The organism is Methanobrevibacter cuticularis (genome assembly GCF_001639285.1).
Lineage (GTDB): Archaea > Methanobacteriota > Methanobacteria > Methanobacteriales > Methanobacteriaceae > Methanobaculum > Methanobaculum cuticulare.
The window spans coordinates 1-45,183 of sequence record NZ_LWMW01000086.1 but is presented as its reverse complement, the minus strand read 5'-3'; the positions used below and the strand labels follow the sequence as shown (position 1 = coordinate 45,183).

Annotated in this window: 44 protein-coding genes, 1 tRNA gene and 1 other RNA gene; 16 read left to right on the top strand and 30 right to left on the bottom strand. The window is 25.8% G+C overall.

Translation table 11 applies throughout. From position 1 onward, the window contains the following. Positions 1–789: 789 nt before the first annotated feature. The 3 genes from MBCUT_RS02905 (at position 790) to MBCUT_RS02895 (ending at position 4,709) form a co-directional block, all read left to right on the top strand. A complete protein-coding gene (locus MBCUT_RS02905) occupies positions 790–1,905 on the top strand; it encodes a pyridoxal phosphate-dependent aminotransferase (protein WP_067258675.1) in 1,116 nt (371 codons plus the stop codon). Positions 1,906–2,145: 240 nt separating this feature from the next. Next, positions 2,146–3,276, top strand: coding sequence for a M20/M25/M40 family metallo-hydrolase (locus tag MBCUT_RS02900; RefSeq protein WP_067258674.1), 1,131 nt, complete (start codon positions 2,146–2,148; stop codon positions 3,274–3,276). 536 nt (positions 3,277–3,812) lie between these two features. Continuing rightward, positions 3,813–4,709: a cation diffusion facilitator family transporter gene (locus MBCUT_RS02895; protein WP_067258697.1), complete on the top strand. Its 897-nt coding sequence runs from the start codon at positions 3,813–3,815 to the stop codon at positions 4,707–4,709. A 76-nt stretch (positions 4,710–4,785) separates the two neighbouring features. Here the strand turns inward: MBCUT_RS02895 and MBCUT_RS02890 are convergent. The 10 genes from MBCUT_RS02890 to hdrC form a co-directional block, all read right to left on the bottom strand. After that, positions 4,786–4,870: transfer RNA gene (locus tag MBCUT_RS02890), tRNA-Ser, on the bottom strand. Between the two features lie 170 nt (positions 4,871–5,040). Beyond that, positions 5,041–5,354: signal recognition particle sRNA (gene ffs, locus MBCUT_RS02885), an RNA gene on the bottom strand. 200 nt (positions 5,355–5,554) lie between these two features. Continuing rightward, positions 5,555–5,962 carry a CBS domain-containing protein gene (locus MBCUT_RS02880; RefSeq protein ID WP_067258673.1) on the bottom strand — a complete coding sequence of 136 codons (408 nt, stop codon included), beginning with the start codon at positions 5,960–5,962 and terminating at the stop codon, positions 5,555–5,557. Beyond that, positions 5,922–6,857, bottom strand: coding sequence for a 2-phosphoglycerate kinase (locus MBCUT_RS02875; protein WP_067258671.1), 936 nt, complete (start codon positions 6,855–6,857; stop codon positions 5,922–5,924). Before MBCUT_RS02875 ends, MBCUT_RS02880 begins: the two co-directional genes overlap by 41 nt. Positions 6,858–7,358: 501 nt before the next feature. Then, entirely contained in the window at positions 7,359–8,789 is a 1,431-nt protein-coding gene (locus MBCUT_RS02865; RefSeq protein ID WP_067258667.1) for an MFS transporter, read from the bottom strand. A gap of 362 nt (positions 8,790–9,151) precedes the next feature. After that, a complete protein-coding gene (locus MBCUT_RS02860) occupies positions 9,152–9,823 on the bottom strand; it encodes a metallophosphoesterase family protein (RefSeq protein ID WP_067258665.1) in 672 nt (223 codons plus the stop codon). Positions 9,824–10,198: 375 nt separating this feature from the next. Next, a complete protein-coding gene (locus MBCUT_RS02855; protein WP_067258663.1) occupies positions 10,199–10,723 on the bottom strand; it encodes a DUF2096 domain-containing protein in 525 nt (174 codons plus the stop codon). 236 nt (positions 10,724–10,959) lie between these two features. Further along, positions 10,960–11,232: a DUF749 domain-containing protein gene (locus MBCUT_RS02850; protein ID WP_067258661.1), complete on the bottom strand. Its 273-nt coding sequence runs from the start codon at positions 11,230–11,232 to the stop codon at positions 10,960–10,962. A gap of 637 nt (positions 11,233–11,869) precedes the next feature. After that, positions 11,870–12,778 (bottom strand): CoB--CoM heterodisulfide reductase subunit B, encoded by a 909-nt coding sequence (gene hdrB / locus MBCUT_RS02845; protein WP_067258659.1) that lies wholly within the window; start codon positions 12,776–12,778, stop codon positions 11,870–11,872. Between the two features lie 54 nt (positions 12,779–12,832). Then, complete coding sequence (hdrC, locus tag MBCUT_RS10490; protein ID WP_084270688.1) at positions 12,833–13,705, bottom strand: CoB--CoM heterodisulfide reductase subunit C; 873 nt, start codon at positions 13,703–13,705, stop codon at positions 12,833–12,835. Positions 13,706–13,950: 245 nt separating this feature from the next. On the opposite strand from hdrC, the gene MBCUT_RS02835 reads away from it, so the two are divergent. After that, positions 13,951–14,700 carry an archaeosine tRNA-ribosyltransferase gene (locus MBCUT_RS02835; protein WP_067258657.1) on the top strand — a complete coding sequence of 250 codons (750 nt, stop codon included), beginning with the start codon at positions 13,951–13,953 and terminating at the stop codon, positions 14,698–14,700. Between the two features lie 667 nt (positions 14,701–15,367). Here the strand turns inward: MBCUT_RS02835 and MBCUT_RS02830 are convergent. The 4 genes from MBCUT_RS02830 to MBCUT_RS10760 all read right to left on the bottom strand — a co-directional run bounded on the left by MBCUT_RS02830 (position 15,368) and on the right by MBCUT_RS10760 (position 18,563). Further along, a complete protein-coding gene (locus MBCUT_RS02830; RefSeq protein ID WP_067258655.1) occupies positions 15,368–15,970 on the bottom strand; it encodes a hypothetical protein in 603 nt (200 codons plus the stop codon). Positions 15,971–16,308: 338 nt separating this feature from the next. After that, positions 16,309–16,902 (bottom strand): hypothetical protein, encoded by a 594-nt coding sequence (locus tag MBCUT_RS02825; RefSeq protein ID WP_067258653.1) that lies wholly within the window; start codon positions 16,900–16,902, stop codon positions 16,309–16,311. Positions 16,903–17,731: 829 nt separating this feature from the next. Beyond that, entirely contained in the window at positions 17,732–17,902 is a 171-nt protein-coding gene (locus tag MBCUT_RS10765; RefSeq protein WP_157082447.1) for a hypothetical protein, read from the bottom strand. Beyond that, on the bottom strand, positions 17,892–18,563 hold the full coding sequence (locus MBCUT_RS10760; protein ID WP_169805379.1) for a zinc ribbon domain-containing protein: 672 nt from the start codon (positions 18,561–18,563) through the stop codon (positions 17,892–17,894). Before MBCUT_RS10760 ends, MBCUT_RS10765 begins: the two co-directional genes overlap by 11 nt. 444 nt (positions 18,564–19,007) lie before the next feature. Between MBCUT_RS10760 and MBCUT_RS11460 the strand changes: the two genes are divergently transcribed. Next, a complete protein-coding gene (locus MBCUT_RS11460; protein WP_211263763.1) occupies positions 19,008–19,292 on the top strand; it encodes a hypothetical protein in 285 nt (94 codons plus the stop codon). 206 nt (positions 19,293–19,498) lie between these two features. Here MBCUT_RS11460 and MBCUT_RS02810 read toward each other — a convergent pair whose 3' ends face one another. After that, positions 19,499–19,912, bottom strand: coding sequence for a type II toxin-antitoxin system VapC family toxin (locus MBCUT_RS02810; protein WP_067258648.1), 414 nt, complete (start codon positions 19,910–19,912; stop codon positions 19,499–19,501). Continuing rightward, positions 19,902–20,141: a hypothetical protein gene (locus tag MBCUT_RS02805; protein ID WP_067258645.1), complete on the bottom strand. Its 240-nt coding sequence runs from the start codon at positions 20,139–20,141 to the stop codon at positions 19,902–19,904. Before MBCUT_RS02805 ends, MBCUT_RS02810 begins: the two co-directional genes overlap by 11 nt. A gap of 170 nt (positions 20,142–20,311) precedes the next feature. On the opposite strand from MBCUT_RS02805, the gene MBCUT_RS11245 reads away from it, so the two are divergent. Next, the gene (locus MBCUT_RS11245; protein WP_169805378.1) at positions 20,312–20,491 is read left to right on the top strand and encodes a hypothetical protein; all 180 of its coding nucleotides are present in this window, start codon (positions 20,312–20,314) and stop codon (positions 20,489–20,491) included. A gap of 664 nt (positions 20,492–21,155) precedes the next feature. Here the strand turns inward: MBCUT_RS11245 and MBCUT_RS02800 are convergent. The 5 genes from MBCUT_RS02800 to MBCUT_RS02780 form a co-directional block, all read right to left on the bottom strand. Continuing rightward, the gene (locus MBCUT_RS02800) at positions 21,156–21,515 is read right to left on the bottom strand and encodes a hypothetical protein (protein ID WP_067258642.1); all 360 of its coding nucleotides are present in this window, start codon (positions 21,513–21,515) and stop codon (positions 21,156–21,158) included. A gap of 85 nt (positions 21,516–21,600) precedes the next feature. Beyond that, positions 21,601–21,909 (bottom strand): hypothetical protein, encoded by a 309-nt coding sequence (locus tag MBCUT_RS02795; protein ID WP_067258640.1) that lies wholly within the window; start codon positions 21,907–21,909, stop codon positions 21,601–21,603. A 75-nt stretch (positions 21,910–21,984) separates the two neighbouring features. Further along, positions 21,985–22,785: a diphthine synthase gene (dph5, locus tag MBCUT_RS02790; RefSeq protein WP_067258637.1), complete on the bottom strand. Its 801-nt coding sequence runs from the start codon at positions 22,783–22,785 to the stop codon at positions 21,985–21,987. 644 nt (positions 22,786–23,429) lie between these two features. After that, on the bottom strand, positions 23,430–24,146 hold the full coding sequence (locus MBCUT_RS02785) for a peptidoglycan-binding domain-containing protein (protein WP_084270687.1): 717 nt from the start codon (positions 24,144–24,146) through the stop codon (positions 23,430–23,432). A gap of 973 nt (positions 24,147–25,119) precedes the next feature. Then, complete coding sequence (locus tag MBCUT_RS02780) at positions 25,120–27,270, bottom strand: Tex family protein (protein ID WP_211263764.1); 2,151 nt, start codon at positions 27,268–27,270, stop codon at positions 25,120–25,122. A gap of 652 nt (positions 27,271–27,922) precedes the next feature. On the opposite strand from MBCUT_RS02780, the gene MBCUT_RS02775 reads away from it, so the two are divergent. After that, a complete protein-coding gene (locus MBCUT_RS02775) occupies positions 27,923–28,966 on the top strand; it encodes a transcriptional regulator (protein WP_067258633.1) in 1,044 nt (347 codons plus the stop codon). 362 nt (positions 28,967–29,328) lie between these two features. Here the strand turns inward: MBCUT_RS02775 and MBCUT_RS02770 are convergent, their stop codons facing one another. Beyond that, positions 29,329–30,165 carry a hypothetical protein gene (locus MBCUT_RS02770; RefSeq protein ID WP_245634931.1) on the bottom strand — a complete coding sequence of 279 codons (837 nt, stop codon included), beginning with the start codon at positions 30,163–30,165 and terminating at the stop codon, positions 29,329–29,331. Between the two features lie 224 nt (positions 30,166–30,389). Then, on the bottom strand, positions 30,390–31,436 hold the full coding sequence (gmd, locus tag MBCUT_RS02765; RefSeq protein WP_084270686.1) for a GDP-mannose 4,6-dehydratase: 1,047 nt from the start codon (positions 31,434–31,436) through the stop codon (positions 30,390–30,392). A gap of 409 nt (positions 31,437–31,845) precedes the next feature. On the opposite strand from gmd, the gene MBCUT_RS02760 reads away from it, so the two are divergent. Continuing rightward, positions 31,846–32,859: a sugar phosphate nucleotidyltransferase gene (locus tag MBCUT_RS02760; protein ID WP_067258630.1), complete on the top strand. Its 1,014-nt coding sequence runs from the start codon at positions 31,846–31,848 to the stop codon at positions 32,857–32,859. A 355-nt stretch (positions 32,860–33,214) separates the two neighbouring features. Beyond that, complete coding sequence (locus MBCUT_RS02755) at positions 33,215–34,024, top strand: DUF7839 domain-containing protein (RefSeq protein ID WP_067258627.1); 810 nt, start codon at positions 33,215–33,217, stop codon at positions 34,022–34,024. A gap of 167 nt (positions 34,025–34,191) precedes the next feature. Here MBCUT_RS02755 and MBCUT_RS02750 read toward each other — a convergent pair whose 3' ends face one another. Continuing rightward, positions 34,192–35,481, bottom strand: a complete 1,290-nt coding sequence (locus MBCUT_RS02750) for a DEAD/DEAH box helicase (protein WP_067258625.1) — start codon at positions 35,479–35,481, stop codon at positions 34,192–34,194. A 582-nt stretch (positions 35,482–36,063) separates the two neighbouring features. Here MBCUT_RS02750 and MBCUT_RS02745 point away from each other — a divergent pair. From MBCUT_RS02745 to MBCUT_RS02725, 6 genes are all read left to right on the top strand, one after another. Continuing rightward, complete coding sequence (locus tag MBCUT_RS02745) at positions 36,064–36,534, top strand: hypothetical protein (RefSeq protein ID WP_067258622.1); 471 nt, start codon at positions 36,064–36,066, stop codon at positions 36,532–36,534. Continuing rightward, complete coding sequence (locus MBCUT_RS02740) at positions 36,495–36,902, top strand: hypothetical protein (protein ID WP_157082445.1); 408 nt, start codon at positions 36,495–36,497, stop codon at positions 36,900–36,902. The genes MBCUT_RS02745 and MBCUT_RS02740 overlap by 40 nt, the downstream gene beginning before the upstream one ends. Further along, positions 36,844–37,101 carry an IS1 family transposase gene (locus MBCUT_RS11825; RefSeq protein WP_084270689.1) on the top strand — a complete coding sequence of 86 codons (258 nt, stop codon included), beginning with the start codon at positions 36,844–36,846 and terminating at the stop codon, positions 37,099–37,101. The genes MBCUT_RS02740 and MBCUT_RS11825 overlap by 59 nt, the downstream gene beginning before the upstream one ends. Positions 37,102–37,406: 305 nt before the next feature. Beyond that, positions 37,407–38,027, top strand: a complete 621-nt coding sequence (locus MBCUT_RS02735; RefSeq protein WP_067258615.1) for a UPF0175 family protein — start codon at positions 37,407–37,409, stop codon at positions 38,025–38,027. Then, the gene (locus MBCUT_RS02730) at positions 38,027–38,545 is read left to right on the top strand and encodes a hypothetical protein (RefSeq protein WP_067258611.1); all 519 of its coding nucleotides are present in this window, start codon (positions 38,027–38,029) and stop codon (positions 38,543–38,545) included. Before MBCUT_RS02735 ends, MBCUT_RS02730 begins: the two co-directional genes overlap by 1 nt. Beyond that, positions 38,538–39,698, top strand: coding sequence for a hypothetical protein (locus tag MBCUT_RS02725; protein ID WP_067258609.1), 1,161 nt, complete (start codon positions 38,538–38,540; stop codon positions 39,696–39,698). The genes MBCUT_RS02730 and MBCUT_RS02725 overlap by 8 nt, the downstream gene beginning before the upstream one ends. Before the next feature lie 235 nt (positions 39,699–39,933). Here MBCUT_RS02725 and MBCUT_RS11685 read toward each other — a convergent pair whose 3' ends face one another. Together MBCUT_RS11685 and MBCUT_RS02720 are read right to left on the bottom strand one after the other, a co-directional pair. Continuing rightward, positions 39,934–40,068 (bottom strand): hypothetical protein, encoded by a 135-nt coding sequence (locus MBCUT_RS11685; RefSeq protein ID WP_281177926.1) that lies wholly within the window; start codon positions 40,066–40,068, stop codon positions 39,934–39,936. Between the two features lie 133 nt (positions 40,069–40,201). Next, positions 40,202–40,885 carry a CRISPR-associated protein Cas4 gene (locus MBCUT_RS02720; protein WP_067258605.1) on the bottom strand — a complete coding sequence of 228 codons (684 nt, stop codon included), beginning with the start codon at positions 40,883–40,885 and terminating at the stop codon, positions 40,202–40,204. 290 nt (positions 40,886–41,175) lie between these two features. On the opposite strand from MBCUT_RS02720, the gene MBCUT_RS02715 reads away from it, so the two are divergent. Further along, positions 41,176–41,676, top strand: a complete 501-nt coding sequence (locus tag MBCUT_RS02715) for a thermonuclease family protein (protein WP_084270685.1) — start codon at positions 41,176–41,178, stop codon at positions 41,674–41,676. A 534-nt stretch (positions 41,677–42,210) separates the two neighbouring features. On the opposite strand, the gene MBCUT_RS02710 is transcribed toward MBCUT_RS02715, so the two are convergent. The 4 genes from MBCUT_RS02710 to MBCUT_RS11240 form a co-directional block, all read right to left on the bottom strand. Continuing rightward, positions 42,211–42,669 carry an RDD family protein gene (locus tag MBCUT_RS02710; RefSeq protein WP_067258601.1) on the bottom strand — a complete coding sequence of 153 codons (459 nt, stop codon included), beginning with the start codon at positions 42,667–42,669 and terminating at the stop codon, positions 42,211–42,213. A gap of 20 nt (positions 42,670–42,689) precedes the next feature. Continuing rightward, on the bottom strand, positions 42,690–43,709 hold the full coding sequence (gene hypE / locus MBCUT_RS02705; RefSeq protein ID WP_067258597.1) for a hydrogenase expression/formation protein HypE: 1,020 nt from the start codon (positions 43,707–43,709) through the stop codon (positions 42,690–42,692). 426 nt (positions 43,710–44,135) lie between these two features. Continuing rightward, complete coding sequence (locus MBCUT_RS02700) at positions 44,136–44,519, bottom strand: 30S ribosomal protein S8e (RefSeq protein WP_067258594.1); 384 nt, start codon at positions 44,517–44,519, stop codon at positions 44,136–44,138. 476 nt (positions 44,520–44,995) lie between these two features. Further along, the coding region (locus MBCUT_RS11240) for a hypothetical protein (protein WP_169805377.1) at positions 44,996–45,183 on the bottom strand (188 nt) is incomplete at its 5' end.

The following is a 45,183-nucleotide window of genomic DNA, read 5'->3' as shown; positions in this document are numbered from 1 at the left end:
ATTTTTAATGAATAAAATAATATAGATAGTTATATAACATTTAAAGATTTTAAATGATGAATACTTCTATTAAATTTTTTAAAAATCTTACTTATGAAACACTCCCTAATTATTAATTATATCCTAAAAATTGAACTAATTATTAATTATATCCTAAAAATTGAACTAATTATTAATTATATCCTAAAAATTGAACTAATTATTAATTACATCCTAAAATTGAACCAATTTTTAATTACATCCTAAAAATTGAACCAATTTTTAACCTCAATTATATCCTAAAATTAAAATTAATCATTGCTATAATTGAAAAAATTAACTTTTTAATCATTGTTAATTTAATTATAATTATCAAAAATTATTTACTTAAACCATCAATGAACTTAATTAATTATTCTATTAAAATAATTATAATAACAATATAATGGTTAAAAAATAATTAATATTTTCGATTATGAAAATAAATATCCAGTTTTAATAGATTTAGTTTTTTATTAGTTAACTATTTAACCATTATAATAAAAATAATATTAAAATCAATTAATATAATTGGATATTAGTAAATTAAGATAATTATTATAATTCATTAAATTTAAAATAATTATTAAAATTCATTAAATTTAAAATAATATTAAAATTCATTAAATTTAAAATAATTATTATAATTCATTAAATTATAATTTGTAATAAAAATGAGAATTACAGCATATGATGATTAGAATTAAATAATAATCTATTACTGACAACAATAATCTTTTAAGGATAAATTATTTGTTAAGGATGAATAATATGGTCAAAACTGCTAAAAGACTAGAATCAATTGAGCTATCTCAAGTAAGAAAGATGTTTGAAGTGTGTGATGAAAATGTTATAAATTTAGGTATTGGAGAACCTGATTTTGATATTCCTGAAAATGTTAAAATAGCTATTAACGATGCCCTTGATGATGGTTTCACTCATTATACTTCTAATAAAGGGTTTTTAGAGTTACGAGAAGAAATATCTAAAAAGCTTAAAACAGAGAACAGATTAGAAATTGATCCTGAATCTGTAATGGTTACTGTTGGAGCAAGCGAAGCGTTATATATCTGTGCTCAGGGGTTATTTGAAAAAGGAGATGATGTTTTAATTCCAGATCCTGGATTTTTATCATATGCTGAATGTGTTAAACTAAGTGAAGCCAATCCTATTTCTGTAGAAGCTAAGTTTGAAAATGGATATAAAATTAAGTTTGAGGATGTTGAAGAAAAAATTAGCTCAAACACAAAAGCTTTTATTATGAATTCTCCTTCTAATCCAACAGGAGCAGTTATGGATAAAGAAGATATAAAAGCAATAGCTGATTTAGCTACTGATCATGATTTCATGATAATAAGTGATGAGATTTATGAAAAAATAATATATGATGTTAAACATTATTCTCCTGCTGAATTTAGTGATAATGTAATTGTTATCAATGGTTTCTCTAAAACTTACGCCATGACTGGCCTTAGAATAGCTTATTTAGCTGGGCAAAATGATATTATCGAAGAACTTCTAAAGATTCATCAATACAATACTGCTTGTGCAAGTTCAATTTCCCAAGTAGCAGGATATGAAGCATTACGCGGTCCTCAAGAGTATGTGAAGAATATGGTTCAGGAGTTTAAAAGAAGAAGAAATCTAATTTCAAAGAGACTTGATGAAATCGGACTACAGTGCAATAAACTAGATGGTGCATTTTATACCTTCCCTAAAGTGGGAAATGCTTCTGAATATGTTCAAAAAGCTCTTGATGTAGGAGTGGTAACTGTTCCAGGGATTGGTTTTGGAAAATATAGTGCAAATAATGTTAGAATGTCATATGCTACTTCTTATGAAGAAATTGAAGAAGCTATGAACCTTTTAGAAACTATAAAACTGTAAAAAACTAATCTAAAGCCTATTTATCCATAGAATATTACCTATGTTGTGAAAAGTTTTCATTGGCCTATTACTGGACCTTGAGTTTGAAAATAATTAATAATAATTATGTAAAATTTTTTTATTTATACTAAAATAATTATAATAATAATGAATATAATAATTAAATAAAAAAAGAATATTGTTTATATTGACCATAATAATTAAATAGCTAATGAGATTACTATCTTAGGTGAATAACTAATGAATAAAGATTTTACAATAAATACAAATAGGATAATGAAAACATTTCGAGAATTAGTTTTAATTGATAGCCCTTCATTAGCAGAACGTGCCACCTGTGATTATATCGCTGAAATTTTACAAGATCTTGGATTTAAAATCCATGAGGATTCTGTAGGTGAAAAGATTGGTGGAAATTCTGGGAACTTATATGGTTTTTTAGAGGGTGATGAATCCCTAGAACCATTAATATTCAATGCTCATATGGATACTGTTGAACCTTCTAAAGGAAAAAAGGCAATTCTTGATGAAAATGGTAAAATCACTTCTGAAGGAGACACAATTTTAGGAGCAGATGATATCTCAGGCATTGTAGCTATTTTAGAAGCATTGGTAGTAATAAAAGAAAATAATTTGCCTCATCGCCCAATCGAGGTCATATTTTTTGTATCAGAAGAAATTTATTGTCTTGGATCAAAGAATTTTGATTATTCTATCTTAAAATCAAAAGAATCTTATACCCTAGATGCATCAGGAGATGTAGGTAAAGCAGCATATAAGGCACCTAGCTTAGTTAGTTTTGAGATGAAAATCATTGGAGAATCAGGGCACAGTAGTCATATATCTGCTAAAACTTCTCATTCAATAGCTATTGCAGCTGAAGCTATTACGAAAACTAAAATCGGTAGAATTGATGAAGAATCTACTTGTAATATTGGTATTATTGAAGGAGGTCTTGGTCTTAATCTTATTCCAAAGGAATGTATTATCAAAGGAGAGGTAAGAAGTCTATCTCATGAAAAGGCTATTAAAATAGTAAGTGAAATTGAAAAAAACTTCACTCAAACAGCAAATAAATATAATGGGAAAATTGAAATCGATACACAAGTCAATATCCATAGTTATGAGACTCCTATTAACCATCCTGTTGTAAAAAGATTTAAGAGAGTTTGCGAAGAATTAAACATCCCATATGAAATTTTACCTGCTCTTGGAGGTAGTGATAATAATAATATGGAACAAAATGGAATAAATGGTTTGGTACTCTCATCAGCGATGAATAACCCTCATTCTCTAGAAGAATACACTACTATCAGTGAACTTGAAAAAATCACGAAAATTGTTATAAAATTAATGACATCTGAATATTAGTAAATATTATAATAGTAAATGATATATTACTAGATATTATAATAGTAAATACTATACTACTAGATATTATAATAGTAGATACTATATTACTATATATTAGTAAATATTAATATACAACATTTTGAACTTATTTAGACATGTAAATACAAATATTCAGTTCAATAAATATTAATTCATCTTTTTTATCATATTTTAGTGAATATTTTTTTATTTTATTTAGTTTTTATATAGCTATTTTTTGGTAATAATAATAATCATTTTGGAAATGTTTATCATTTTATGAAGTTTTAATATTTAATAATTTATCTTTAAATTTGATATAAATAATTTTTAAGAAAAATAAAGATATTAATACTATTCATCAACAAAATAAACAATGTTTTTGGAAGCTATTCACCACGAAAATAAACAATGTTTTTGGAAGCTATTTCAGAGCCATTAAGTATTATTCATTTTTAGTAATAACTAAAATACCAAAATATTATATAATAAAAATATTATAAAGAATAGGAAATAATAGCTAGGTTGTGTTTATAATCGATTATGCATTACGTAATAAAGAAGGAACAAAGGCAGCTTTTGCTGGAATAATTGGAAACATAATTTTAACCATATTTAATATTTCCATAGGTATGATTTCAGGAAGTTTTGCTCTTATAGCTGAGGGGGCTCATACTTTATCAGATGTAGCTACTTCAATTATAGCTTATATTGGATTTAAAATAGGACAAAAGCCTGCTGATGCAGAACATCCTCTTGGACATGGAAGAGCAGAAGCTATTTCAGGACTTATAATTGTTATATTTCTAGCTTTTGTTGCTTATGAAATAATAACTGGAGCTATTGACAAATTACTTTTTAAAGAACTACTAGAACCACCTACATATTTAGCAGGTGTAATGGCTGCAATTGGAATAGTAGCTAATCTAATAATAACCAAATATCAAACGAAAATTGGAAATAGTATCAACAGTCCTGCTATAATAGCTGATGCTAAACATCAAAAAACAGACATATTCTCATGTATAGCTATTTTAATAAGTGTGATTATTGCACAATTTGGTTACACTTTCTTAGATCCTCTTGTAGGATTAATAATAGGAGTATTTATCCTAAAAGTGGCCTATAATGTTGGAAAAGATAACATAAACAATATTATGGGAAAAATTCCCTCAAAAGATCTCATAAACGATATAAAAAGAGTAGCAACTGATATCGATGGAGTCTATGGAGTTCACAACATAAAACTAAACTATTTTGGTTCCTATGCCACCTTAGCTTTGCATGTTGAAGTTGATCCAAATCTATCTCTTAAAGAATCACATGATTTAATACATTACACTCAAAATCAGATTACAAAAGAAATAGACATTATTCAATTAGTTATAGCTCATGCTTGTCCTTTTGGAGAAAAATATGAGCTAAAAAAGTAATTAACTCCAATAGAATAGAGTTAATTAGTTTTAAAAACAATTAGATATATTAAAAAAATAATTAAAAAATAATGAACGCCGGGGACGGGATTTGAACCCGCGAGATCCAAGGGATCATTGGATTAGCAGTCCAACGCCGTACCAGGCTGGGCCACCCCGACATACTGATTTGTAAAAGTCTTGTAGAGAAATCACTACAAATAATATTTAAAATAGCTATTTTCTATTTGTATAATCATGCTTATAAATCTTTTCACTTATTTCATGAAAAAGATATTTTATTTTTTATAAAAAGATTTTATTTTTATAAATAAATAGTAATAAATGATATTGAATGGCATGTTCAGAAGTGGACTGATCTCAATAACACCAGTGCTCCAAAAAATCAACTCCACCCCGCTACTCTACAAGCATCAGATGTTAATGGTAGAGCTGCTCCTTTCCAGGCCTGACACATTCCCAAAATAAACATAATTAACTTTAACCCTCCAGTTAAAGCCTTATGACCACTAATCCTGTAGGACGAAGTTTCTATATCAATTTTTCAGGCTGACATTAAATCAAAAAGCCGCCTCCTGAACTTCAACTGCACCTAAGAGGGTGTGTGCTTACAGAGGACCCCTAACCCTCCAGTCTAGCCAATAAAGATATTGTTGTTAATCTTATATAAATGTTTTTAATTATCAGTTATTTATTAAAAAGAAGAAAAAAATAATGAAAATATTTGGAGCTTAAAAAATATACAAGAATAATAAGAAATCAAGAATAATGGCATGAAATAATCTATCAAAATAGAGAAATTATCTAATAAAAATAACTAAAATATGAAAAATTAAGTAGGAAAATTAATCTTTAAAATTTTTAAGTGCTTTTATAATATCTCCATCAGATATTATTCCTACAAGATTATCATTTTCTAAAACAGGCAGCTGATTTATAATATCTTCTTCTGGAGCATTTTCAGACATAGTGTAAACTGCATCATATAATGAATCATCAGAGTTTACTGATGCTACTTTTTTAACCATAACTGAAAAAACTTTTGTTCCTAATTTATAATTATCCAATATTAAATTATGACCTAAATCAGAAGCAGAAACAATTCCAACCATATCACCATTATCATCGACAACAGGTAATGCGCTTATTTTGTGTTTCATTAATTTTTCAAATGCAAAAACTACATCATCTTCCGGAGTTGTAGTTAAAACATTAGTCGTCATCAAATCCTTCACTTTCACTTTTTTCAACATTTGTTATGCCTCCATATGTTTCTGTTATGTTTTTAATTATATAATCTATAGTTGTCACTACATCAATGTTCTCAATAGATTTAACATCAAATTTTCTTGCTTGAGATTCAAAATACTTATGAGTTTTTCTAATTGCAAAAAAATTGTCCAAATATCTTTGTAAAGGTCTTCTTGCCCACATTTGTCGACATCTTGAGTAAAATCTGCCTTTATGTACTTCCTTATCACTTAAAGTAAGTACAAACATGATAACATTATCTTTTTCAATTAATTCTTTCTTAATAAAGCCTGGAACAATATGAACTCCTTCAATAACTATACTTATACCCTCTTTTAAGGACCTTTCGATAACTGCATCGATTCCAACACTTACAGTATCAACATGATCTCTAAAACCTGCTAAAACATCATCAAACTCCGGAGGGGGAGGAACTCTCATTCCCTTGTATGCTGTAAAACTTGATTCGTGTATAACTGGACTTAGTTCTTTAGATACAATTTTACGCATTACTTCACGAATCATATCTGTACTAATCATATTTCGTATACCTAAACGATTAGCTATTTCAAAAGCTATTGAAGAAGTCCCAACACCCGAAGCTCCACCAATCAATATAATTAATGGATCATTACACTGCTTTATTTTTCTCCAAGCAATATACTTATCAGCAATTTCAGGATCTTCGTCTCTCAAATCTTCAACTATAAGTTCAACTAATTCATCAATAGTAATAAGAGTAATACTAGTTTTCTTAAGTTTAGATTCTATACAAGAAGCAAATGCATATGCTTTATTAGGGCCCATTTCTGCTCTTGTTAACGATCTTGAAAGAACTCCTTTAGAAAAAGGCTCAGTATATAGTTTTCCACCAACTTCTCCTTGAATCATGATCATAAAATCACCCAATAATAACAAATTTCGCTAAAAATTACTAGCAATTTTTAAAATTTATACATCTTCTTTACATATCTCTTTTAGATTAAAGGTCATAATATAATTTTTTATTTAATTCTCAAGAATATGATAAAAACAGTTAAATGCAGTTAAAAGATTAATATTCTAATCTATCTATTAATCTATTCATTTAATCTATTAAATAATTAATTAAATATGATTGTAATTAGCTATTTCTCGTAGTTTATTACTCATATTGAGATAATAATAGTATGAATAGTAATAAGAGGAATATTAATAATAATATGAATAGTAATAAAAGTAATAAAAAAAATATTAATAATAATATGAATAGTAATAAAAGTAATAAAAAAAATATTAATAATAATATGAATAGTAATAAAAGTAATAAAAAAAATATTAATAATAATATGAATAGTAATTGTAAAACTAATATAAGTAAAAATATTAATTAGAATAAATATTTAATGATGTTATACATCAGTTAACTTTAATCTGTGATTTTATTCCAACTAATGATGCCACTACAGCCAATATACATAAGATTGTTGAAATAATAGCTGCTATTTGTGAACTTTCTATTAATTGAGGGAAGTATTGAGGTATAAGTGGAGCTGAACCCAATACAATTGCAAATATTACTGTTAACATTCCTAAACTTAATGTTTGGCCTATAACCCTCATTGTTGAAACAGCCGCTGATGCTACAGAAGATAATTTCCTTGGAACTGAACCCATGATAGCATTTGTGTTTGGAGATGAAAATAGTCCATATCCAACACCTTGAAGGAACATGGCTATTATTATGTAGTATACAGGTGTTGTTACATCCAAAAATATCAACATGAATATTGCAAAAGATACAAAACTCATTCCAATGGCAGCCAATATTTGAGGGTCTATTTTATCAGACAATCTTCCAGAGAATGGTGCAATTATTGCCATTACTCCAGGAGTTACCACTAGAATCAGTCCAGCCATCTGTGGATCAAGACCATTTATATATTGTAAATGGTAGTTTATTATGTATGTAACTACAAAAGTGGCTAAATAGCTAATAAGAGAAGCTAAACTTGAAGATGCGAATTTAGTATTTTTAAACAACTCCACGTTGAAAACTGGAAATTTTTCTCTAAGTTCCCACATAGTAAAAATAGCAAAGAGACCTATTGCAGCTATTAGAATAATGACTCCAGTTACCTCATGTAGTATTGTGAATCCATATATTAAAAGCAGAATAGCCATACTGTAAATTATAGTTCCTTTAAGATCAAATTTATCATCTTTTCCAGTTATCCATTCATCAGGGATTTTCCATAATGTAATAAAAGCTGTTACTATAAGGAATGGGATAACAACTAAAAATATACTTTGCCAACCAAAATTAAAAGTTAATATTCCACCAATAACAGGAGCAAGAGTTAATCCAATATAAACACTTGAAATATTTATGCCTATACCTTTACCTCTTTCTTTAGGAGGTAACGCTTCAGTTATCATAGCTAAAGAAGTCACATTTAAAATAGCTGAACCCAACCCCTGAACAATTCTGAAAAATATTAGAGACTCGGCTGAAAATGACATTGCAGCTCCAATAGAAGAGATAGCAAATATTACCAATCCCACTAAAAAAATACGTTTCAAACCAAATTTCCCAGATAATTTACCAAATGGGACAGAAAAAACAGCTATTGATAAAAGATAACTTGTGGCCACCCAATTTTGCAAGATAGCATTAAGACTAAATTCTTCTGCTAATGGAGGTAATGCAACTGCAATTGAAGATGCAGAGAATGCAACTAAAAAAGAAGCAATTGAAGCAACTATAATAACATATTTTTTAGATATGGATTTCGCCGGTTTTGGCTCTAAATTTAATCCCCCAGACTCATTTTGTGATACAGATCCCATATAATAACCTTCAAATTTTTAACAACATTATAATAATATGTTAATAATATTATAAGAATATAATTTAATATTATATATAATAATTACCTTAATTAATGTTATGGATAACCTCGATGATTTGTTTTAATAAAATAATATCAGTGAATTATTTTAATAATGATAGATAATAATCAAAATAAAACACATCAATAACACTATAAATAATAATAATCAAAATAAAACACATCAATAACACTATAAATAATAATAATTAAAATAAAATACTTTAAAAACATTATAAATAATAATAATAATAATATAAAACACAAGATAAACAATAACTCGGATAATCGAAGTTAAAATTATAATAATCTTATTGACTATTAAAATTCAACAAGATCTACTTTAAAATCAGATAAGTCTTTACTGATTTCAATTAGAGAACCATGATTATCTTTAAGCATTCCTGGATTTATAACTAGTGTTTCATCTATCTTATCAATTGATCTTGCTTCATGAATATGGCCACATATACTTATATCAGGTTGGTGTTCTTCAATAATTTTTCTTACCCCATTACTACCTACATGAGAACCATCTTCAAGTTTATCCGCTTCACAATTCAAAGGAGGAGCATGAGTAATCAATATGTTTAGCATCCTTTGATTGGATACAACTTGATTAAACAAATCATTAATATTCTCATATAATTCTTCATCATCAAATTCAAATGGAGTATCAAAAGGAGTAGGATTTGAACCACCAAATCCATGAAAAGCTATATTTTGATTGATGAAAAGATTATTATGATTAAAGATAGCATCAGATTCTTCAATAGCTAATATAGACTCCTTAGTATCACAATTCCCTGGAATAGCTATTACTTCAATGCCTAAAGAAGTTATATTATTTAAAAATTCTGTAGCAAATTCAGGAGGTCCAAAATTAGTAATATCTCCAGCTACAATGACTAAATCCAAATCATTATTTTTTATATAATTATCAAATTTAGGATTATTTTCACTATGTACATCAGTTATTGCTAAAATCTTCATTAAAATACTCCCCTATTTGTAGTTATCATGCACTATTAATTTTCATGACCATACGCTCATTAAAACTTAAGATATAATACCAAAACACTTGTAAAAAATATTAATAATTCTTTTTATAAAAATAAAAATTAATATTTTTCTAATGATAATATATTTTGTTAATGATGTTTAAATAGATAATGATATTTAAATAAGAATGGATGATTATAAAAAAGATTAAAAAATGTTAAAAATAAAAAATGAGATAAAAATGAGATAGAAAAAATACAGAAAATGAGATAGAGAAATAAGATGGAAAGATAAGTAGTCATTTTGAAAATAATCTCAAAATACCTCAAAAGAATTTCAAAAAAATGAAAATTGATTAATACAAATTTATTCATTAAAAAAAGGAGCGAATTCTCTTAAAGCTACTTTTATATTTTCAGAATCTCCATAAAGTGCAATAGTAACATCATCTTCAAATTCAATGATTATATTATTGTATTCAGCTATTTCTTGAACACGGTCTTCAGCAATAGGAGTTTTAAGATGTATCTTTGCAGATGAAAACCCAGGGGGTGCACCTGAAAGAAATTTAGAATGAGAATCTGGCTCCTTATACACTTCTTCACCATGATTAGCCCTTCTTAATTTATCAATCCAGCTATTCTGATAACCCTCCCCAAATTCCTCAGCATATGTAAGTAGCTCATCTTGAACTTTACTGATAACTATATTAACTCTTTCAAGCTCTTTGATCATGTCTGGATGTGTTGTATCTCTCTTATAAAAATTTATGGATGTTTTAAGGAGACTAATATCTTTATTAACCAAGTTTGGAACATCCACTCCCTTCCTTTTAAGATCTGTGAGTAAGTCAACCAAGATTAACCAAGTTTGCTCAATAGGTAATATCATAAAATTCCTTTCTTACTAATATTATTAAAAATTAATATCAAATACATCTTCAGTTATAAATCACAATATCCAATATTAATTACAATAGTCCAATATAAATCACAATATCCAATATTAATTACAATAGTCCAATATAAATCACAATATTCAATATAATTACAATAGTCCAATATAATCACTATGAAATACGATAATAAGTTCAAAATAGCTATTAATTAAAATTTTTCTCATTTAAATTACTTTTTTATATGTCCCTCTAATATTTTTAAAGTTGTATGATTTACTTTAGCTTCAGCTGCTTTTAATTCTTTTTGAACTTCTTCAATAGAATTATAAGAATCTAAGAAAAGAACATGATGACTATCTGTTCCAGTGATATCTAGAATAGCTATTTCATCATCATCTGTGATATCTCTTTTTTCTATAGTTGCTTTAAATTGTACATATGGACCATATTCTTCAGGTAAGTCTCTAAATTTAAATATTCCACCTAATGTAGCTATAAACATGAATTCACCTCTGATTATTAAAAAATTTTTCTATTTTTAACTAATAGTTATGTATTTAATTATATTTCAATTTAACTATATATATCCATTTGGTTTTAAAATTGATTTTTTAGTTCAGTAAACAACAAAAAGAAGTATAATCTAATACGAATAGTTTTGTGTCTTAGACTAAACTCAATACATAATATTTTTGTAGTAATCATATAAAAAATTATTGTAAAAATTCATTGAATTATAATACTATTTAAAAAAATAATAATAAAAATACTATAATGTTACTGATTAATAATATTCTTAATAAAAATAATAATGTTACTACTAATAACACTAAGACTAATAAGGCCAATATTAATCATATTAATAAAAATAATAACCATTAAATAGATATAAAAATTGTACACTGTTGTAAAATCTAAATATGAAAATAAGAATTTTTGCAAATGTCTTTGATTAATGATAACACTAAAAATATCCAAAGATTAATCTTATGGAAAAAGATAGTTCTAAATTATAATTATTAAAGAAAATATCAATTGTAGTTTCAAACAATGCAAAAAAATATCTAAAAAACATCAACAGGTAATAAAAAAAATCAGTATTAAAAAAATAAAAATGAATAAATAAAAAAAGTGAAGAATTATTCTCCACCAGTGACTTTGTCAGACTCTTCTACCAATTTTGCAAGGGCAGGAGCTGAATCAATTAAATGAGAGTCTAAAGTTAACTCATCAGAACCTAATCCTAAAGCCAAACCTAATAATTGAGCTAAATGGAATACTGGAATGTTATAGTTGGTACCATATTTTTTATTAACTTCAGTTTGACCTACATCAAATTGTAAGTGACAGAAAGGACAAATATTGACTATAGCATCCACACCAGCATCGCTCATGTTATCAAGCTTCTCTTTAGTGAAACTTAAAGTTACATCTATGTCTCTAGCTCTTAATCCTCCACCTGCACCACAGCACATCATTTTATCTTTGTAAGGTATAGATCTAGCACCAGTAGATTCAACAAGGTCATCTAAGATAGTTGGCTTTTCAGCATTATCAATTTGAACTTCATCACTTGGTCTTAAGAAATGGCAACCATAATGAACAGCTACATCTAAATTTAGTGGTTTATCTACAAGTTCATTAAGTTTATCAAGTCCAATGTCATTATATAATACTTCAGCAAAGTGTCTTACATTTATGTTTCCTTTGAACTCTCTTCCAACTTCAGATAAAACTTCATTAATTTCACCTTTAAATTCACTATCTTCTTTGAGCAAAAGATTAGTTTCAAAGAGAGAACCGAAACATCCATTACATTCAGTCATTATGTCAGAACCCATGTCTTCTGCAATGGTTATGTTACGAGCAGCTATTGAAGCCCATGTTTTTTTATCAAAAGAACCAAATACACCAGGAGCAGGACAACAAGATGCCCCTTCCATATCATTAAGCTGAATATCAAGTTTATTGAATAATATTCTTGTTGCTTTTTCAATACCAGGATAACGGTTGTTCATAATACAACCTAAGAAATATGCAATTTCCATTTTAATATCTCCATAAAATTATTATTGAATATAATTATTATCAAATTTTATTACTTATTCTAATTCTCCAGTTTTCTTGTTGAATCCAATTAAATCATCAAAACCAGTGATCTCGGTGATAGTTTGAACTTCTTTTAAAGCTTCTGGGAATTTATGAGTGGTCGGAGGTAATTCGCCGAGCCCAACTCTATTTCTAAGTTCTTTGGTTGCATCATTAATTGGTACACCATGACCAGTTTTTATAACAAAAGAACCAGTAGCTTTGTGTGCAGGAGCCATGAAACCAGCTTTAGCTGCTTCATTACGAGCCTTCTTGACAATTTCTACAATTTTAATTTCTCTTGGACATCTTTCTTGGCAAGTATAACAGGTTGTGCACATCCATAATGCATCATCAGAAATTACTTGATCTTTTAATCCCATTAAACAGTTCCTTACTAATTGTCTAACTCTGTAAGGAGTTCTTCTTCCAGAAGGACAACCACCAGTACATGTTCCACATTGGAAACAAACTGCTAAGGATTCAATACCAGCATCAATAAACAATTTTGTAAAGTCTTCATCAACATTGTCTAATGTCAATTTTTCATTATCTTTTAATAGAGTCATACTATCTTTCTCTTCTTTTTTATTATTAGCTTCTTTAGAGTTAGTTTTAACTTCAACTTTCTCTTCAGCTTTTTCTTCTTTAACAGAATTTTCATTCTTAGAATCTTTTTCAGAATCAATAACATTAAGATTCTGAGAATCATTCATTTTTTTAGAAGAATAATTATCAGTTTCTTCTGTATTTGAATATGTCTGTTTATATTGTAAATCATCTGTTTTCATCGGTTTACTTTGATTTAAACCATTATCAGATATATTCTCAATTACTTCACTTTTAGGCCTAGTAAAAAAGGCTTTTAAACGTTCTAGTACAGACATTGAAAATCACACCTTGGAAAATCACAGGCTCATGCCTCAAATCCTTAATTATAATTGATAGAATTCCATATATAAAGGTTACTAAAATTTCAAAAACTGTCACCTAAAAGGTTACACTATTCTAGAGAAAAATATTATAAAAAACATCAAAAAACTATAGATTTAAAAAATACATTAAAATAATATAAAATAAATAAATTAGAAATAATTAATTAGAAAATAGCTAAAACAATAGAGATATTAAAATGAAAAGTGAATTTGAAATAAAAGCCCATGATGGTCCTGGAAGACTTGGAAAACTTGGAAATATTTTAACACCCAATATAATTGATGAGAATATCTATAAAATTGCTGAAGATGAATCTTGCGCCTATAATATAGAAAGAGAAATAGCTGAATGGAGTGTCAGAAGAACAATAGATAAAGCTGCTGAACAAAAAGAAAATTGTAAAATAGCTATTATTCAAGGCTCTAAATATGTGGATTTAAGGATTCATTGTGCAAAGAAATTAGAAAACATTGGATACAATGGATTGATAATAGCTAATGGCGATGATTTAATTCTTCATCCACGAGACCTAGTTGAATTAATTGTAACCCTACGAGACAATATTAAACCAAGCAGTTACTTAATATTTCCTTTCGCAGAAAGTTCATTTATACCATTACTTAGCTATTTAGGTATTGACGGTTTTTTATCAGGAATAGATGAATATTACAGCTATTTAAATGTTATGATGACTCCAACGAAAAATTATGATCTTGATGTTTACCAAATAGAGGAATTAGGAGAATTAAGTCAAAAAGACCTATTAAACTACAATAAACACACAATCAATTTTGTTTTGAAAGAAGTTAGAGAACATATGAAAAATGGGACACTTAGAAACTTAGTGGAAGAGCGATCTGTTACAAGCCCTCAGAATATTTCAGTTCTTAGAATGTTAGATAAAAACCATCAAAATTACTTAGAAAAATATACACAACTTTATTAAAAGCAATGGTAACAATCAACTTATTAATATATTAAAATAATCAACTTATTAGTTATTAAAATATGAAAACTATTATATAAATACTAGTGAATAATTATTAATATAATAATCAACTTATTAGTTATTAAAATATGAAAACTATTATATAAATACTAGTGAATAATTATTAATATAATACTAATGATAAGAATTAAAATAACAACAAAATAAGAAACACAAACCTAAACAATGAATCATTTAGAAAATATAGAAAAAATTAAAAACATTACTAATAAAAAGATTGAACAATTATAGTCAAGCACGAAATTTTTGGCAAAAATTATATTTTTTATTTAACTAATATGTCTTTATTTTCAATATAAACAATAAAATAATCTATTTAGAATTTATTAATATTACAAAAAAATCGGTTTTCGACTCTAAACGAAAAATATGGGAAGAACCTTGAAAATCCGACGACATTGAATCAAAATTAGTAAGTGGTGTCGAATCTATGCAAAAATTATTAATTATTAGGATTCATCCAGTAAACATTAAAACTAAAGCTATTTGAATAATATGATAAGTTAGTGGTTAAATTATCTTTCACATATCACCAATCGCTTTTTTATAGGAATAATTTATTTTAATTTATTAAATTACTTCAATAATATTTTATGATAATAAATTATTTTTCTTTTGCCACTAAATAGCTATTATTATTTCTATTTATTAGTTTTCGATGTGAATTTGGATAAAAATGAGCAGGTAATGCCCCATATTTTAAATGCAATTTATTATCTTTTAAATAGAATTTATTATTAGAATTATAACTTAATGATTCGTTTCCATTATCTTTAACATCACCATCAAGCAAAAGTTGTTTGTGAGTCCATGACAAAATCCCCTTCTTTAATCGAAAATCATGAAGTTCATTCACAATGGGAACAGGAGGAAAATTTTTAAAAGTCCCTGATATTAATTCAAATGAACCTATAATTTCTTTTGTACTTAACAATTCTTGAAGTTCTGAATGAAAAACAAGTACATTGTTATAATTTTTTATCAATTCAACTTCTTCATTGGTTGAACCAAGTTTATATATTAATTCTTTTGAATTCAATATTGTGTTAAAACTAAAATATGAATCATTAAATTTAAAATTAGAAAATGAAATTTGGTCAGAATATATCCCATGATAATCTCTACTTTCTATTTCATATTGTGAATCAGTAGTGTATAAAACTTTACCTAACACATGATTCTGAAAAAATTCAATTATATCCTCCATATAGTGACCTCCTTATAATTTATGGGTTATAATGATTAAATGTTTGAATATTAAAAAAATCCAATGGCTCCTAAATAATATTTAATCAATAAGTCACCCTAATAATCTAAAAATACCTAATAAACAATATAATTAATAACTTTAAAAAGTATTGTCAAAAATTACCTAAAAACGTCATTAATATAATAACTTCTTAAAATATCTCCATATATGAATAAATCTAAGAAAATTATTAAACAATGTTTGATTCATGATTATTAAACAATGTTTAATTTATGATGTTTATAATCCTCAAAAACCTACCATTAAAAACTCATTGTTGAAAAGCCTAAACATATTTAACATTCTTTAGCAATATAATCAATCTCATCAATTTCTACATTATAATCTTCAAATAGCTTAGAGAAGTTCTTTGTAATTTTTCCATGATAATGAAAACGTAATTTACCGTTTTCTAGATATAGTTTATTATTAGCTTCACGAATCAACTTAGCAGGGCTATTTTCATGTTTAGTGTTTTCATTTTGTTTAAAGGACCATTGAAGTACTCCATCAGCTAATTTAAAATTAGAGAGTTCATTCACATCAAAATCAGGACAATTACTATTAGATGGCTTTGATACTAATTTTAATGTCCCTAATCTTTCTTTATTAGTTACTCTTTCCCAAATCTCATATCTTAAAACAATAGAGTCTGCAAAATCTTTTATAATATCCATTTTATTATTTAAACCAATTTTATATACTAATTCTTTCATAGTTATAATAAGATCCATAGTTAATGATGAATCATCATAATTTAAATTAGAAAAAGTTAGTTGATTTGAATATATTTTTCGAACATTCACTTCATCTACCTCATAATTTAATTTAGCAGCACTTAAAGATTTTCCTGCTACATTTTCTTCTAAAAACTCAACTATCTCCTTCATAAAAGTATATCTCCTAATAAAATTTATATTAGTTTAGTAGTTTCTATATATTAAACAATATTAATTATAATATAAAATTACTATTATAAAATATTTCCTATTAAATATATAAAGATGAAAATCTTTAAAACTTTTTAATAAAATAATTTATTTTAAGAAAAATAAATATTCTATAACATGAAAAAAAGATTTTTAAAAAAAAATAACTCAAAAATAACTCTATAGCATGACAAAAGACTTTTAAAAAAAAATAACTCTATGGACTATTTTAAAAATATTTAACTTATATTAATATTCAAATTATTTTAGATATCTTCTAGAAATCATTGATTAATGAGTATGAATATAAAAAAAATCATTGAAAAAGAATATTTATATTGATTTGGTTAAATAGCTTAGCTATGGCGTATATGTCTCTTTTAGGATTATCTTAGAGGTTGAAAAGATAAATAATCTTGTATAAGGATGAGACATCATTTCTAAGCTATTGTCTCAAATCAATATGACATATGATATGAATTGTATAATAATTCACATCGTACTGTTTATTCAAAGTTACTTATAAACCTTTGCATTTTTTCTTTATTTTTCAAAACCATGAAAAGAATTTTTTTTACTTTTAAAAACATTCTGAAATCTATGATTTCTAGTTTTTTAAGAATCTTTTAATAAATCCCATAAATAAGTGAATTTCATGGATAATTATACTTATAATATCTCCAATAGCTTTAAATTTATTTTTTGCAGACATCATCATCATTTTACAGACACCCTCATCAAATAATAAGATATATATTAATACAATGTCATCACACAGTATTAGCTCAAACTAAGGAAAACCCAAAATTACTCCTATTGTTATTAATATTACAAGCCATAAAATAATTATCTTAATCCAAGATAGTTTTTTCTCACCATTATATTCATCTATATCATGAAAATAGCTACTAAATTTTGCATCCTGTTTGTGGAAACTTTCTATTAATTCTTTAATTCTCATTTAGATCTCCTCCCACAACAAGGTTTTCGTCATAGAAATAATTCCCATTGTTCTCATTGATTTTTTTGGCATTTTCATAAGCATCATAGGCACTGTATAATAAAGCCAATACTCCTAATAATCCATTAATATCACTCAAAAAAAGAGTTAATATCATGAAAAGTACTCCTTTGAGTATTTGACCATTATAAAATTGACCTAAACATACTAAAAATAATGACAATACTAAAGCCAGTTTTGGATTCTTATAATAATTAACATACCTAGCATGACTAGTATTTATCCTCCTAGCTATTGGATTGTTTATTGGCTGAGATTCAATACTATTTGAATTTTCATCATTTTTTTCCGTGGTAACTGCCTTAGTTTCTATTTCATTTAGACTTTTGCCACCATTACCACTATTTAGTGATTCAAATTCCATATCGCTTGAATTTTCTCCATCCTCACTACCACTTAAGGATTCATATCCCAGTTTGTTTGAACTTTTTCCATTCCATTCACTATGTATTGGGCGAGATTCCACTTTATTTGAACTTTCCACACTTGTAAAATTATTCTCCCTTAATTTTGTTCCACAATTCGGACAAAAATTGGTTTTTTTATCTTTTATAGGATCACCACAAATTGGACAGAAATTTGGTGCCTCTTCATTATTCATTTTACTCCCCTTTTTTAGCATAAATAATGATTATTTATGTTTTTTATAATATTATAATTTTTTCATTGAGGTTTAAAAAATTATTAGAAATTAAAGAGACTTAAAAGTAAAAAAAGATTATAATTATATATTAATTCGGCTTTGTAGAAACCCTTTTGATAGGAAATATATTTATAAAAAATATCATTAAAAATGCTTTATTTTGAAATTAAAAAACTAAATTCACAAGTTAGCTTCACAAAGTAAAAATTTAAAGTGTGAATATTCCAATTTAAAAAGGAAAATATTTTACTAAAAAGAATTATAATAGATTTAATAATAATTTTTTAAAAGATAGTAATAATGAATAAGAAGAAACTATTAATTTGAAAGGCGCAAATGTTTCACTTATATCCAAAGCTAAAAAAGAGTATTTTTCACTACCAGATATTGCTAAATATAGAAATGATAAAAAATCCCTCAGAAATTATTAGTCTTTGGCTTCGTACATTCAGCACAATAGAATATTTAGATTTATGGGAAAAATTAAATAATCCAAATTTTAAACCCCACATATGTGAGGGGTTTAAAATTGAATCTGCTAAACAATGGCGAGAAGCAAATCCTGATAAAAAAGGCAATATTCGTGATCATGCGACAATAGAACAACTAATTGTACTTTCAAATATGGAAGGAATTAATGTACTTTTAGTTAGAGAAGAAATTCATCAAAGTGAAAGAATTGCATGATTAAATAAAGTTGTAATCACACAAATACAATCTCTTATAAATGACAGTAATATGATGAAAAAATTGAAATAAAATTTATTTGGAATACAAATGTTTGTTTAATTCCATTCTATTAATATTGTGTTTAAAGTTGGTTAATTTTTCAAGTTTTTCATTGTATTCATTATTTTCAAGATTTGATAATTTTATTTGTTAATTTATTAAAATTATAAATTCTTTTTATTGTGTATTCTGATAATACCATTTACTCTATCAAAATCATCGTCAAAACTGATTAATTCAATAATATTCATTTCTTTCATTATTTCAACTATCGTACTATCTGCAAGTGATAGTTTATGATATTTAACAAGTGTTTTTATTGATTTATCACATAGTGATCTATCTTCAGTTATTATGATAAAATTGTCCATTATATATTCATAAACAGTTTTAGCTATATCTACTCCAACTTTCTTATTTATTAGAGTTATAGATTCAAATACCGCTGATAAACAAGTTACTTTCACTTTTTTATTAATATAGGGTATTAGTTCATTCGCTTTCTCATGCCATTTATCATTATCAACAGTTAAACCAACAATAAAGTTAGAATCTATGAATATTAATTTATTCGCCATTTTCTACCTTTTTTAGTTCTTTTACACTATCAAATGGTTCTGGTGCTGTTCCTAATCCAGATATAATTTCTAAATTTTCTTGTTTTTTTGGTTTTAACTCGTTGTTAACTCCTTTTCTAATGTATTCATTCATTAAATTGTTTTGTGTTTCATTTTTATCTATTGCTATCTTTTTAACACTTTTTAATAAATTATCATCTATTTTAATTGTTGTTTTTATTATATTCATATTTACACCTTCTGAGTACCTTTACACTTATACATTTATACATCATATTATATAAATATTTTTATTCTCATTATTGTTACAGATAAATTAATAGATTTACTGTTTTGTTGCATAAAAAACTGCATAATAAGAATGTGCCACAGCAAGGTTAAATTTTTCATTTTTAGGCAGTGCCAAAAACTCTACTGATATATGTCAGTTATAATGAAACATTCAAATCAGTAAGGTTTTTGACACTGCCACTTTTTAATAAAAAATCAACATTATCTAACTCTTCTAACGCTCCATTAAATAGTATTTTTCGTCATCCAATTATAATCCTTTCTTTTTCAACAGTAGAAATGAAATGAGAGTTTTTCACATGATTATAATCATTTTTGGATAAAATTTTAGCTGAAATATATTCTCCCAAATGCAGTATTTATTCCCTTAATCCTCCATTTTTTTATTGTGAAGGATAATGAAATAAATATTAAAACAATGTTAATTAATATTAATTAATATTAAATATATTAATAGTATATTTAAATCGTTAGGATTTAAAAATGTTATATTCTAAATAGAAAGATATTAATGATTTTATTTATGGAAATGTAAAAATAGATAGTAAAATTGTTATATTTCTAATTAAAGATATTACTGAAGATTTTTAACAAGATATATGTTCAAATTTAAAAAAGATGTTCAAGAGATATTAGCTATTTTATTTTAGAAAAAAAAGAATTTAATAAAATACTTGGAAAAGAAGATTAGGTTCTTAGAAATGTCTTAAAAAGGCAAAAATCTTTATTCTATATTATAAAAACGTCCTAAATATTGATTAAAAAATATTTAAAAATGTGATGAGATTATAAAGGGTATTGAAAAATATTTCTATCATCTTATCTTTACTATATTATCTATTACTATCTTATCTACTCTCATCTTATCTATTACTATCTTATCTACTCTCATCTTATCTATTCTCATCTTATCTTTACTATCTTATCTACTATCATCTTATCTATTACTATCTTATCTATTACTAGATAAAGGAAGTTGAGTTTTGCTTCTTTTTAGTATGATTGAAGCTAAAAAATAAACTAATGAATTAATAAATCTATTAATAACTCTTGTATTAATTTTATTAAGATTTAAATCGTTTAAAGCTTCATTTAAAGCTTTTAAATCAAATTGTTTAATATTCTCTTCTGTAATAGCCATATCATTAAGATTATAAGCTAAAAAATCATTATTAGAAGTATCAATTCTGTCAACAAAGATGTAGTCTTCATTAATGGTAATTTTATAACCCAAATAAGTTATTTTAGATATTTTCAACTTATTTTTAGTTAGTAACAGTCTTTTATGATTATTAGTTAATTTTATTCTCATTAGTAACACTATTACACTTTATAATTTTAAAATATATAAAATAAACTATTTAGATTATATAAATGAATATTTCATCCCAGAATATTTAGTATCCTCCTCTCATTCTATCCATCTCTTTTCTAATGAATTCTTCCTTAATTTTCTTTTTATCTCTTTCTAAAAATAGCTGAATCCTTTGAGTGTACCAGTCCTCTTCTCTTTTCATTCTTTCATCATTGGCTTCAATAGCTAAAGACTTAATCTCTTCAATTTTATAGTAATCACAGTTGAAAAAATCTTCACAAATTGTAAAAGTACATCCAAAATAGCTATTACCCAATGTTCTTTTTAGAGTTTTCTTATTGCATTTTGGACAGCTTAAATCATGTTTATACAAGTCTCCATTTTCTTCCACTATAACACCTCACATCAAAATAAAGACAAATTTTAGAAATAATTTTTATCATAATAATATTAACAGCACCATCAATTAAACATTATCTAAGATATGTTTTGGTCCATTAGCTATTTCAACTAGATATTCTGCTTCAACAATATGTAATTTAGAAGGAATAACTATACAATGAAGAGGGCCTCCAAAATCATATTCAATCAACTCTTCAATTGATCCTGCTTTAACGATCACATCATAAGATCCAACCCTAGCTATTCCAATAGCTAAAGTTTTCTCATCAATGACTACCTCTTTATTTTTAGCTATTAAATCATCTCTAACCTCCAATAAGTATTCCAAACCTTGATTGATGGTCATGTATCTATCTTTATGATATTGAATATCTAGAAGAACTAAAGTATGTGCATCATTAATTAAGTTATCAGCTATTGCTAAATATGGAGAATGAGGAAAAAAATTATGGTCTGGAAATGGAATTGTAGTAACCTTTCCAAATTTATAAGCTTGTAATCCAGATATTCCTGGAGCTGCAGATAGAATAGAAGAGCCATGGATAACTTTCGTTTCAATACCCATCTTTTTGGCTTCTAGTAAAAAATCAGTATGCGTGGTAGCTATCAATGGATCTCCTCCACATATTAAAGCCACATTTTTATTTAATGCATCTTTTAAAAACACATTCTCTTCTTCTACTTCTTCACGATTTAATATAATTATTTCATTTCCAATTAACTCTTCAATAGCTTGAAAATTAGAACCAAAAAGTCTTGAAGTAAAGAATTCTGCATAGACAACATCTACATTTTTTAATACATCTAATCCCTTTAGAGAAATGTCTTTTAAATCAAACAATCCTAATCCTACAAAGTAAAGCATGAAAATTCCTACTAATTTATTTTGATAATTAATTATTTTAGTTTAATTTTATAGATAATTAATTATTTTAGTTTAATTTTATAAATAGCTATCATTTTTTAAAATATTGAATCAATTTTGCTATTAATCAATAAAATTCATAATCTTCATAATATTTAACATCAATATTAATCACAACTTTCAAGATTAATATTGTTGATATTATTAATATTATATAAATTCTTAAAAATTAATATTATTCATGATATTCAAGATCAAAATTATTAATATTAATTCCAATAGTATTCTTTAAAATATTTTGAAAAAGTTAATAAAATTAATTAAATAAAGAAATAAAATATATTAAAATAAAATAAGATAAATAAAGTTGAGAAAAATAAAACTGATTAATGAAGATATTAAGTGAGAAGAAGATGGATTAAACGAAAAGGAAATAAATTAAATAAAAATTAATGAAAAGTTTGAAAAATTAAAAAAATACTGAAAGAAACAATCAAAAAACAAAGAATCAGAAAATAGAAAAAGTATTGAATAAAAAAAGTCAATACTTGAAAAAGTTATTTTAAAATTATGGGTGTAATTTATTTGGAACTAAAATAGCCAATTAGTCGGATTAGGCTATTTAATCATCCTATAGTTTTAAATCATTTAATTACTATAGCTCCAGATTTATTTTTGGTTGCATAATAAACTTTTTTATAACCGTTTCCTTTGTAGTTATAATCTATCCATGCACCATTTTGATATATCTGAACTGATCTATGGTTTGAAGATAAACTAGTTGGATATTGGATTATCCTGACAGTTTTTCCATCTTTAGACAATTTTTTATATAACATTTCACTGTTATCCCAACAATCTCCTACACCTTTACCTGAACTACCATAATAGCTAGTTATCCCTGAATTATAACTGTTAGAATAGCTATTTCCTGCATAAGTATCACTACTAGAATTACTATTTCTATTATCAGGATTAGCATTGTTATAGTTAGAATCTGAGGAATAAGTAGGTGATGAAGATGTATTCAGATCCCATCTGTCAATCACAGATTGTGTTATATTTCCAACGATACCATCTTCTTTTAAATTGCTGTCTCTTTGGAACATTATCACTGCTTCTTCAGTGAATTTTCCAAAAGATCCATCAATATTTCCAGAATAATAACAAGTATTATTCAAGAATTTTTGTAGTTCAACAACTCTATTTCCAGTAGTATTTATTTTTAAATCAACACTCTTATTATCTATTTCTGTTTTATCTGCCCGTGTAGTATCTTGTGCGGCTGTAACTAAGGATATAGAACAAACCATACAAAATATAAACAAAGTTAGATATTTTTTATCAAATCTTATATTCATGCCCCCAATGCTCAGAACATCATTTACAAAATAATCAATTTTATTAGTAAATTAAGATTCTAGACAAAATACCTTTTTATTTAGCATCTTATATAAAAGTTTGGGTTTATTTTAAAAAAATAGTTCTATTATAAGCTTATTTAAGCTAATAAAAAGATATTAGAAAACTTAATAATAGCTATTATTAAATATTAGTTAACGATTTTTATTTTAAAAATTAGTAGGATATTTATAGTCTATTTTAGAAAATAAGACCATATTAGAAAGATAATAAAATAAATATTGTTTTTCTATTGAAAAAGTAATTAGTTACAATATATCATAGATCAATTCATTATTATATCTCCTTTAATTATCAAAATTATGTATTATAAGAGTGATGTAATAATTTTAAGGATAATATAAACTATTTAAGTGATTATAGCTATTTAAATAGCTTAATTAATTAAAAGGGCAAATTTTCTGCTTTTTATAGGATTTTTTATTCATTGCCAATAAGATGTTCTTATTTTTAAAAATAAAGGACAGATTTTATTAAAAATAGACTAAAATATATATAAAGTTTTTTTTAAGAGAAACTAAAAAATAAAAGGCATATTATTAAAAATTAATAATTAATAATATTTATGTGTTCAATAATAACATTAATTATAGTACTAGATATTGAGTTTAAAAATAATAATTTTAGTGTATATATCTAAAATATAGTTATTAGTTAAAAAGTATATAAATAAATAATCTAAAATATATATTTTTAATATTTTTGATTGTTAAGCCTATTAATATATTTAAAAATACTATAAAAATTAATAAAAATTAATAAAAAGGAATAAAAAGGAATAAAAAGCACTATGAAAGTTATAATGAATTAAAATTTTAAAAAAGGATAAAAATAAAGATTAACTATTATATCCAATTCCTAAAAATATGACCTAATATTACCCAATTCAAATTATCCATTTTTAAAGACGGTTCAAAGTATCATTGATAATTGGATACGCTTTTTAGCAACATCAACATCAATTACTTTGACATTCACAATATCACCAACACTCACAATGTCAAGAGGGTGTTTAACGAACTTATTTTCTACTAATTGTGAGATATGGACTAATCCATCTTGATGAACGCCAATATCTACAAATGCTCCAAAATCAACCACATTTCTTACAGTTCCTTCAAGTATCATTTCTTCTTTAAGGTCTTCTATTTCTAATGCGTCGTTTCTAAGTATTGGTTGTGGCATCTCTTCTCGAGGATCTCTTCCTGGTTTTTGAAGTTCATTTACAATATCACCTAAAGTAATTTCTCCAATATTTAACTCATCAGATAATTTTTTATAATCCAAATTTTCAAAAGATATATTAGACTCAAGATCATTTAAAGTGTAATTTAACTTATCTAATAATTTTAATGTAATATTATATGATTCCGGATGGATTGTAGTGATATCTAACAAATTATCAGAATTGTAAACTTTTAAAAATCCTGCACATTGTTCAAATGTCTTTGGGCCAAGTTTGGGTACTTTTAAAATCTCTTTTCTGTTTGTGAAAACATTTTCATTTTCTCTGTACTTTACAATGTTTTTAGCAATAGCTGAGCTTATTCCAGCAACATAGCTAAGAAGTGGTACTGAAGCTGTGTTGATATCCACTCCTACATTATTAACTACTTTTTCAACCACATTCTTTAAAGATTCAGTCAATTTCTTCTGATTCATGTCATGTTGGTATTGTCCTACTCCAATGGATTTTGGATCAATTTTTACAAGTTCAGCCAAGGGATCTTGTAATCTCCTAGCTATTGAAGCAGCACTCCTTTGACCAACATCAAAATCTGGAAATTCTTCAGTTGCTAATTTACTAGCTGAATAAACAGAAGCTCCTGCTTCATTCACTATGACATATTGAACCTTTGTTCCTTTAATAATTTCATTGATCACTAATTCAGACTCTCTAGAAGCTGTTCCATTACCTAAAGCTATAATATCAATATTATACTCTTTTATCATGGTCAAAATAGTTTTTTTAGTCTCTTGAATTTTATTTTGAGGTTCTGTTGGAAAAACAACATCAGTAGCTAAGACTTTTCCAATTCCATCTACAATAGCTAATTTACACCCCGTTCTAAATGCAGGATCCCAACCTAAAACAACTTTGTTTAAAATAGGTCCTTGCATCAACAATTGTTGCAAGTTTTTAGAAAATACTTCAATAGATTTGTCTTCTGCCTTCTCAGTTAAATAATTTCTAATTTCTCTTTCAATTGAAGGAGCTATTAATCTTTTATAAGAGTCTAAGATAGCTTCTTCAATAATAGGGCGAGTAAATTCATTATATTCTTTTTTATTTCTATCAGTAGAATAATTAATTAGTGTGTGACGAATTAAATAATCAGTAATCTCATCTTCAGGAGCTATAACTTTAACTTTCAGTATTTTTTCTTTTTCTCCACGATTAATAGCTAATATCCTATGAATAGCTATTTTAGATACTTGTTCGTTATAGTCATAGTACATCTCATATTCAGAACTTAATTCTTTATCTTTAGTAATTATATCTAACTTTCCTTCATTGAAAGTTATTTTTCTAATTAAATTTCTAAATTCTGCATCATCTGATATAATTTCAGCTATTATATCTTGAGCTCCAGCTATAGCCTCTTCTATCGTATTAACTTCTTTTTCTTGAGAAAGATAGTTTTTAGCTATTTCTTCAATAGGCACATCGGTCTCTTGTAATAGAATAATATTTGCAAGCCCTTCAAGTCCTTTTTCTTTAGCTATTGTAGCTCTTGTTCTCTTTTTAGGTTTATATGGTCTGTAAATATCTTCAACTAATACTAAAGTTTCAGCATTCTCAATAGCTTTCCTTAATTCATCAGTTAGCTTTCCCTGACTATCAATACTTTCAATCACAGCTTTCTTTCTTTCTTCCAAGTTTCGAAGATAGTTTAACCTAGTTTCAAATTTTCTAAGTATTTCATCGTCTAATGAACCAGTAACTTCTTTTCTATACCTAGCTATAAAAGGTATTGTATTACCCTGATCAATTAAATCTATAGTTGCTTCAATCTGCCAATCTTTGATATTAAGTTCTTTTGATAATGTTTTTATAATCATTATTGAATATTCTCCATTTAAATAACTAGTTGAATCAAATAAAACAAATGTTTTCATGCATTAGAAAATTATAATTATTATTCTAATTGTCATTATTATATAAATAAAAATTATTACTCTAATTAATATTCATACATCTATAATCAATTACTCAAATATTACCCTAATTAATATTCATACATCTATAATCAATTACACAAATATTACCCTAATTAATATTCATACATCTATAATCAATTACACAAATATTACCCTAATTATTATTTTACCACCTATAATTAAAAATTATCATTCTAATATTATAAAATATTATTATATTAATTAAAATGTAAAAAGAATTTTTGAATATAAACAACAGTATATATTATATTTAACATTAAAATAATTTTTTATTTTATGTCAAAAATGTTATCAGTAGATAAATTTTTTATTAAATAAAATAAATATCCACAAAAATGATATAGAAATATTAAAATTTGATATAATAATAATAAAACAATATAAATCAGAAAAAATCAGAAAAAAAAGCATTAAAAAAAGAAAAAATTTTATCAATTAATAACTAGATTTATATTATATAAAAAGCAAACACAATGTAATGTTGGTTATTAAAAAAGATCCACTTAATTATGGTCTTAAATGAGGTGTTCCTGTGGAAACACAGAATAGGATTCAAATTATAAAAGAAATAAATCAGGTATTGGCCAGAGAAGGTTTTGAAACTTCAGAAGTTTATCATCAAAGTTGTTTTGATATGGCTGCTCGAAAAAAATTGCTTTTAATTTTATTAAAAGTCTTGGTTAATATTGATAGTATGAATGAATCCAATGTTCAGGAAATAAGAAAAGTAGCTAGCACATTTTTAGCATCTCCATTGATTATAGGCGTTAAATCAAAAAATCAAGAGTTAGAAGAAGATGTTGTCTATGAAAGACATGGTCTTCCAGCTATTGGAATTGAAACTTTTAAAAATATGGTGCTTTATGAAGAATATCCTGAAATCTTAGCTGATAGAGGAGGATATTATGTTAATATTAATGGAGACATTTTAAAAGAATACAGAGAAGACTACTCCCTATCCTTAAAAGAATTGGCAGATTTAGCTCATGTTTCCCGTGAAACAATATATAAATACGAAAATGGTTTGGTTAAAGCTAATTGTGAAACTGCTATGTTGTTAGAAGACATTTTAAACATGAAAATAACAATAGATGTTAATTTATTTGAAGTTCCAAACGAAGTAGAAAAGCCAAGAGATTCAAATGGAGTAAACATTCCTTCTAATAATGAAGATGGTGAAAAAACAAGGGATTTAGCTAACTTAGGATTTGGAGTTATTACAACCAAAAAAACACCATTTGATGCTTTAGCTAAATTGAATAATCCCAATTCAATTAATCTCCCTAATCCCAAATCTAAATTTCAAACTAACTCTTCGTTAGATCCTAAATTTCAAAATGAATCTCCATTAATAGCTAGTTTAGAGAAAAATAGAAGTACTAAAACATTGCAAAAAATAGCTGTTAGTTTAAAAGATCTTTCATTAATTACAGAATCAGAATCATTTTTTATAATTAATAAGAATAAAATTAAAGAATCAATAAAAGGCATACCTGTTATTAAATCATGGGAATTAAAAGAAGCCGAAGATTCTATAGAATTTTTAAAATTAATCAAAGAAAGAAGAGATAATTAGCCCTAAACCTTGCTTTTATTAATTTTTATTTAATAACAAATTTTTAAAATAATAAAAACTATAAATAAAAGAATACTAATTTCCAAAAAACTTTAAAAAATAATAAAAACTGAATTTGTAGAAACCCTCATTTTTTACACTTTAAATTTTTACTTTGTGAAGCTAGTTTGTGAATTTTGTTCTTTAATTTCAAACTAAAGCATTTTTTAATAATATATTTTTTATAAAAATATTTAATATTTAATATTTAATATTAAAAGGGTTTCTAGAAAGCCTAAAAATTATAACTAAAATAATACTAATTTCCAAAAAAAGACATTTAAGACAAAAGTAGAAATTTTAATATTTAATTATAGGAAAAATTAAAGCTCAGTCAGAATTTTAAAATCTAATTCAAGTTCTTTTGTATTAGCTACACCAAATGTCACCATATCGACATAATCTAATGTTTTTAAGAATTTAAAGGCTTCTTCTGGTTGTTGAATTCCACAGGCTAATATCTTATTAACAATTATCTTTTTATCAATTTTATTTAATAATCTAGCTAATTCTTTTCTTTCTTTATCCATGAAAGATTCTGAATCCATCATGTACCCTAACTTATTAACTGGAACCATGTAAAAATCGAACATTTTTAAAATTGGTGAATCTAATAGCTTTTTTGTTGTTTTAAAAGGAAATGATGTTATTAATCCTGCTAGTGAACCTTGTTTTTTGATTTCAGATAAGATATTTTCTAATAACTCCCAATCATAGCTATCTGTTATAAATTCATCAATAAGCATTATTGGAGTGTTGAATTTAGATAAAAGTTTTATATCTTCTTTCCAATTAGCCTCTTTAGCTTTTTCAAAGTCAGGGAAAACATAATTCACATTGGATTTTCCAATGGTAGCTATTACTTCCATTCTGTTTTCTTGTAAATTAGTTTCTTCAAATAGTTCAGACTCTTTAAATGCCTCAAATTGTCCAAAGGCTTCTAATAAATAGCTATCATTTATTAAATTAATTGCATTGATTCCAATATCATTTGCCTTTTTTATGATATTAGCTATTTCTTCTGGTTTAGCATGCAAATCTAATTGATATAATCTAGATCTATGTCCAAAATAGCTTTCTCCTGTAAATGGAGCAAAACCTAATATGATTCTTGGGATTTCCTTATTCTTGACTTTTAAGCTACCTTGAAAAATGAGCATCTCTCCTATTGTTAAGACAATTTAAATATTAATTTATTTATATTTTTCAACAAAATTATTAAAAAGTATTTTATCTTCTTAATTCAATCTTAAGCCTTTTATTTAATCTTACTCTATAAAATCTATATTAATAAAATTATAGAAAAAATTAAATTGTCTTAACACTAGTATTGTTTTGTCATTACTATTGTTTTATTATTAACATTCTTTAATTATTAAAAAAATCATTTTTCTTTTACAATTTTTAAATCGCTTTCAACCATTTTTTTTACTAGTTGCTCAAATGATATTTTTGGTTTCCAATTAAGTAATTTTTCAGCTTTTGAAGAATCTCCTAGCAATAAATCAACTTCAGTGGGTCTGAAATATTCAGGATCAATTTCAATTAATACTTTTCCTGTTTCAGAATTAATACCTTTTTCATTAATACCAGTACCTTCCCAAATCAAGTCTATTCCTACTTCTTTAAAAGCTAAACTAGCAAATTCTCTTACAGTATGCATCTCTCCAGTAGCTACTACAAAATCATCTGCTTTTTTATATTGGAGTATTTTCCACATACATTCAACATAATCTTTTGCATGACCCCAATCTCTTAAAGCATCTAAATTTCCTAAATATAACTTTTTTTGGATACCTTGTGAAATTCTAGCTACTGCTAAAGTTATTTTTCTTGTAACAAAAGATTCTCCTCTTCTAGGAGATTCATGATTAAACAGAATTCCATTTGCTGCAAATAAATCATATGCTTCTCTGTAGTTTTTTGTTATCCAATAACCATACAATTTAGCAACTCCATAGGGGCTTCTTGGGTAAAATGGGGTTGATTCTGTTTGTGGTGTTTCTTGTACTAGTCCATATAATTCAGAAGTAGAGGCTTGGTAAAATTTGGTGTTATCTAACTTCAAAAGTCTCATGGCTTCTAATACTCGTAAAACTCCAAGTGCATCGGAATTTGCAGTGTATTCTGGAGTTTCAAAAGAAACTTTAACATGGGATTGTGCTGCAAGGTTATAAATTTCATCTGGCTCAATTCCTTGAATAAGTGATATAACATTTGTAGAATCTGTCATATCTCCGTAATGGAGCTTAATCCTTGGAGAATTGCCCATATCTTCTATATACTTGTCCATATATAAATGCTCAATTCTTCCTGTATTGAATGAAGAACTCCTTCTAATTATTCCATGAACATCATAACCTTTTTTCAATAAAAATTCTGCAAGATATGAACCATCTTGTCCAGTAATTCCGGTGATCAGTGCTTTCATAATACTCTTCTCTATTATAATTATTAAATTTAAAATCAAATGTTAATGAGATATATCAAATATCCTATGAGATATAATCATAAATTAAATTTAATCTTTCAAATAAATAAAAACTTCGTTTTTCTATATTTAAAAAAATAAAAACTATTGCTTTAAAGAAAAATGCACAAACTTTTTTAATGAATATAAATACTAAAAGTCTAACTAAAGTAGAACCATCACTTTCTTAATACAAATATATTTAAAAGATAAAATATATAGTTAATTTTATTACCATTTAATAATTATACTTGATTTTAGTATTAACATAAGATGTTGATTAAAATCATTAAAAATTTTTATAATATCTAATAATAATAGTAATAGTAGTAATAGTAATAATAATAATTCATAAAAAGTAGGTGATTGAGTGACAGAAACTGTAGGAATGATACTTAGTGGAGGATTTGGAAAAAGATTAAAACCAATGACTGAAAAAATTCCTAAGCCTCTTGTTGAAATAAAAGATAATTATACAATAATGGATAAACAATTACTTGACTTTAAAAATGCAGGTATCAAAGAAGTTTACCTATTAACTGGATTCTTAAGTGAAAAAATAGAAGAAAGATATGGGGGAGGAAAAGGAAGATATGAAGGAATTAAACTACATTATGTAATTGAAGATGAGCCATTGGGAACTCTTAATGCTATTCGCTTAGGTATGGATAAGTTAGGCGGTGAAAAACAATGCATAATAAGAAATGGGGATGTTGTATCTGATTTAAATATTAAAAAAATGATCTCTCAGGGAGAACAATCCAATTATCCTTTTTCCATCTTTATAACTCAAATGCAATCTCCTTATGGAATAGTTGAGATTAATGGTGATAGATTAGTTTCTTTTAAAGAAAAACCTTTACTAGATTACTATATCAATGGAGGAGTTTATTTTTCTAAGGGAACAATAAATTTCGGTGAATTTGAAAATGGGGACATTGAAAAAACTCTATTTCCTATAATGGCTAGGGAAAATAAATTAACTTATTATAAAGAAGACGGTTTATTTTGGATGGCAATTGATACTAACAAAGAATTAGAATTGATTCAAAAAGAGTATGAAAACAGAACCGATAAACCTTGGGGCTATGAAAAAGTATTAATATATACTGATAAATACCTTACAAAAGAATTGTTCATAAAAGAAGGTTATCAAACTTCTTTCCATTATCATGAAAACAAAGATGAAACAATGTATATAACTAATGGTGCAGGTTACATTGAATTTGAAGATAAAAAAGAATATTTTGGTAAAAATGATACAATACGAATTGAACCAGGAATTAGACATTCTATAGTAGCTACTGAAAATACCACTCTTCAAGAAGTTTCAACACCATTTTTAGATGACACAATAAGAGTTAATGATTTTTATAGTAGATAATTTATACTGATCTTTAGTTGATGTTGTGTGATTGGTATTATTAGTTGATGTTGTGTGATTGGTATTATTAGTTGATGTTCTGTGATTGGTATTATTAGTTGATGTTCTGTGATTGGTATTATTAGTTGATGTTGTGTGATTGGTATTATTAGTTGATGTTGTATGATTGGTATTATTAGTTGATGTTGTATGATTGGTATTATTAGTTGATGTTGTATGATTGGTATTATTAGTTGATGTTGTATGATTGGTATTATTAGTTGATGTTGTATGATTGGTATTATTAATTCGATTTTATAATCTTGATGATAAAAATATATTAATGACCAATATTTAACTATTATTGAGGGAAAAAATGAAAATATTCAAAAAAAGAGGAGCGATGACTCATTTTCAGATATTGAGTGAAATATCGAAACAAGAGCCACACCTACGTCAAAAAGACATAGCTGAACGTCTTGGAATAACGGTTCAAGCAGTATCTGAAAATATAAAATCTTTAATAGATGATGAACTTATAACTTCAAAGGATGGTAGGTCACCTTACAAAATAACCCAAAAAGGAATAGCTAAAGTTAAAAAAGATGCTATTACTCTTAGAAAATATTCTGATAATGTTTTAGAAACCATGAATTATTATAAATCGGTATGGCCTGCAATAGCCAAAGAAGATTTAAAAAAAGGAGTAAAAGTTGGGTTATTTATGGAAGATGGAATATTGTATGCAAGCAAGACTCAACAAGATGCATGTGCTGATGTTTTATGTGATGCAAAAAAAGGAGAAGATGTTGCTTTGACCTCTTTAACAGGGATGATTGAATTAGAAATAGGACAAGTTATTATAGTAACTCTTCCTACAATAAATCAAGGAGGATCACGAAAAGCTGATTTTGAATTAATAAAGAATTTATATCAATCTGGCTTTAAAAAATGGGGAATTGAAAAAATAGATAAGTTTGGAGTTATGGGGACAGTAGCTCGTGCAGTAGCTGACAAACTTGACATGCCAATTAGTATTGATCTTGCAGTAGCTTCTTCAACCATATCTGCTACAAAAAAAGGTTTAAATGTCTTAATACTAGCTGTAGGAAATATGAATAAAGTCCTTATAAAAGACTTAGAAGATGAGGATATTAAATACAATATTGTAGATGCTCATAAATAATATTATAAAAAAAGAAGATATTGAGTATATTATAAATTTTTTCTTGAATATGAATATAGTATTAAGTATAATATTTTAGATTTAAAAATATTAGTAAAATATTTTATCCATAATTAGATTTTTTTGATTGTTATCTAAAATATCTTTAATACTTAACTTATGATCTATTATTGTTCTTTATTCATTTTTAAAAGAGCTGCAGCTATATCAATTGAATTGTAACCTACTTCAACTAAAGATTCAATCATATGAATATCCTTATCTAGATTATCATTTTCAATTACTTGTTTAATTTTATTTAGAAGTATGTTAACTTTCATTTCTTTAATATCATCTATTGAAGGGATTTTTTGTTGTTTGATTTTTGATTTAGTGTATTTTTGAATATCTCTTAATTTATATATTTCTTTTCCTGCAACAAATGTAAAAGCATAACCTGTTTTTCCAGCCCTTCCAGTTCTCCCAATTCGATGTACATAATATTCGTTATCATTAGGAACATCATAATTAAAGACGGCTTCTACATCAGGAACATCAATTCCTCTAGCTGCAACATCAGTAGCAACTAAAATGTCAATTCTACCTTTTCTGAACTTATTCATGACATTATCTCTTTGTTTTTGGCTTAAATCTCCATGAATACCATCAACACTGTAACCTCTACTTTTTAGATCCCTAACTAACCTATCAACTCTTCTTTTTGTATTACAAAATACCAAAGCCAAGTTTATATCATAAGTGTCCATCAACCTAGACAAAGTTTCTAATTTCATTTTTTCTCTTGCTTCAAAATAAAATTGCTCTATTTCAGGAACTGTTATGAGATGCTGAGCTACTCTTAGATGTTTAGGATTATTTTGATAGTTATGAGTTAATTTTTTTATGGTATTTGGCATTGTTGCAGAGAATAGTAATGTCTGTCTTTTTTTAGGGGTTTTTCTTAATATTTTTTCAATATCTTCTCTAAAACCCATATCAAGCATTTCGTCTGCTTCATCTAAAACAGCTATTTCAATTCCAGATAAATCCAATGTACCTCTTTGGATATGGTCTAACAAACGTCCAGGAGTACCTATGATTATATGAACGCCCTTTTTTAAAGATCTTAGCTGTCTTCCAATAGGTTGTCCTCCATAAACTGGGAGAATATGTAATTTCCTCATGTGATTAGATAATTTTCCTAATTCTTCAGCTACTTGAATACTTAATTCACGAGTAGGACATATAATAATAGCTTGAGGAGAATTATCTTTCACAAATATGCTTTCTAATACAGGAATCCCAAAAGCCACAGTTTTTCCTGTTCCAGTTTGTGCTTGTCCAATAATGTCCTTTCCTTGTAATGCTTCAGGTATTGTTAAAGATTGAATAGGAGTTGGTTCTTCAAATCCCATGTCTTTTACTGCTTGTTTAATTTCTTTAGATATTTTTAAATCATCAAATGATATTTGTTCCATGGTAATCGTTTCCTTAATATTTTAAAAATGTTTTGTTATGATATAATTCTAGTATATTATATCTTTAAATGTTTTTTATGATATGCTTTTAAAATATTCTTTTTATTATAAAACTTTAATATAATATGAAAATAGATATAATGCTTGAATGTTTATTAGAATTCTTCGAAACTCTTAAAAAAATTCTTAACAATTATATAACAGATTATTTATTGAAATAATATTAAAATATAGCAAAATTTAAAATAATTAAAATAATAAAATATTTAAATTTCATTGAAATATTATTAAAACTAGAAAAAATGATTTAAAAGGATATAAATTAATATAAAATCAAAATTAATACTATTGAATTTAGAGATGTATATTTACTAACATTAAAAGTTGTTTCATATTCCACTTTTCATAATCACTTTTTTATAACCTTATATAACTATTTAGAAAAAGAAGTATATATAGATTATGTTATTTGGAGAGTGTAAATTTGGATGATGACCCTTTTATTTAATGATATATTTATATAGTAGAATATATGTAAATAATTATGACAAATATAATTAGTTTTGTTTTTGGTGATTATTTATGGGTAAAAGAGGTCCTAAACCTAAATTTACAAATGTTCCTTGTCCAAATAAAAGATGCGAGGATTATGGTAAGATAAATAATGAAAACGTTATTGGGAATGGAACTTATATGACAAAAAATGGTAAAGTTCATCAATTTCACTGTAAAACTTGTAATAAGAGTTTTACTTCTAATTCTAATACTATTTTGCATGATTTAAGAACCGATGAAAATATTATGTTTTTAGCTTTAAAAATGATTCTCAAAGGAACGACTTTAAGAGGAACTGCAGAAATTTTAGAAGTTAAATTAGATACTGTTCGGCGATGGTTGAGTATTGCAGCAGATCATAGTGAAAAAGTTAATAAAGTTTTGATGAAAGATTTAAATGTGGATAAAGTGGAACTTGACGAATTATGGACTTTTGTTAAAAAAAAACGTTTCCGAAAATGGGCTGCAAATCAGAAGAAGAAAGATGGGTCTGGTTAAGTTTTGATCCCAAACATAAAATAATTTTAGCAACCCATATTGGAGATATGGTCCAAAAATCATCGGATGAAGTTATAAAACAAACATCCAATGGCACTGGAAAAAATAATCTACCATTGTTCGTTACAGATGGAAGAGAATTCTATAAAAATTCATTAATAAAAAAATACAGTGAAAGTATACAACCACACCCAATAATAAAAAATGGAATGCTTCAAAAGCTAATTTTAAAACTTTTTAAGGAATTAAAATATGCACAAGTAATTAAAACAAAAAAAAGCGGAAAGTTAAAAAGTGTGAAGAAAAAAAATCATTTTCGGAAAAATAGAAGAAATAGACAATTCAAACATTTCAACAACACTAATTGAACGTCAAAATCTAAATCTAATACAAGACAACAAAAGATTAACTCGAAAAACAATATCATACTCCAAAAAAGATAAATGGCTACAAAAAAACTTTAATCTGTATAAATCATCCTATAATTTCATAAAAACGCATCATTCACTTAAAAAAAAGAATTTGAAGAAAATAAGAAACAATGCATGGAAAAATATGATAAAATAACTCCAATGATGTCTATAGGACTAACAGACCATGTATGATCTTTAAAAGAGTTGTTAACATACCCTTATTACAAAAATATCATTAAATAAAATGGTCATAATCTAATAATGAATAATAATAAAAAATACTTTTAAAAAGCTCTATAACTATACTTATATATCTTTTTCAACATAAAATTATAAAGTAAGACTGAATAAAGTATAAAATAAAACTTAAAGTGTTAAAATGATATAAAAATTTAATACAATGTTAATTAATACAATACTAAATATATAAATTTTTATATAATTATATGAGGAATTGTTATGGAGAAAAGAATCAAAGAAAGGATATTAGAAAACATAAAGGAAAATATAGGTAAAAAATATATCTTATTTCTTCTAAACAGCCTTAATCAAAAACCAATTGTGGGTAAAACCATACTTATGAAAGAGTTATTCTTCATAGCTAATAATATTCCTCAATTAAATGAAGTATTTAAATTTGAGGGAGATAATTATGGGCCTAATAGTGATGTTGTTAGTCGCTACTTAGAAGATATGTCACAGATAGGATTGATAAAACTAGAAAACACATCAAGAAATAAAGATTTTTTCAAATATTCCTTAGGAAACAATGGTACGGAAATACTAAACAAAACTAATACCAAAGAATTAGACACGGAATTATTAGGAGATATGAAAGATTTATTTGATGGTTTAACAACTGATGAAGCTTTAGCTTTGACTTATTTTTCATATCCTGAAATGACAGAAGAATCCCTTGTAAAAAATAAAATTGAAAAGAAAAGACAGCGATTAGGATTAAGTTTATATGAAAAAGGAAAAGTTAGTGTTGCTAAAGCGAGCAAAATAGCTGATATGCCTTTAGATAAATTTTTAGAATTATTAAAAGAGAAAAAAATACCTATGGAGTTGTTGATTTGATGAACTTGTTTGACACTTCTCCAATAATCCTCTTTGTTGATTTTATAGGGAGCCGTGAATGTATTGATTATTTATGTAGATTAGGTAAAAATATTAGTATAAGTCAGGAAGTTTATAATGAATATTATCATGAAACTACTTATTGGTTGAATAATAATTTATTGAAACATTATATTGAAAATCAAAAAATAAATCTAATAAAAAAAGATATTTCAGAAGAGCTAAGTGAATTATCTAAAAGATATCCAAGTTTGCATGAAGGGGAATTAAGCATAATAGCTCTTGGAAAACTATGTCAAAAAAATTCAAAAAACTATTTATGTGTTATTGATGATAAAAAAGCCAGAAATATTGCAAAAAAATTGAATTTAAATCTATCTGGATCAATTGGATTAATAAAACTTTTAAAAAGCAAGAATATATTTAATGAAAATGATATAAATTTTATTATTTCAGATATTGAAAATTCTAAGTTCTATGTTTCAAATGATATTTTAATGGAGTTAAAAAATGGCTAAAATTAAAGTTTTTAAACAAAATATTGATGAAGAACTTTTTATTAAATCTGAAAAACTAAGGATTAATAATAAAACTGTTCAAACTCCAATTAAATCATTTGATATGACAAAATTAAGAAAAGATACCCTAATATCACCTTCAGTTAAAGGAGTTAATGAAATTTTTAAAGAATTCAAAAGTAATCAACTCCATGAATTAACAAATGGAAAAAGAAATACAGAAGATATTTATAAAAAATTAAACACTTCATTTAATAAAACATCAAAGGATGAAATTAATTTTTGCTTTATAAAATTAATAGATAAAACTCTACCTGAAGAAAAAGGAATTAATATAGTAACAAATATTGCATATAACAAATCAGATGCAACCCCATTACCATTATTAGACTCATTTTTCAATCCAGGTAGTGATGCATTTAAAGAATATGAGAAATATACTGATTTTATGCAAAGATGTATTGATTCAATTAATCGTCTGAACAATAAAGCAATATTAGGTATAATCCCATCTAAAATGCCTGAGATATTGATTAAAGATCTTATAGATTTTTATCATACTAACAACATTACTTCATTTGTTTTTGACTTTGATGGTAAAACTCATTCTGGATTAAATGGTAATTTAAGGGAATTAATGATATCAATTCTTGAATTAGATATTCTAAATGAATCATTTACTTATTCATGTAATACTCAAAGAGGAAAAACAACAAGAGGAACAAATGTGACTAAAGCTAATGATATTTTAGTTTATAATTATGGTTTTGATATTATGGGTGATAATCATACCAAAACTAAATTTCCTCCAGATGTAGCAAAAAAACTAAAAGAAAGAAGTAAAGATTCCAATATTAGACTTTTTAATACCAAAGATTATGGTCATTACAGACATGATACCTTAGAAGAAGCTATAGAATTTTACCCCTTTGATGAGACTAAAATACCACTTGAATATTTCCAAGCAAAAAACAAATTACAAAAAGACCAAGTTCAAAGACTTTTTAATAGTGAAAGGATAGGATTAGAGTTGTTAAAATATAGAAAATTAATAAAAGAAAATGAACGAACTATCAAGTACCTAGAAACTAAAGAACAGATAACAGAAGACTTAGGAAACTTCCAGAACTTCCGAAATGATTTAAATATTTAACTATAAATTAAAAATAAATCCATTCCAGAAAAAGTTATTAAAGTTAACACATCTAATCCGATTACACTTCTCAATTATACTAACTAAGTCATTTTCAATAAAGACAGATAAAACATCTTCATCTTCAAATGGAGCTCAATCAAATCCCTCATTTCTATATGTTTTATCTCTGCAAAAACCTTTTTTAAAAGTATTAAAAATTCAATCTGTTTTTCATTATATTGTTCATTAGCTATTATAAACTTTGTAAATCGATTTTCAATGATTTTTTAGGATCTTCATCTCTAGTTAAGCCGATAATTTCTCTTAAAAATTCTAAAAAGTCCCTATTGTTTCTTTGTATATTATTTATTGTTATTTCTGGTTTCAAACTAGATAATTCTTTTTCTAAAGATAATAATTCAATTACAAATGAGATTATAGAAAAAATTAATAAGTAAAAAGTTCATTGAATATTTAGAAAAGATTATGAAGATTAAGTAATTTTTTAATGGTGTCACGAACTAAAAATGTTCACAATAGCTTTGAAATCTACATTTAATACATTTATTCTTATTTTTTGTTGGAATAAAAGGTTTGGACCCTTCAAATAATCCTTGCATCCTATTAATCAAAAAATTTATTCTATTCTCATTATCTTCATCGAATTCTTCAATCCAAAAAAGGTTGTTTGTACCTCTTTCTCGCAATGCTCCTTTAATTTTTCGTTTGTCATCGTTTAGCATATTTTTAAAACCTAAACAATATGCTAATACTTGATTGATAGTTGAAGGATAGGGTATTCTTCCAGGTTTATCATCAATTATAACAAATTCATCAGGAGTCATCCAAATTTCATCAATAAAGCCTCTTATTCCTAAACTTGGAGCTATTACAAACATTTCTCTTGAAATAGCTGCTTCTTCTTTTGAAGTTTCAAGAACTTCATTAAAAGTAGTTGGAACTGCATCTTCTTTAAATTTGTCTTCTAATTTTTGATGTTCCGCTGTTCCTATTATCATGGCCTGGGTTGGAGCTGTTTTAATCCCTTTAAAATATTGTAAGTATAAACTGTATTCACAGTACCCTTGTTGATTCAACCAGCTAATAGGGAAATTATTTTTTCCTTTAATTATCTGCAAACCTTTAATTTTTGGATGTTTTTCAATAGTATATTCTATGGAATTTTTTATTAATTTATTTTTCATCAAAATCACTGAAAACCTAATTCAATAAGCTTGTATTTAACCTTAATTCAATAAGCTTGTATTTATCTATTGTCTCATAAAACATAGCATTTATAAAATATTTATAAAAATCTATATTATTATTAAAAATCTTATTTAGTTATGTAGTTCAACAACTTATATTTTACTAATCAATCTAATAATTATAATTATTTTATCACATCCTATAAAATTATGAATAATAAAAAATTCTTTCTGTCATGTTTGATAAAAACAGATATATTATAGAGATAGAATGAGGGGAATCTAACATGAAAAATTCTTTGAAAAAAACTATATCTTTTATAATTATAATAGCTATCATAATTATTTCAATAGGGTTCTTAGCTAACTTTAATAATTCTTTAGATTTTTTTGATAATAATGGTAGTAATTCAGATAGCTCATATCTTTTAGATGTGAACAATAATTCAATTAAATATGAAGTAAAAGGGTTTTGTGATCGTGTTGTTGATGGAGATACTTTGGATGTTTCAGGAATTGGTAGAATTCGTCTTGTTGGAGTAGATACTCCTGAAAGAGGAGAATCAGGATATAAAGAAGCTACTGATTTTGTGAAAAGCAAATGTTTAGGAAAATCTGTTTATTTAGATATTGATGATAAAGAAAATAAAGATAAGTATGGAAGAGTTTTAGCTGTGGTTTATGTAGATGGGGTTAATATAAATCTAGAATTGCTTAAACTAAAATATGCTAAAATATTGTACATCCCCCCTTCTGAATTTCAACCAGGATTTGGTATTTATTCTTAAAAACAATTATAGTCAATTTGATAAAGTTCTTAATAAATAAATCATCTAAAAAATATTATAATCTTAAGTTAATAATTTTAATCAATTTATTAAATTAATAAAGATATTTAAATAATATATTTTTAATAATAATAATAATAATAATTTTTCAGATGTTATAATTAAAAATAAATGATATTAAGAATTTAATTTATCTTCAAAATTTAATAACTTTTCCATAAATACTATAATAATTTGAGAAAAAAAGATAAATATAAAATTATTGGTTGTAGTAAAATGATTTAAAAATTGTTAGGAAAAGAATTTAAAAATCAGAAGGAATATAGATATTCTAAACCTATAAAAACAACTGAAAAAATATAATATATATTTTAGTATATTGAAGGAACTGATATAATATATATTTAATAGAATATTGAAGGAAATGGTATAATATATATTTAATAGAATATTGAAGGAAATGGTATAATATATATTTAATAGAATATTGAAGGAATTAAAAAATGTATAATTGGATTTTACTAAAATCCAAGTTTACTCATCAACAACTTTAGTTTTTGATAATTGTCCTAATATTCTCTCATCTGAATTTCCATAATATTTTCCAATGATTACATCAAATATAATAGGTACCCAATAGATTTTTGAGAGATTTCTTACAATTGCTTGTTTATATGAAATTTGTTGAGTACTTTCATTGTCCTTGTTTTCATTTTCATCCTCATTATTAGGAGTTTCTTCTGTATTTTTGATTGAAACAACTTTTAAAAACATCAAATGTTTTCCTACAGTAGTTCCTTTTGTTTTCTCTAATAAAACAAAGTATATAATCCCTGCTATAGGTGCTATAATTATAAAATAATTATAAATAATGAACATTGAATAAGGAATAATTAAAATAGCTAAAATCTCAGCTAAAATCCACATAATAGCTGATACAACAAAATAATCAGCAATATAAGCTATTATTCTTTTTTTAAATATACTAACCATTGTTATCACCAGTAATATTTTTAACAAACTCTTGGGACTGGATCAGCAATTGGAGCTTCTAAAATTCTTTGGCCTCCAACAGGAGTTTCTATTAAAACACGTTTACCCTCAACTACTTCTCCAATTATAGATGCTTCTTTTCCATATTTATCTTTTTTTATAGCGTTTAAAGTCTCATCAGCTAAATCTGCTTTGACACCCATAATAACTTTTCCTTCATTTGCCACTTCGTATGGATCAATTCCAAGCATATCAGAAACTGCTTTTACTTGTTGTTTGATGGGAATAGCTTCATCTTGAATAATAATGCCAACACCAGATTTGCTCGCCATTTCATTAATTGCATTGGATAATCCTCCACGTGTTGGATCCTTCATAGCTGTTACTCCTCCAATTTCAATAGCTTTTTCAACCATTCCCCATACAGGAGCCACATCTGATTTAAGATCTGTTTCAAATCCAAAACCCTCTCTAAAAGACAGTAAAGACATACCATGATCTCCTATACTTCCTGTTGTAATAATTTTATCACCAACTTCAAGACCAGAATCTCGGATAGCTTTGCCTTTTTCGACAATTCCTATCCCTGTTGTTACAATAACCAATTCATCGATTTTATCTTGTTCCATTACTTTGGTATCTCCAGTTATTACTCCTACATCAGCTTCTTTGCAAGTTTCATCCATAGATTTTATTATTTTAGATAGATCCTCAATTGGAAATCCTTCTTTTATAATCATTGCATTGGTAATAGCTAAAGGTTTAGCTCCCATAACAGCCACATCATTTATAGTTCCTGCTGCTGAAATTCTTCCAATGTCTCCCCCTGGAAAGAATAAAGGATTTATTGTATGTCCATCTGTTGTAACTACAATTTCATGATTTTCTAAAGGTATTGTTGCTCCATCATCAAGAGCATCTAATCCAATTCCTCCATTAACAGACTTTTTTGAGAGGTTAGCCAGTATGGTTTCACTGATTAGATTTCCCATAACTTCTCCACCAGCACCATGTGACATTCCAATTTTATTATTTTTCATTCTATTCTCCTTAATCATAATATAAAAGAATTGTAAAGTAATTAAAATAAATGTAATAAATTGTATCAAACTTAACTAAATATAATATTCAATATCTATTTGATTCCAATTTTAAATAAATTTAATAATAATTAAGTATTACATTATTATCATTATTAAATTTATTTAAAAATTTTTTAAAAGGACTATTTGAATAATAATAGAAATCTTTTGAAAATGAATATAAATTTACTAAAACTATTGTTAATAAGATATAAATTATATGAATCAAATAATTACTATAATAGAATTAAACAAGTAAAATAATTACTATAAATAAAATAAACACTAAAAATAAGTAATATAATAAGATAAACAAGTAGAATAAGTAATGTAAATAAAAAATAGAATTAATGTAAATAAACAAAGAAATATGTAGAAAAAAAGTTATTCGGTGATTAAAACACCATTTATAACTCCATCTTGACCAGGTCTAGAAGTTACTCGTGCTTTACCAGCGCTTGTTTCTACAATAGCTCCTTTAGTAATAATATTCCTTCTTACATAATTCGGATTAGCTTCATTTTCAAGCACAGTGATAATATCAAGTGTTTCAGATTTATTTGACTCAGGATTCATAACATTGATCTTATTTTCTGTAGCTAATCGTAGTTTTTCATTTCCACCACGAGTTCTAATTTTTCTAAGCCTTTTTTCATCTAACCTAGTATCTGCAGGTTCTCTTCCTAATTCATACTTTTTTTTGCCTCTATTTGCTATATTTCTTCCACCAGTTGATTTTCTTGTGGATTTTCCTTGGGATATTGCCATCATTTCACCTTTTATCAATATAATTATATTCAATTTGTAAGTTTATAATATTTATATGAAAGATTATCAAATAAACATATTATAAGAGTCAATAATAGCTATTTAAGATATGAATAGCTATTCTAAAACATTATTTTTCTTGATTATTTTAAATTTATTTTAAATTTAAAAGGAAAGAATAGTCTTATTAAACATGATAACAAAATATTGGTTTTTATAATATATAAAGTTTATAGAAAATTCAAACTAAAATCATAAAACTTAGAATTATATAAATTGAAATTAGATGATTTTAAAAATTGTACTATGATATTTTAGCTATTATCAGTAGTTCGTAAAGTGTTTTTGTATTTTTATTTTTTTATGTGTTTTTTGTTTTGTTCTTTTGTTTTGTTCTTTTTTTATCAATTGGTTTGTTATGTTATGTTGGGATTTGTTGTGGTATTTGTTTGGATTTGGTTTTGTTTGTTTGATTTTCAGGGTTTTTTTTTATGTATATTTTGGATTTTTTCGTGGTGTTGTTCTTTTTTTTTTAGGTTGTTATTTTGTTGGTGAATCCTAGTTTTTCTTCGGTTGTTCGGTTGATTTGTTTTAGCATGTTTTTGAATGTCCAAGTTACTTTTTGGCGTCCGCCTTGTCGTGGTGTGCTGAGTTGTGTCCATTG

What these genes read in the sequence shown, in the direction of transcription:
- MBCUT_RS02825 (WP_067258653.1), bottom strand. Translation starts at nt 16,902, where the DNA reads ATGAAGGAGATAGTTGAGTTTTTAGAAGAAAATGTAGCAGGAAAATCT.
- MBCUT_RS02880 (WP_067258673.1), bottom strand. Translation starts at nt 5,962, where the DNA reads ATGTTGAAAAAAGTGAAAGTGAAGGATTTGATGACGACTAATGTTTTA.
- MBCUT_RS02810 (WP_067258648.1), bottom strand. Translation starts at nt 19,912, where the DNA reads ATGGCGAATAAATTAATATTCATAGATTCTAACTTTATTGTTGGTTTA.
- MBCUT_RS02800 (WP_067258642.1), bottom strand. Translation starts at nt 21,515, where the DNA reads ATGAGAATAAAATTAACTAATAATCATAAAAGACTGTTACTAACTAAA.
- MBCUT_RS02755 (WP_067258627.1), top strand. Translation starts at nt 33,215, where the DNA reads ATGAAAATATTCAAAAAAAGAGGAGCGATGACTCATTTTCAGATATTG.
- MBCUT_RS02780 (WP_211263764.1), bottom strand. Translation starts at nt 27,270, where the DNA reads ATGATTATAAAAACATTATCAAAAGAACTTAATATCAAAGATTGGCAG.
- MBCUT_RS02875 (WP_067258671.1), bottom strand. Translation starts at nt 6,857, where the DNA reads ATGATCATGATTCAAGGAGAAGTTGGTGGAAAACTATATACTGAGCCT.
- MBCUT_RS02905 (WP_067258675.1), top strand. Translation starts at nt 790, where the DNA reads ATGGTCAAAACTGCTAAAAGACTAGAATCAATTGAGCTATCTCAAGTA.
- MBCUT_RS02830 (WP_067258655.1), bottom strand. Translation starts at nt 15,970, where the DNA reads ATGGAGGATATAATTGAATTTTTTCAGAATCATGTGTTAGGTAAAGTT.
- MBCUT_RS02725 (WP_067258609.1), top strand. Translation starts at nt 38,538, where the DNA reads ATGGCTAAAATTAAAGTTTTTAAACAAAATATTGATGAAGAACTTTTT.
- MBCUT_RS02770 (WP_245634931.1), bottom strand. Translation starts at nt 30,165, where the DNA reads ATGCTCATTTTTCAAGGTAGCTTAAAAGTCAAGAATAAGGAAATCCCA.
- gmd (WP_084270686.1), bottom strand. Translation starts at nt 31,436, where the DNA reads ATGAAAGCACTGATCACCGGAATTACTGGACAAGATGGTTCATATCTT.
- MBCUT_RS02785 (WP_084270687.1), bottom strand. Translation starts at nt 24,146, where the DNA reads ATGAATATAAGATTTGATAAAAAATATCTAACTTTGTTTATATTTTGT.
- hypE (WP_067258597.1), bottom strand. Translation starts at nt 43,709, where the DNA reads ATGAAAAATAATAAAATTGGAATGTCACATGGTGCTGGTGGAGAAGTT.
- MBCUT_RS02865 (WP_067258667.1), bottom strand. Translation starts at nt 8,789, where the DNA reads ATGGGATCTGTATCACAAAATGAGTCTGGGGGATTAAATTTAGAGCCA.
- MBCUT_RS02750 (WP_067258625.1), bottom strand. Translation starts at nt 35,481, where the DNA reads ATGGAACAAATATCATTTGATGATTTAAAAATATCTAAAGAAATTAAA.
- hdrB (WP_067258659.1), bottom strand. Translation starts at nt 12,778, where the DNA reads ATGGAAATTGCATATTTCTTAGGTTGTATTATGAACAACCGTTATCCT.
- MBCUT_RS02735 (WP_067258615.1), top strand. Translation starts at nt 37,407, where the DNA reads ATGGAGAAAAGAATCAAAGAAAGGATATTAGAAAACATAAAGGAAAAT.
- MBCUT_RS02900 (WP_067258674.1), top strand. Translation starts at nt 2,146, where the DNA reads ATGAATAAAGATTTTACAATAAATACAAATAGGATAATGAAAACATTT.
- MBCUT_RS02710 (WP_067258601.1), bottom strand. Translation starts at nt 42,669, where the DNA reads ATGGTTAGTATATTTAAAAAAAGAATAATAGCTTATATTGCTGATTAT.
- MBCUT_RS02835 (WP_067258657.1), top strand. Translation starts at nt 13,951, where the DNA reads ATGAAAAGTGAATTTGAAATAAAAGCCCATGATGGTCCTGGAAGACTT.
- MBCUT_RS10760 (WP_169805379.1), bottom strand. Translation starts at nt 18,563, where the DNA reads ATGAATAATGAAGAGGCACCAAATTTCTGTCCAATTTGTGGTGATCCT.
- MBCUT_RS02730 (WP_067258611.1), top strand. Translation starts at nt 38,027, where the DNA reads ATGAACTTGTTTGACACTTCTCCAATAATCCTCTTTGTTGATTTTATA.
- MBCUT_RS02850 (WP_067258661.1), bottom strand. Translation starts at nt 11,232, where the DNA reads ATGTTTATAGCTACATTAGGTGGAATATTTAAATTTAGAGACTTACCT.
- MBCUT_RS10765 (WP_157082447.1), bottom strand. Translation starts at nt 17,902, where the DNA reads ATGAGAATTAAAGAATTAATAGAAAGTTTCCACAAACAGGATGCAAAA.
- MBCUT_RS11460 (WP_211263763.1), top strand. Translation starts at nt 19,008, where the DNA reads ATGATAAAAAATCCCTCAGAAATTATTAGTCTTTGGCTTCGTACATTC.
- MBCUT_RS02715 (WP_084270685.1), top strand. Translation starts at nt 41,176, where the DNA reads ATGAAAAATTCTTTGAAAAAAACTATATCTTTTATAATTATAATAGCT.
- MBCUT_RS02805 (WP_067258645.1), bottom strand. Translation starts at nt 20,141, where the DNA reads ATGAATATAATAAAAACAACAATTAAAATAGATGATAATTTATTAAAA.
- MBCUT_RS02700 (WP_067258594.1), bottom strand. Translation starts at nt 44,519, where the DNA reads ATGGCAATATCCCAAGGAAAATCCACAAGAAAATCAACTGGTGGAAGA.
- MBCUT_RS02860 (WP_067258665.1), bottom strand. Translation starts at nt 9,823, where the DNA reads ATGAAGATTTTAGCAATAACTGATGTACATAGTGAAAATAATCCTAAA.
- MBCUT_RS02855 (WP_067258663.1), bottom strand. Translation starts at nt 10,723, where the DNA reads ATGATATTACCTATTGAGCAAACTTGGTTAATCTTGGTTGACTTACTC.
- MBCUT_RS02740 (WP_157082445.1), top strand. Translation starts at nt 36,495, where the DNA reads ATGGGCTGCAAATCAGAAGAAGAAAGATGGGTCTGGTTAAGTTTTGAT.
- MBCUT_RS02720 (WP_067258605.1), bottom strand. Translation starts at nt 40,885, where the DNA reads ATGAAAAATAAATTAATAAAAAATTCCATAGAATATACTATTGAAAAA.
- hdrC (WP_084270688.1), bottom strand. Translation starts at nt 13,705, where the DNA reads ATGTCTGTACTAGAACGTTTAAAAGCCTTTTTTACTAGGCCTAAAAGT.
- dph5 (WP_067258637.1), bottom strand. Translation starts at nt 22,785, where the DNA reads ATGCTTTACTTTGTAGGATTAGGATTGTTTGATTTAAAAGACATTTCT.
- MBCUT_RS02745 (WP_067258622.1), top strand. Translation starts at nt 36,064, where the DNA reads ATGGGTAAAAGAGGTCCTAAACCTAAATTTACAAATGTTCCTTGTCCA.